Below are 42192 nucleotides of genomic sequence, written 5' to 3'. Positions count from 1 at the left end.
CCGCGGTGCTGGTCCGGGAGATCTTGCTGCGCCGGACGCCGCTGCGGCCGGGGCGGTGGACGTTCTTCCTCGTGTCGGCCACGTGCCTGGCGATCCTTGCCCAGCCCGGCGCCCTTGATCGCGGCGGTGATGGCGAGCATCTCGCGCATCCCCGGCCCGCCCTTGGGGCCCTCGTAGCGGATGACGACCACGTCGCCGGCGGTGATCGTGCCGTCCTCCAGCGCGTCCATGGCCGCGCGCTCGCGGTCGAACACGCGGGCGGTGCCGGTGAACACGTCGGAGTCGAACCCGGCGGACTTGACCACCGCGCCGTCGGGCGCGAGCGAGCCGCGCAGGATCGTGATGCCGCCGGTGCGGTGGATCGGCTCGTTCATCGCGCGCAGCACCGTGCCGTCGGGGTCCGGCGGCGCGATGTCGGCCAGGTTCTCGGCGATCGTGCGGCCGGTGACGGTGAGGCAGTCGCCGTGCAGCAGGCCCGCGTCCAGCAGCGCCTTCATCACCACGGGCACGCCGCCGATGCGGTCGACGTCGGTCATCACGTGCCTGCCGAAGGGCTTGACGTCCGCCAGGTGCGGCACCTTCGCGCCGATCCTCGTGAAGTCGTCCAGGCTCAGCTCCACCTCGGCCTCGTGCGCGATGGCCAGCAGGTGCAGCACGGCGTTGGTCGACCCGCCGAACGCCATCACCACGGCGATCGCGTTCTCGAACGCCTCCCGGGTCATGATCTGCCGCGCGGTGATGCCCTTGCGCAGCATCCCGACCACGGCCTCGCCGGACTTGCGGGCGAACCCGTCGCGCCGCCGGTCCGTGGCGGGCGGCGCGGCGCTGCCCGGCAGGGACATGCCCAGCGCCTCGGCCGCGCTCGCCATCGTGTTCGCGGTGTACATGCCGCCGCACGCGCCCTCGCCGGGGCAGATGGCGCGTTCGATGAGGTCGACGTCCTCGCGGCTCATCAGGCCGCGGGCGCACGCGCCGACGGCCTCGAACGCGTCGATGATCGTGACCTCGCGCTCGCTGCCGTCCGTCAGGGTGACCCGGCCGGGCAGGATCGAGCCCGCGTAGAGGAAGACGGAGGCCAGGTCGAGCCGCGCGGCGGCCATGAGCATGCCCGGCAGCGACTTGTCGCAGCCCGCCAGCAGCACCGAACCGTCCAGCCGCTCGGCCTGCATGACCGTCTCCACGCTGTCCGCGATGACCTCGCGGGACACCAGGGAGAAGTGCATGCCCTCGTGGCCCATCGAGATGCCGTCGGACACCGAGATCGTGCCGAACTCGAGCGGGTAGCCGCCCGCCGCGTGCACGCCGTCCTTGCTCGCCTTCGCGAGCCGGTCCAGCGACAGGTTGCACGGCGTGATCTCGTTCCACGACGAGGCGACGCCGATCTGGGGCTTGACCCAGTCGTCGTCGCCCATCCCGACCGCCCGCAGCATCCCGCGCGCGGCGGTCCTCTCCAGGCCGTCGGTGACGTCGCGACTGCGCGGCTTGATGTCCGGGGTCTCGTTCATGGACGAAACCTAACGTCCCGGCGGGGTCGTCGCACCGGCGACCGGCCGAGCCCGGCCTCGACCGGTCGAAGCGGTCGAGGCCGGGAGCCCGTCACAGCCCGGTGTAGCTCTTGAGGCCGACCAGGGTGGTGAGCTTCATCGAGTTCGCGCCGGAGGGGGAGGGCAGGCCGAACCGCTTGTCCACCAAGCGGTCCAGGCCGCCGCAACCCCGCGCGGGAGGCACCGCGAACGCGTTGTCCTCGATGGTGAACCGGAGCACGGGCGGGTCGGCGGAGATCCGGTCGGGTCCGCTGGTCCGGATGGGTTGGAACACGAGCGGGTCGTCCTCGTCGCCGATCGAGCAGGTCCGCGGCAGCAGCCCGTTGACCACCCGCAGCTTCAGGTGCTGCACGCCCATCCGGTCGCCGTCGGAGAGGAAGTCGGCGAACCCGGCGTACTCGACGCGCAGGTCCGCGCGCAGCACCGGGTGGTGCCCGGGCACGCCGAGCAGGCCGCCCGGCACGTTCGTCGGCTCGGCCCGCAGAGCGCCGAAGACCTGCGCGAACTCGCCGTCCAACCGCCTCTCGGCGAACGTCAGCCGCATCGCGCCGGTGCTCTGCTCGGCCAGGTCGCCGAACTTGATGGTGCCGCTGGACACCAGCACCTCGCAGCGCCACTGCGCGGGGTCCGCGCCGGCGGGGATCGCGGGGCAGTCGGCGAAGTCGAACGCGGGCGTCGGCGCGGGCTGCCCGGCGGCGTGCTGCGGGACCGCGGCGGCCTGCTGGGGCACTGCGCCGGCCTGCTGGGGCGCCACCGCGGCCAGGCCGAACAGCGCCGTGCCGGCCAGTGCCGCGACGGCGGCGCGGCGGGAGGTTCTCGTCATGCGGCGAGCCTCCCGCCTCGCGCCGCGTCCATGATCCGGCAGATCCCCGGTATCACCCCCGGTGTGCGACCCCGAGGCGGGGCCGGGGGTCACCCGAGCAGGAACAGCACCGCGGACAGGCCGAAGCCGACCAGGCTGATCGTGGTCTCCATGACCGTCCACGTCACCAACGTGGTCCGCACGTCCATCCCCATCAGGTTGCCGACCAGCCAGAAGCCCGAGTCGTTGACGTGGCTCGCGATCACGGAGCCCGCCGCCAGGGCGAGCACGATCGCGGCCAGCTCGACCGCGCTGAACCCGCCCGCCTGCACGACGGGCTGCACCAGACCCGCGGCCGTGGTCAACGCGACCGTCGCCGAGCCCTGCGCGATCCGCAACGCGGCGGCGATGACGAACCCGGCCGCGAACACGGGCAGCCCGATGTCGGTGAGCCCGTCCGACAGCGCGTCCCCGATGCCGCCGGCCCGCAGCACGGCGCCGAACATGCCGCCCGCGCCGGTGATGAGGATGACCGCGCACACCGGCCCGAGGGCCGAGTCGGTCAGCTTCTCGACCGCGTCCTTGCGCAGGCCGAGGGCGTAGGAGGCGACGAGCACGGTCACCAGCAGCGCCACCGGCGTCGAGCCGAGCGCGCGGGCGACCTCGAACCAGGACGCCTCGCCGTCGACCCACCCGGCGGCGCGCGCCGCGTCCAGCCCGGTGTTGGTGAAGATCATGACCAGCGGGAGCAGCAGCAGCGCGACGACGGTGCCCGGCCGCGGCGGGTTCTCGTGGTCCTCGGCCTGCGGACCGCCGCTGAGGATCGTCGGCACGGGCAGGACCAGCCTCTTGCCCATCGCCAGCCCGAACAGGTAGCTGGTCGTGTACCAGGTCGGGATCGCGATCAGCAGGCCGAACGCGATCACCAGGCCGACGTCCGCGCCGAGCAGCTCGGTCGCCGCCACCGGACCCGGGTGGGGCGGGACGAACACGTGCATCACGGAGAACGCGCCCGCGGCGGGCAGGCCGTAGCGCAGCACGCCGCCGCCCAGCCGCCGGGCCACCGCGAACACGATCGGCAGCATCACGACGAGGCCGGCGTCGAAGAAGATGGGGAAGCCGAACACCAGCGAGCTGACGCCGAGCGCGAGCGGCGCGCGCTGCTCGCCGAACCGGCGGATCAGCGCGTCGGTCAACGACTGCGCGCCGCCCGTGACCTCCACGAGCCTGCCCAGGATCGCGCCGAGGCCGACGAGCAGCGCGACGCTGCCGAGGGTGGTGCCGAACCCGCCGATGAGGGTGGGGACCACCGACTCGGCCGGGATGCGCGCGGCGAACGCGGTGAGCAGGCTGACCAGCACCAACGCCAGGAACGCGTGCACCCGCAGGTACATGATGAGGAACAGCAGGAGGGCGATCGCGCCCGCGGCGATGCCGAGCAGGGCGCCCGTGCCGAAGGTCTGGACCCAGTCGTCGTCGACAGTCATTGGCAGCTCCGTCGCTCGAGGAGGTTCCGGCGGGTCACGCCGGGTGCCCGGCGGCGAGGTCGAGCCGGGTCACGGCTTCCTCGACGATCAGCTCCGGCGTCCGCGTCACGTCGACCGCGACGCCGTCCTCGTCGGACGTCAGCGGTTCGAGGGCGTCGAACTGCGACCGGAGCAGGGAGGGCGGCATGAAGTGGCCCGACCGGTGCCGCATCCGCTCGCCGATCACGTCGGCCGTGCCGTGCAGGTGGAGGAATCGGACCCGGGCGTCCGCGTCCCGCAGCACGTCGCGGTAGGCGCGCTTGAGCGCCGAGCACGTGACGACCGTGCTCTCGCCCGCGGCGGCGCGTTCGGTGATCCAGTCGCGGATCGCGGCCAGCCAGGGCGCGCGGTCGGCGTCGGTGAGCGGGGTGCCCGCGGACATCTTCCCGATGTTGGCGGCCGGGTGGAACTCGTCGGCCTCGGCCATCGGTCGGCCGAGCCGGTCGGCCAGCATCCGGGCGACCGTGCTCTTGCCCGATCCGGACACGCCCATCACGACCACGCAGGTCGGTTCGGCGCTCGTGGTCATGGGGTGCACCTCTCGGCTGCGACGACGAGACGATCAAAAGTAGTACCTTTGGCGGCGAAAGGTATCACCTTTGAACGGGCTGAGGAAGGCGCGCCGGGGCTACGCTGCTGCCGTGCCGGTACAACGTCGGGGGGTGGCGCCGGGCGGCGACGCCCTGCACACCTCCGTGCTCGACACCCTCGGGCTGCGGATCACCAGCGGCGACCTGGCCGAGGGGCGGGTCCTGACGCTCGACGGCATCCAGGAGCAGTTCGGGGTGTCCCGGACCGTCGCCCGCGAAACCATGCGGGTGCTGGAGTCGATGGGCCTGGTGACGTCACGGCGACGGGTCGGCATCACGGTGCAGCCCCAGTCGTCCTGGCAGGTCTACGACCCGCGGTTGATCTGGTGGCGGCTGGCCGGGCCGCACCGCGACGCCCAGCTGCGCGCGCTCACCGAACTGCGGATCGCGGTCGAGCCGGTGGCCGCGGCGCGGGCGGCGTGGAACGCGTCGGCGAAGGAGCGCGACCGCCTGCTCGACCTCGCCACGCGGATGCGTCGGCTGGGCGAGGCCGGCGAGCTGGAGGAGTTCCTCGAACTGGACGTCGCCTTCCACGCGCTGCTGCTGGAGTCGGGCGGCAACGAGATGTTCGCCGCGCTCCAGGACGTGGTCGCGGTGGTGCTGCGCGGGCGGACGAGCCTGGGGCTGATGCCGGAGAAGCCCGTGCCCGGCGCGTTGGACCTGCACGAAGAGGTGGCGCGGGCGGTCGCGTCCCGACACCCCGAGGCCGCCGAACTGGCCATGCGCGCGTTGGTGACCGAGGTGCGCGACGCCGTGGTGCCCGTGAACGGCCCGCGCGCGGTTCTCTGATCGGGGCCCTTCCGGGTGTCCGCGAACCGACGGTTGTCGGTCGTGGCCGGTCCGCAGTGGACACCGTCCGGCGTGGCGCCCGCGGTGGACGAGCCGGCCGGAGGCCACGGTGCCGGGAACGCGCGGCCCCCGTTCGCCGTCGAAGGCGCGAACCACGAACGGGGAGGCGCCGTGAACTACCCACAGCAACCGCCGAGCGGGCAGGACCCCTACGGGCAGCCCGGCCAGTACGGCGGCTACCAGTACGGCGGGTTCGCGCCGCAGCCCCCTCCCACGCCGAAGAAGCGGACCGGGGCGATCGTCGCCGCAGTCGGGCTGGTCGTGCTGGTGCTGGGCGGTGTGGCGTTCACCGGGTTCGTGCAGCCCGGGTTCTTCCTGGGTGCGGCGGACCCCACCACGACCACGACCGCGCCGCCGACCACCGCGTCGTCCACGACGGCGAAGGGCGGCGACGCGGAGAAGCTGCTGGAGGCGCTGGTCGCCGGGCTGGACTCCCAGGACGCCGCCGCCCTCAAGAAGCTCAAGTGCCCGAAGGCCAAGTCCGGCGTGGACAATGCCATCGAGGACGTGTCCGCGCTCAAGAAGGCCGAGCTCGTCAGCAGCGACGAGGTCACCGACGACAAGGTGGAGGGGACCGTCGAGGTCACCACGTCCGCGCGGACGTCGCAGGTCGAGGTGACGGTCGTCCGCGAGGACGGCGACTGGTGCTGGCAGGACATCGCGCGGGCCAAGGACGGGCCGTCGGCCAGCGGACGCCCGACGGCGACCACCGCGCCGACCACCGACCGCGAGCCCACGGCCGGCGGCAAGCCGGTGCCGCCCGAGGCGCTCGCCGCCATGCGGTCCTTCCTGGACAGCGTGAACGCCGGTGACGCGGCGACCGCGGCCGGCCTGCTGTGCTCGGACGCCATCAACGACGCGGCGGACGTGGAGAAGTTGGTCGGGTACGACCCGGACCTGGCCATCGACCCGGCGATGGACGGCCGGACGGCGGGGGAGGACTCCTTCCAGGCCTACCTCAAGGGCACGGCCAAGGGGCAGAAGGTGGGGGGCTACTCCACGAACCTCTGGGTGACCAGCTACGACGGCCCGTGGTGCGTGCACGCGTTCCGCGTCGTCGTCACCTGATCACCGCCCGGCTCAGCAGGACTTGGTCCAACTGCACTCCAGCCGCTCGTCGGCGACCGGCTCGGGCGCGACCCTGACCGCGGGCGGGGTCGCGCCGTCCCGGTGGCCCGCCAACCGGATCGCGACGGCGTCCTCGAACGGTTTCGCCGACGTGAGGGTGTTGTTGCTGATCATGGCGAACACCAGCGGGGTGCCGTCGGCGGTCGTCACGTAGCCGGACAGGGCGCTGACGCCGGTCAGCGTGCCGGTCTTGGCCCGCACGTTGCCCTCGGCCGGCGTGCCGCGCATCCGGTTGCGCAGGGTGCCGCCGACCATCCGGTCGCTCTTCCCGGCCACGGGCAGCGAGTCGTACCAGGGCTGGAACCACGGTTCGCGCTGGGCGGCGATCAGCAGCGCGGCCACCTGGTCGGGCGAGACCTGGTCCATCCTGGACAGTCCGGAGCCGTCCCGCAGCGACAGCTCGGCCGGGTCCACGCCCAGCTCGCCGAGCTTCGCCGTCATCGCGCGCAGCCCCGCGTCCCAGCTGCCCTCGCCGTGCACGGCCCGGCCGGCGGTCTTGACCAGGATCTCGGCGTGCATGTTGTTGCTGAGCTTCATGAACGGGACCATCAGCTGCGACAGCGGCATCGACCGGTGCTCGCCGAGCACCCGTGCGTCGGCCGGGGTCGCACCCGTGCCCGTGCCGCCGAGGACGTGGACGCCGTGCCGGGCCAGGGCGTCGTGGAACAGGGACGTGACCAGCCCGGTCGGTTCCCAGACTGTGCTCCACTCGCTCTCGACGGCGCCGCCGGCGGGGATGCTGCCGCGCACGGCGATCACGTTGGCGCCGTGCTGCCGTTCGACCGACACGCTCGACGCCGAGCCGGGCGCGCCGGTGACGGCGGTGTTGGCGATGGTGACGTAATCCGTCGGTGGGTCGGTGGTGACCGTGGCGGGTTGGCCCGCCGCGCCGGGTGAGACCCGGACGATGACGGTCCCGGCGTCGTAGTCGGTGTCCGGTGAGACGGTCAGCGCCGAGATCTGGGCGTTGTAGTAGTACGGCTCGTCGTCCCAGGCCCAGCCGGTGCCCAGGCGCACGGAGTCGAACCAGGTGTCGTCGGCGACCAGCTTGCCGCGGACCAGCCTGACGCCGCTCCGGGCGACCTCGGCGGCCAGGGCGTCGTAGTCGGCGGCGAGCACGGTCGGGTCGCCCGTGCCACGCAGGTGCAGGTCGCCGGTCAGCACCCCGGCGCGCTCGCGGCCGGTCGCGGCCACGGTGGTGCGGAACCGGTGGTCGGGGCCGAGGATGTCGAGCGCCGCGGCGGAGCTGAGCAGCTTGCCGTTGGACGCGGGCTGGCCGCGCTTGTCGCCCTCCCTGGCGAACACCACGGCGCCGGTGTGGGCGTGGCGGACCACGAGCCCGACGTCCGCGCCGTCCAGGGCCGTGCCGGTGATGATCGCGTCGAGGTCCCGGCTGAGCGCGTCGTCGGCCCGCGCGGACGCGGACGTCACCAGGTCGGCGGCCGGCGCCGCGGCGAACGCGACGGCGGCCAGGACGAGCGCGAACGACCGTGATCTGGGCATGGGAGCTCCTCCTGGGGACGCCGGTGCGACTGCTGGTCAAAGATTGTCCACGTATCCGAATGGCTTGTGAAGTTCTGACACTCCATGGCCGGGTCGCGTGGGCGCCAGGTTGCGAACCGCGATAGGGGCTCTCGTGGCGGGTCGCCCGTTGTAGCGTGCAGCGGAGCAATCACGGTCTGTGGTGAACCGAGGAGTGGCAGCGTGCAAAGACCATCGTGGGTCGGCCCCGACATCGACCTCTCGCGACCGAGCCCGGCGCGGGTCTACGACGTGCACCTCGGCGGCGCGCACAACTTCCAGGTGGACCGGGAGGCGGCGCAGCGCATCGTCGAGGTCATGCCCGGGTTGCCGCGGATCCTGCGGGCCAACCGCGCGTTCCTGCGCCGTGCCGTGCGCTACCTGGTCGGCCAGGGCGTCACCCAGTTCCTGGACCTCGGGTCGGGCATCCCCACGGCCGGCAACGTGCACGAGGTCGCGTGGAGCGTCGACCCGAACTGCCGGATCGTCTACGTGGACGTGGACCCGGTCGCGGTCGCGCACAGCCGGGCGATCCTCGGCGACCACGACAACGCGACGGCGGTGCACGCCGACCTGCGTCGGCCGCGGGACGTGCTGGCCCACCCGGAGACGGTGCGGACGCTGGACTTCACCCGGCCGGTCGGCGTGCTGATGTTCGCGGTGCTGCACTTCGTGCCGGACTCCGACAAGCCCGCCGAGATCGTCCAGGAGTACCTCGACGCCACCGTGCCGGGCAGCTACCTCGCCCTCTCGCACGCCAGCCTGGAGGGCGAGGCCGACCGGGCGGAGGAGGCGACGGAGCAGTTCCGGAACCGGGTCACGGACTTCTCGATGCGCACCCGGGCCGAGATCGCCGACCTGCTCGCGGGCGTGGAACTGGTCGATCCCGGCGTGGTCTACCTGACCGAGTGGCGTCCGGAACCCGGCGACGAGGACCCGGACCCGAAGCAGATGTCGACGTTCGCCGCCGTCGGTCGCAAGGTTGGCTGAGCGCACTCCGAAGGGCGAGGCGTCCGGACGTCGTCGTGCGCACGAGTCGCGCGTTGGTGGCCGGGATAGGATCGTGGTGATGTCGCCACGGGTGTGGCGCGTGCTGCTGGTAAGGGGTTGCGGTGGTGGTGAAGGGCAAGGTCGTCCGGTTCGACGAGGTGCGCGGGTACGGGTTCGTGTCGCCCGAGGAGGGTGGCGAGGACGTGTTCATCCACGTCAACGACATCGACTTCGACAAGAGGTTGATGGCGCCCGGCGCGCTGGTCGAGTTCCTGGTGGAGATGGGCGACCGGGGGCCGAAGGCCTCCCGGGTGAGCCTGGTGCGGGAAGCGTCCGTGCGGGCCGGGACGCCGTCGTACCACTCGGGTGACGACGTCAACGGCAACGACATGTTCTGCGAGGTCGTGTCGACCAAGCGCTACTTGCAGGAGGTCACCGAGACGCTGCTGGCCTCGGCGCCCGGCATGACGGCCGAGCAGATCCTGAACGTGCGCAAGAGCCTGGTCGGGATGGCGCGCAAGTACAACTGGCTCGAGGACTGAGCGCCGGTCGCCCGATCCCGGGACCTCGTGGCGGCCCGGACCTCGCACCGGTCACCCGGCCGGCGTCGTTCCGCGCGCCCTGGTGAGGTCCCGGGCCAGGGCGGTGAAGTTGGCGGCCACGGCGGAGCGGGTCGGCACGGGCAGCGCGATCGCCAGGTCGACCAGCCGCACGGTGGGGCTCAGCGACAGGAACGCGACCTCCGGCCGTGGCTGCGCGGCGGACGAGCCGGGCACGATGCTCACCCCGCAGCCCGCCGCGACCAGGCCGACGATGGTCGGCATCTGCACGGCCTCCTGCGCGACCTCGGGGGTGAACCCGCCGCGTCGGCACAGCGCGGTGATCTCGTCGTGCAGCCCGGGCCCGAGGTGGCGCGGGAACAGCACGAACGGCTCCCCGGCCAGGGAGCGGACGTGCACGCGCCGCCGGCGGGCCAGGCGGTGGTCGTTCGGCACCACGGCGACCAGCGGCTCGCGCGACACCGGCACCAGCTCCAGGTCGTCGGCCGGGCCGGGCAGCGGCGGGCGGAGCAGGCCGACGTCCAGCGCGGCCGCGCGCAGCCGCTCGACCTGCGGCACCGTCGGCAGCACGGAGAACGACAGGGTGACGGCGGGGTAGCGCGCCCGGAACTCGCGGATGATCATCGGCAGCGGGTGCAGCACGGATGAGCCGACCATCCCGATCGACAACGAGCCCTCCTCGCCCCGCCCCGCCGCACGCGCCCGCCGCGCCGCCGTGTCCACCATGGACAGCGCGGCGCGCGCGTCCGCGACGAAAGCCTCACCGGCCCGCGTGACGTGGACGTTCCTGGTGTCGCGGTGGAACAGCGACACCCCGAGCTCGGTCTCCAGCGCCTTCACGCTCTGGCTCAACGGCGGCTGCGCCATGCCGAGCGCGGCGGCGGCCCGGCCGAAGTGCAGGTGGTCGGCGACCGCGACGACGGCCCGCAGGTGCCTGAGATCCATATCCGCCCCGCATCAATCGCACCGATCCTGTGCACGATCAGATTGGGTGACCGATCCGGCGGCATCCTGGCCGCATGCTGAAGACGATCCTCACGCTCGCGATGGCCGCGACGATCACGCAGGCGCCGCCGTCCGACCAGGTGGTGCGCAAGGACTGGAAGGTGCGTGGCGAAGCCGGGCACCTGGGTGTCCGCGAGGTGCGGCCGGCCCGGTCGGCGCGCGGCCGGCCGGTGCTGCTGCTGCACGGCGCGCGCGTGCCGGGCGTCGCGTCGTTCGACCTGCCCGTGCCCGGCGGGTCGCTGGCGGCCGACCTCGCGCGCGAGGGCCACCGGGTGTTCATCGTGGACGCGCGCGGCTACGGCGCCTCCGACCGCCCCGAAGCGCTCGACGCGCCACCGTCGGCCAACCCGCCCGCGGTGACCGGCGAGCAGGTGGTGCGCGACATCGCCTCGGTCGTCGACCGGCTGCGCGCGACGACCCGCCACGACCGCGTCGACCTCGTCGGCTGGGCGACCGGCGGGCACTGGGCCGCCTGGTACGCGAGCGAGCACCCGGACCGGGTCGAGCACCTCGTGATCTACAACAGCCTGTACGGCGCGCTCGACGGGCACCCCGTGCTCGGCCGCGGCTCGGACTACGAGGACCCGGCCCGGCCCGGCCACTTCGACGACGCGCGCCACGGCGCGTACCGGCTCTCGACCGGGCCGGGCCTGCTCGGGAGTTGGGACTCCGGCATCCCGGTGGACGACAAGTCCGCGTGGCGCGATCCCCGCGTCGCGGCGGCCTACGTCGAGCACGCGTTGGCGAGCGACCCGACGTCGGCCGACCGCGAGCCGCCCAGCTTCCGCGCGCCGACCGGCGCGATGAAGGACAGCTTCCACCTCGCGACCGGCCGACGCCTCTGGCACGCGGGCACGATCACCGCACGGACGCTGGTCCTGCGGAGCGAGCACGACTTCTGGTCCCGCGAGGGCGACGTGACCACGCTGGCCGCCGACCTCGACCGGGCGGCGGACGTGCGGGCGACGCGCCTGGACGGCGCGACGCACTTCGCCCACCTGGACCGGGCCGGGCACGGCCGGGACCGGTTGCTCGACGAGGTGGTGCGGTGGCTCCGCTAGCGCCGGTCGTCACGACCGCCGGGCGATCAGGCGGACGCGGAGCCGTTGCAGCGGCGGCATGAGCCCGTAGATGACGATCGGCACCGCGATCGTCGCCAGGACCAGGGTCCGCAGCACGGTCGGCGCGCCGTCGAGCAGGTCGCCGAGGAGCAGTTGCAGAACGGTGAGCGTCGGGAAGACGGCCAGCCAGATCATCAGGGCCAAGTGGTGCCTCGGCGGTGGCCCTACCCGGGTCACCGCCGGCTTGTCGTTCTCGGTCATGGAGCCAGGTTCGGCCTGCCCGGCCGGGAACGACAACTCCTGTTGCCGTTTCCGGGACACCGCTCAACACCGTCGGGGCGAGATCGCGAGGAGGTCGAGAGACGTCGAGGCGCCCCCGAAACGCCGTCGCCACGCGCCCCACACGGCCGCGACCACCACCGCCCTCGCAGGTCGGACCGACCGACCTGCGAGGCGATGTGCCTGATCGTCCGAAGAGGACCCGCTCGACGAGCGGTGTCAGAACGTCGACCGCGGGCCCGACCAGGTCATCGGGCGGCGGCGGTCCGTGTCGTGGTCACCGCCTCGATCACGTGCGGGGACTCGGCGGCGGCGGAGCGGTAGACGTCCTCGTACCGGGCGGCCATCAGCTCGACGTCGAACCGGCGGGCCGCCTCGGCCCGGCACCGCTCGGCCGACAACCGGTCGACCCGGCGCAGCGCCGCGACCAACGACGCGTGGTCGTCGCACACGAAACCGGTCTCACCGTGTGCGACGACCTCCGGGACGGAGCCGCGGCGGGTGGCGACCACGGGCGTGCCGCACGCCATCGCCTCCACCATCACCAACCCGAACGGCTCGTCCCAGCTGATCGGGAACAGCAGGCAACGCGCGGCGGTCAGCAGGTCGAGCTTCTCCTCGCGGCCCACCTCGCCGAGCCACTCGACCCCCGGGCCGAGCAACGGCCGGATCTCCCGCCGGAAGTACTCCTGCTCCGCCGGCTCACGGCACTTGGCCGCGACGCGCAGCCGGACGCCGGCCTCCGCCGCGGCGGCGATCGCCTCGGGGATCCCCTTGAACGGCGCGGTCCGGCCCAGGAACAGCGCGTAGTCCTCCTTGTCCCGCCGGAACGGGAAGAGGCCGACGTCGATCCCGTTGTGCACGGTGCCCGCCCAGTCGAGGTCCGGCGCGAGCCGGCGTTGCGCGTTCGACACGGCCACGAGGTGCACGCTGCCGTTCAGACCCCGGTAGTAGCGGCCCATCTCCCCGGTCACGGGCGAGTGCGTGGTGACCACGGTGGGCACCGAACGGCCGCGCGCCAGCAGCGGTCCGGCCAGGCTGTGGTCGTGCACGACGTCCACGTCCAGGTCGGACAGGATGGCGGGCAGCGCGGCGGCGTGCACCACCTCCGGTATGCCCTGCCCCATCCGGTCGGACTGCGGGCGGTCCCAGGTGGCCCGGAAGTCGGCGGCCGTGCCGTTGCGCCCGACCCCGACGAGGACGACGTGGTTGCCGCGGGCGACCAACCGGTCCGCCAGGTCGGCGCACATCGCCTCGGTGCCGCCGTAGCCCGAGGGCGGCAGTTCGAACCAGGGCGGGGCGATCATCGCGACGCGCAGCGGGTTCACCGGGCTCACCCCCTGTCCAATCCCGGGTGCACCCCTACCGGCGCCCGGACCAGTTCGACGTCGTCGGGCAGGCCGCGCACCCGGACCTCGTCGCCGTCGACCTCCAGGTCGACGCGGGCGCCCAGCATCGGCACGCCGTCGAGGGCCAGGGGCTGGAACGACTCGGGCACCACGGGCGCGAGCCACACCTTGCGGCGCGGCGCGTACGGCTCCACCCGCAGGAGCACGCGCAGCAGGTGCACGGGCGTGGCCGACGCCCACGCCTGCGGCGAGCACGACGTCGGGTACGGGATCGGGTCCGGGTACTCGGCGCGGTCGAAGCCGCACAGCAACTCGGGCAGCCTGCCGCCGAACGCCTCGGCGGCCTCCAGGACCGCGATCGTCACCCGCTGCGCGGCCTCCACGAAGCCGTACCGCATGAGCCCGTGCACGATGAGGGCGTTGTCGTGCGGCCACACCGATCCGTTGTGGTAGCTCATCGGGTTGTACGCGCCCATGCCGGACGCGAGGGTCCGCACGCCCCACCCGGTGAACATCTCCGGCGACAGCAGGTGCTCGACGACCCGCTCGGCCTTGTCCTCGTCCACGATGCCGCTCCACAGGCAGTGCCCGATGTTCGACGTGAGCGCGTCCACGGGCCGCTTGTCCCCGTCCAGGGCGACCGCGTAGTAACCGCGGTCGGGCAGCCAGAAGCGGTCGTTGAACTGCTCCTTGAGCCGCGCCGCGCGCTCACGCCAGCGCCGCGCGCCGTCCGGGTCCTCGAAGTCCTCGCTGATGCAGGCACGTGCCAGGAAGGCGTGGTAGACGTACCCCTGGACCTCGCACAACGCGATCGGGGGCTGCGCGATCGTCCCGTCGGCGAAGTTCACCCCGTCCCACGAGTCCTTCCACCCCTGGTTGACCAGTCCGCCCGGGGTCGCGCGCTGGTACTCCACGAAGCCGTCGCCGTCGCGGTCCCCGAAGTGCTCGATCCACTCCAGCGCGCGGTCGACGTGCGGGATCATCGCCTCGACCTGGCCCCGGTCGATGCCCCACCGGGACAGCTCGCCCAGCAGCATCACGAACAGCGGTGTGGCGTCCGCCGTGCCGTAGTAGACGTTGCTGCCGCCCAGCGCCAGCGAGGCGTCCGCGCCGAACCTCATCTCGTGCAGGATGCGGCCCGGTTCCTCCTCGCTGTTCGGCTCGACGCGCGTGCCCTGGTGGTGGGCGAGGGTCCGGGCCGTGCCGAGGGCGAGGTTGGGGTCGATGGGCAGCGACATCAGCGAGGCGAGGATCGAGTCGCGGCCGAACAGCGTCATGAACCAGGGCGCGCCGGCGGCGACCGCGATGTCCGAGGGCCGGTCCGGGTCGAAGATCCTCAGCGCGCCCAGGTCCTGCCTGCTGCGCAGCAGCGTCGCGCCCAGTGCCGGACTGCCCGTGTACCGCAGGACGGGCACGTCCTCGCGCCACCGGAGGGCGCGCAGCACCGGGACGGACTCGTCGATCGGGCGTTCCGGCGGGAACATCGTCTCGGTCGTCCGACCGTCCACGACGGGCTGCACGGTCACGCACGTCGACCACTCGCCCTTGGGCGGGATGACGGCGCGGAAGGTCAGGGTGGACGGTGAGTAGTCGGCGCCGCCCGCCCGCACCCGCACGCCGCGGCTCTGGCCGTCCAGGCGCCGGGTCAGGCGCAGCTCGTCCGGCTCGACGTCGCACTGGTGCCGCCCGCGTGCGCGGACCCGGCTCTCCTTGACCTCGAACAGGTCGGCGAAGTCGGCCTCCACGTGCACCGAGACGACGTGCGCGACGGCCTCCCGGCCGAAGTTGCGCAGCGTGATGTCCTCGCGCATGCCCGCGCCGACGTACCGCTCGCGACGCACCAGCAGGGTGCTCTCGGCCTCGTGCCCGCGGGACCGGCCGCGGCCGACGAACGTCATCCGGAACGGGTCGCGGGTGAGCGTGGTGATGTGCTCGACGGTCGCGCCGTCCACCCGCAACGCCCAGCCGGACACGATCCGCGTGTCCTGGAAGAACACGCCCTGGGCGGCGGCGCCGTCCACGTTGCCGTCGCTGCCGCAGACGCAGAAGGACGTGCCGTGGACGAGCGTCACGGTGTCGGGTGACAGCGCGACGGGCTCACCGTCGTAGGCCCAACCACCCTCGGTCATCGTCCGCCTCCTCCGTCGGGTGTTCCCTCGCACCGACCGGGTCCACCACGGGTGCCACCCCTCGGGGTGGGCAAACAACACCCATCCCACCGGGGGACGCCGGTGGCCGGGCCCGCATGCGGGTCGCGCGCGGGGGTAGCCCACGACCATGCGCGCGCTCACGCTCGACCCGAAGACGGCGGATTCGCTGCAGGTCACCGACGTGCCGGAGCCCGAGCCGCGGCCCGGTGACCTGCTGGTCGAGGGACTGGCCGTCGGCGTCTGCGGCACGGACAAGGAGATCGCCCGCGCCGAGTACGGCTGGGCGCCACCGGGACGCGACCGGTTGGTGCTCGGCCACGAGTCGCTCGGCAGGGTGACGACGGCCCCTCCGGAGAGTGGTTTCACGGCCGGTGACCTCGTGGTGGGCGTCGTCCGGCGACCCGACCCGGCGCCGTGCGGGGCGTGCGCCCATGGCGAGTTCGACAACTGCCGCAACGGCGGCTACACCGAGCGCGGCATCAAGGAGCTGGACGGGTACGCGTCCGAGCGGTGGTCCGTCGAGCCCGACTACGCGGTGGCGCTGGACCCGGGGCTGGCGCACGCCGGCGTGCTGATGGAGCCGACGTCCGTGGTCGCGAAGGCCTGGGAGCAGGTCGGTCGGGTGGGGGAGCGGGCGTGGTACGAGCCGGAACGCGCGCTGGTGACGGGCGCCGGGCCGATCGGGCTGCTGGCCGCGATGATCGGCGTGCAGCAGGGGTTGGACGTGCACGTGCTCGACCGCGTCGCGGACGGCCCGAAGCCCCGGCTGGTGCGGCGGCTCGGCGCGACCTACCACCACGGCGACGTGGACGAGGTCGCCTCCCGGCTGCGGCCCGACGTGGTGATCGAGGCCACCGGCGTGGGCAGCGTGGTGATCTCCGTCGTGCGCAACACCGCGCCGTACGGCGTGGTGTGCCTGACCGGCATCTCGTCGGGCGGCCACGCGGTGGACGTGGACGTCGCGGGCGCGAACCGGGTGATGGTGCTGGAGAACGACGTGGTGGTCGGCTCGGTCAACGCCAACCTGCGCCACTACCGCCAGGCGGCCGACGCGCTGGCGAAGGCCGACCGGGACTGGCTGGACGGACTGATCAGCCGCCGCGTGCCGCTGGCGAAGTTCGCCGACGCGTTCACCGCCCGCCCGGACGACGTCAAAGTGGTCATCGCCCTCTGAGGTCGTCGCCCTCTGGATCGGCACGGCAGGTGGTCTCACCGATGCGGACGTGATCACGTGCGCCCATGCTGTCGGCATGGCTGTCGACCCGCGTGGCGCCGACCTGGAGCGACTGCTCGCCGAGGACCCCGGTGGACCGGTCGTCATGCTCAACCTGCTGCGGTTCGCCGAGGGCGGTGCGGCGTCGTACGAGGAGTACGCGCGGCACCTGCGCGAGACGTTCCTGCCCCGCTACGGCGCGGAGGTCCTCTACGCGGGCGCGGGCTCCACCGCGCTGGTGGCCGAGGACGGGCAGGGCTGGGACGCGGTGGTGATCGTCCGCTACCCCGACCGGGCCGCGTTCGGCCGCATGGTCGCCGACCCGGAGTACCAGCGGGTCACGCACCTGCGCACGCGAGCGCTGACCGAGGCGGTGCTCCAGGCGACGATCCCGTGGGCCTGAGCGTTCAGGAGCCGCTCGCGCTGGGCAGCATGGGCGGGCAGCCGGCGGTCGCGTACGCGGGGTCGTGCTCGAAGTGCCACTCCTCGTTGAGGTAGCGGCGGCACCAGCCGAGCGCGGACCCGTTGCCCTCGACCCAGGCGGCCGACTCCAGCGGCTGCACGTCCACCGCGATCCCCTTGACGTGCATCGACTTATCCGGCGGCAGGACGTACCGCGCGGCGAGCTCCGCGGTGCCGAACCGCCGCACCGCGTCCTCGAACTCCCGCCGCTGCTGCCCGGTGCTCCGCTTGCCGTCGTTCAGGCACAGCCCGACCCCTTGCGCGTCGGCGGCGGCCTTCAGCCGGTGCCACGCCCGCAGCACGTCCGGGCGCAGGCCGTCGGGCCGTTCGTCGACATAACGCCCGTCCAGCGGGCAGACCTGCCCGGTCTCCGGGCCCGGGACCTCCTCCACGATCGCCACCGGACGTCCGGCGACCGGGTGGTGGACCAGCACGACCCGGCCGGTCGCGCCGAGCGCGCCCAACGAGGCCACGGCCGACAGCAGTGCCAGCAGCAGACCGATCACGACGCGTCGCATCAGGTCAGCGACTCCACGGCGTACGCGGCGGCTTCCGCCAGCAGCGCCTGGTCGTGCTTGGCGTCGGCGGTCGCCTTGCTGGACATGATCGAGATCACGAGCGGCGGGGCGTCCGGCGGCCACACCACGGCGATGTCGTTGACCGTGCCGTAGTCGCCGGTGCCGGTCTTGTCGGCCACGGTCCACCCCTGCGGCACGCCGGCGCGGACGCGGTGCGCGCCGGCCTTGGTGGCGTTGCGTTCGAGCAGGTCGCAGAGGAACGCGCGCTTGTCGTGCTCGAGGGCGTCGCCGAGCACGATCCGCTGGTAGTCGGCGCCGATGGCACGGGGCGAGGTCGTGTCGCGGAGGTCCCCCGGCGTCGCGGTGGTGAGGTCCGGTTCGAACCGGTCCGACCGGGTGACGGTGTCGCCGAGGGCGCGCGTGTAGTCGGTCAGCCCGGCCGGGCCGCCGAGCTCGCGCAGCAGCAGGTTGCCCGCAGTGCCGTCGCTGTGGCGGACCGCCGCGTCGCAGACCTGGCGGATGGTCATGCCGGTGGCCACGTGCTGCCGGGTGATGGCGGAACTCGCCATCAGGTCGTCCTCGGAGTACATGACGACAGTGTCCAGGTGGGACAGCGGGTTGCGGTGCAGGACCGCGGCCGCCGCCAACCCCTTGAACGTCGAGCAGAACGCGAACCGCTCGTCCGCCCGGTGCGCGAGGGTCGTGCCCGTGCCCGTGGCCAGGGCGTACACGCCCAGTCTCGCGTCGAACCGCCGTTCCAGTTCGACCAGGTGATCGGTCGGCGCGGAGGAGGGCGCGGACGTCGTGCCGGGCGGCGTGGAGGACGGTGCGGACGGCGGTGTCGGTTCCCGGGCGCAGCCGGCCAGCGGGAGCAGCGCGGCGGCGCCCAGGAACGCGCGGCGGCTGATGGTGCGGTGCGGCGGTGTCACGCCGAGGAGCTTCACAGGCGATCGTGGATGCTGTCCAAGACACCGAGGCGGGCATCGATGCCGATCTGGCATAGTCGCGGCCTGTGGACGTGGTCGAGGCGTGCAAGGCGTTCGTGGCCGTGAGCGGGCACGGCAGCTTCACCGTCGGCGCCGCCGCGGCGCGGATACCGCAGTCCGTGGCCAGTCGGCGCGTCGCGGCGCTCGAGAAGCACTTCGGCGCGAGGCTGTTCACCCGGACCTCGCGGAGCGTGGCGCTGACGCCGTTCGGCCGGGAGATGCTGCCGTCGGCGCGGCGGCTCGTCGACCTCGCCGAGGCGATGGAGCACGACGCCGAGCGCGCCAAGCTGCGTCCTTTCCGGCTGGCCGTCCCGGAGGTGTGCGCGCCGCGCCCGCTGGCCCGCCTGGTCTCCGACGCCCGCCGCCACGACCTCGAGCTGGACCCGCGCCCGGCCGGTCCGGCCGAACGCGTGGAACTGGTCCGCACGCTGGACGTCCGGGCCGCGCTGGTCGCCGTGCCGCCCGACGAGGGCGCCTGGCGGGTGCCGCTCGGCCTCGCCGGTCACGCCGACCCCGGCGCGATCTCGGCGGTCTACGTGGAGACCCTGCGCGCCGGCCGTGCCGAGCGGAACACCCGCCGGCGGCGGATCCGGCTCCAGCCGGAGGACGACGTGCCGCACGTCCGCGACCGCCTGACGCGCCTGCGCGACGCCGTCGGCCTGCAACCGGCCCAGGTGGTCGTGGCGGCCTCGCTGGTCGCGGCCACCGCCGACGTGCTCGGCTCGAGCGACCTCCTGCTCTGCTCACCGAGCCAGGCCGACGTGCTCGGTCTGCACTGGCGGCCGGTGGGCGAGCTGGACCTGGCGCGCGGCTACGCCGTCACGGCCGGGCTGCGCGAGGACGGCCGGCGGATCCGCGACCTGCCGCCCGCCGTGATCGGGCACTGCCTCGGCATCCCGGGCGGAGAGGCGTGAGGGATGGGGACGACCAGAATCCTGCGTGACGCGCGGGAAGCGCTGCACGACGCCGGCCTGCGCGGCTCGTTCCTCGTGCGCGACCTCGACACCGGCGACGAGCTCGGCCTCGACGCCGACGTGGAGTACCCGATCGCGTCGCTGGTCAAGGTGCCGCTCGCGATCGCCACGCTGGAACGCGTCGACCGGGGCGAGCTCGACGCCGCCACCCCGGTCGTGGTGCCACCGGGCCGGGTCACCGCTCGCGGGCCGATCGGGCTGCCCAAGTTCCGCCACCCCGCCACGATCGCGCTGGACGACCTGCTCTACCTGAGCGTCGCGATCAGCGACAGCGCCGCCGCCGACGCCCTGTTCGCGCTGACCCCGCCCCACGCGGTCGCCACCGAGCTGCGCCGGCTCGGCCACGACGGCATCGCCGTCCGCCACCTCATGCGCGACCTGATCGACACACCCGCCGAGCGGTTCACCCCGGCGGAGGGCCACCTCGCCCACTCGCTGGCCATCGCGTCGGCGACCGAGGGCCGCGGCCACCCGGTGACGCAGCTGGACATCAGCCGCGCGAACGCCGGTTCCGCCCGCGCGTTCGTTGACCTCCTGCACGGCGTGTGGCGGCCGACGACGATCCGGCCCGCTGTCGCCGAACGGGTCCGGGAACTGATGGGGGACAACGCGTTGCGCCACCGGCTCGCACCCGACTTCAGCTCCGACGCGTCACGGTGGTCGTCCAAGACCGGCACGCTGCTCAACCTGCGGCACGAGGTCGGTGTGGTCGAGCACGCCGACGGCCAGGCGTTCGCCGTCGCCGCGCTCACCGAGTCGCGCGTGCCCGCCGTGGTGCAACCCGGCGCGGAGGCGTTGATGGCGCACGTCGCCCGCACGCTGCGCGACGAGCTGCGGGCGTCGTGAGTCAGCGAGAGGAACCCGGCGGTCCGGGCGGCCGTCGCGATCCCCGGTTCCACGGCCGTCATCGACCGTTCCAGCACGACGACCCCGAGCGCGGACGGCGGCCTCCGCGTAGGACGGTCCCAGCACCTGGGTGAGCACCAAGGCCTCGCGGCGATCGGGGGCCGGCGCGTCCAGCAGCAGGTTCAGCCCGACGGTGACCGCGCCATCCGGACCTGGTCGATCACCACCCGGCGGGCGATCGACAGCAGCCAGGTGCGGGCCGACGAACGCCCGGCGAACCGGCGAAGGCTCACCGCCCGGTGGTGGCGGCCATCGTGTGCTGGAAGTCCAGCCGGCGCGCAGATGCCGCTGGAGCTGCCGACCAGGACCTGTCCTCTGTGGACCGGTTCCCGGCAACCGCCGGTCGGGACGTTCAGGCCCGCCAGACGGTGCCGCGCCGTTCGTACTCCAGCACCGTCTCCACCCGCTGGGCGAGCTTCGCACCGAGGAACCGCTCCACCAGCCACAGCGCCACGTCCAGCCCGGAGGTGATGCCGCCCCCCGTGATCAGGTCGCCGTCGTCCACCACGCGGGCGTTGACGACGGTGGCGCCCTGCGCGGCCAGGTCGGCTTTCGCGCCGGTGTGCGTGGTCGCGTTGCGGCCCCTGGTCAACCCCGCGGCGGACAGCACCATCGTGCCGGTGCAGATGCCGACCCGCAGCGCGTCGGCGGCGGCCAGGCGGCGCAGGAAGCCCTGGTCGGCGGCGAGCCGGTTGACCCCCGGACCGGCCTTGTCGTTGTACCCGCCACCCGGCACCACCAGCACGTCCGCCTTCTCCGGCGACCAGCCCCCTGGCACCCGGACCTCGGTGCCGTACGTGCAGGTGACCGTGCCGGGACGACCGGTGGCCACCAAGGTCGTCGTCAACGCGCCCCCGCTCATCCGCCCGGCGAGCCCCAGCACGTCCACCGGTGCGATGAAGTCCTGCTCCTCCACCCCGTCGAACAGCAGCACCTGCACCCGCAGCGGCGCCGCCGCCGACGCGGTGGCCGCACCACCCGACGTCGCTCCCACTGCTCCCATCGTGCCGACGGACAGCGCCGACGCGCGCAAGAACGCACGACGTTCCACGGTGACCTCCCCGGTTCGCGGTTCACCACAGTGGTCGGTCGAAACCCCCGTCCGGTTCCCGGCGGTCGGCGAGTCGTCACCGGGCGGCGGCGCGGACGAGTGCCGCGGCGGCCGTCGAGCGGGACTGCTGGGGCGAGGCGATCGAGAGGGTCGCGGGCGGCGCGTCCGGCACGTCGAGGTAGGCGATCCCGGCTCGTGGGTAGCGGTCGACGACGGACTCCGGCAGCAGGGCGACGAACTCGCCGAGTTCGACCAGCTTGAGCAGTTGGGGCAGGTCGTGGACGTCGTGCCGGGCGACGATCCCGTCGAGGTGGCGGTGGAGTTGGTCCAGCCGCGTCGCGTCGTCGATCGGCAGCCCGAGCTCGGCGAGGGTGGCGTGCCCGCGTGCCGCGAGCGGGTGGTCGGTGGGGACGGCGGCGACGCGCCGTTCGACGGTCACGGTCTCGGCGTCGAGGCCGGTGCGGTCGAACGGCTCGTAGATCAGGGCGGCGTCGGCTTCGCCCTGGCGGAGGAGCGCCGGTTGCTCGCCCCACCGGCACAGGCGGACCGCGACCGGCGGGGACGACGCCGGATCGGCCGCGTACCCGGCCAGGATGGTCTCCAGCAGTCCCGCGTCGCCGTCGGCCTTGACCGCCAGGACGAGCTTCGGCTCCGCGGCGCGTTGCGCTCGCCGTCCGGCCGCCCGCAACGCGTCCAGGGCGATCCGGGCCTGGTCGAGGAGCACGGGGCCGGCGGGGGTCAGCGCGACGCTGTGGGTGGACCGCTCGAACAGCGTGACGCCCAACCCCGCTTCCAGCTTGCGGATCGTGCGGGACAGCGGAGGGGGCGAGATGCCCAGCCGCTCGGCCGCGCGGGCGAAGTTGAGCTCTTCGGCGACCGCGACGAAGTAGCGCAGGGGGCGTGACTCCAAGCGGCACCCACCTCCGATCGGTATGTCCCTGAGGGTGACAACCCGGTGCTCGGTGATCCTTCCGGCACGGCGGTGTCGCGGCAGGGTTTGTCGCATGATCGTTGTCAGTGGTGTCAACGGGAAACTCGGTCGAGCGGTGGTGGAACGGCTGCTTCGTCGGGTCGGGCCCGACCGGGTCGGTGTGCGTCCGTGATCCGGAGCGGGCTCGGGGGTTGGCGGAGCGGGGCGTTCGGGTCAGGCAGGGCGACTTCGCCGACGAGGGGAGCCTGGCGCACGCGTTCGAGGGCGCGTCACGGGTGTTGGTCGTGTCGGTGGACGCTAGCGGTCAGGCGGCGGTGCGCCTGCACGAGACCGCGATCAACGCCGCCGGGAAGGCCGGGGCCGAGCGCGTCGTCTACACCAGCCACATGGCCTCGAACCCGTCGTCGCCCTTCGCGCCGATGGTCGACCACGCCGCCACGGAGGTGGTGCTGCGGGAGTCGGGCCTCGCCTTCACGTCGCTGCGCAACGGTTTCTACGCGTCGACGGTGGTCATGCTGCTCGCCGGCGCGGTGGAGACGGGTGAGCTGGCCGCGCCGGCGGACGGTCCGGTGTCCTGGACGTCCCACGACGACTTGGCCGAGGCGGCGGCACTCGCGTTGACCGAGGACGTCTTCGCCGGGGTGACGCCGGCCCTCACCGGTCCGGCGGCCGTGGACCTGGTCGACGTCGCGGCGATCGCGTCGGAGGTGACGGGCCGGCCGATCCGCCGGGTCGTCGTGTCGGACGACGACTACCGGGCCGGGCTCGTCGCCCGTGGTCTGTCCGAGCACGTCGCGGACTTGCTGCTGGGGATGTTCGCGGCCAGTCGTCAAGGTGCGTTCGCAAGGGTCGACCCGGCTCTCGCCGGTCTGATCGGACGGCCTACCGCGCCGCTGCGCGACGTCCTGGAAGTCCACTATCGGGCCACCAGGCTTCCCTAATCGCTCTATAGCTTCAGTGTTCACTGATTCCTATCACCGGACGGGTGGCCGGCGCAGCTTGGACAACCAGCCCTGACGTGGTGCCGGCTACACGGCCGGCCGGGCGGCCGGCGTGGGCGAAGTGGTTGGAGTCCGAGGTGAACGAGCCGGGCACGACGACGGACGTCTCGACGCCCCAGCGGTGAGTTCGCCCGCGTGGCTCACGGTCGGCGAGTCCATGCCCGCCTTCGCCGCGAAGTACGGCGCGAGGTAGGGCGGGCGCCGCCCTTGACGCTGGAGCTGGACACCCAGATCGCCAGGCCGTGGCCGCGGGTGCGCACCCCGGGCGGCGCGGCGCGGTTGACCCGCTGGGTGCGCAGCACGTTCACGTCGTACAGCTCGGCCGGCTGTTCGGGGGTGAACGCCTCGGCGGGCTGCCGCGCGTGGTCGGCGGCGGCTCGGACCTGAGGCGCGTTGCGGCCGGTGGTCTCGCGCGTCCCGGCGCAGACGGTGTTGCCGGTGTCGGCGGGGGAACGGGGGTGAGGGCGCCGAAGCCGCTGGACGCGCCGGTGATGACGATGACGTTGCTCATGGTGGGTCCTTCCGGTGTGGACGGAGGTGTCGGGATCAGGCGAGGCCGCCGTTGGCGAAGAGGACCTGGCCGTTGACCCAGCGGGCGGTGCCGGCGAGGAACGAGACGGCGTCGGCGATGTCCTCGGGCCTGCCGAGCCGTTCGAGCGGGGTGGCCCCGGCGAAGTGGGCGATCAGGGCGTCGTCCTTGCCCTGCAGGAACAACGGGGTCGCGGTGGGGCCGGGTGCGACCGCGTTGACGGTGATGTCCTTGCCGCGCAGTTCGCGGGCGAGGATCAGGGTGATGCTCTCGACGGCGGCCTTGCCGGCGACGTAGGCGCCGTAGGTGGGCAGCTGGGTGCGGGTGACCGAGGTGGAGAAGTTGACGATCGCGCCACCCCGGCGGACGCGGCGGGCGGCCTGCTGCGCGACGACGAACGTGCCGCGGACGTTGGTGCGGTGCATGCGGTCCAGGTCGTCCAGGTCCAGCTCGGCGATCGGCGCCAGGACCATGATCCCGGCGGTGTGCACGACCACGTCGATGCCGCCGAACGCGGCCTCGACGGCGTCGAACGCGGCGCTCATGTCGCGCTCGTCGGCGACGTCCCCACCCACCGCGATGGCCTGCCCGCCTCGGGCGGTGATGTCGGCGACGATCGCGTCGGCCTTGCCCTTGTTGCCGGCGTAGTGCACGCCCACGGCGAAACCGTCGGCGACGAGCCGCTCGGCGACCGCCCGCCCGATCCCCCCACTGCCGCCGGTGACGAGGGCGACCCGGGTGGTGGGAGTGGAGGTGATGTCGGTGGTGGCGGGTTCGGTGGCGGTGTGCTCGGACATGACATTTCCTTTCGGGTGCGGGGGATGCGCAGTGTGTGCCGGATACGGCGACGGTGAGGCCGGGCGATGGGGTCGCGCTGCGGGGCCGGCGGCCACGGGCCGCGCGCGGTGCGAGGGCAGTGGGGTAGTGGCAAGCCGCTCGACTGGGGCTGGGTGTGCGGCTGGGCTGGGTGTGCCGGCGGGCGTTGGCCGCGTGGATGGCCAGGGCATGGCGGCTGTGCGGGCGGGCCGTGCGGTGGCGGCGCTGGTGGGGTCGGGTCGTGGGGTAGTTGGCGTGCGGGTGCAGGTGGGTTGGGGTGGCGTCAGGGCTTGGTGGGGGTTGCGAGGTGGGTCAGCCATTCGGTGAGGAGTGCGAACTCCGCCGGGCTGAACGACTCCGGCCGGTTCGAGCGCAGCAGCGCGCCGAGGGTGGTCGCCGCCTGTGCCACCGCCTGTGCCACCGACGGCGGGGTGTCCGCGGAGTCCGCCTCCGGCTCCGGGGTCAGGATGCCGGGCAGCACGATCTCCCTCACCCGCACCGAGAGCTCGGGGTCGCGGTCCGCCTCGGGTCGGTTGAGCAGGGACAGGGCGACGCCCGTGTTGGCGGCCATCACGACGTCGGCGGCGCGGTCGGGTTCGACGGCGAGGCGGCCGACCTGGGCGATCCGTTCGAGCACGCCGCGCAGCAGCTCGTTCGCCTCGCGGACCGCCTGCGGCGGGGACGACAGGCGGGGTGTGTACATCAGGCGGTACACGTTCGGGTGGTCGAGGGCGAAGCGCGTGTGCCCGTCCCACCCGCGCCGCAGGTCCGCCACGGGGTCCTCGGTCGGCACGGCGGCGCGCTTGGCCGCGAGGTACTGCGCGAACCCGTGATCGACGACCGCGGCGAGCAGGGTGTCCTTGTCGCCGAAGAGCCGGTAGATCACCGGCTGCTGCACCCCGGCCTTCTCCCCGACGCCGCGCGTGGAGATGTCGCCGTTCGGCGACGTCTCCAGCAGCTCGGTGGCTGCCGCCAGGATCGCTGATCTGTTGTCCATGTTAGCAACGATAACACCTCGACGGATCGATGCCAACACTTCGTTGTTAGCGATGATACGGCCTGGTCGGGGTCACCGGGACGGGCGGTGGTCGAGCCAGGTTCGCAGCGCCCACCAGTGGCGCAGGGTGCCCAGCACGGTCGACGGGTCGTCCGCGCCGCTGTCGTCCCGCGGCGCGCCGGTGATCTCGGCCAGCCGGTCGAGCCGGTACCGGACGGTGTTGGGGTGCACGTGCAGCGCGGCGGCGGCGTGACCGAGGCGTTGGCCGTGGTCGAGGTAGACCAGGGCGGTGCCGACCAGTTCGCGGTGGAAGTCGTCGTCGTGGTCGAGGCCGTCGAGCGAGCCGCGCAGGAGGTCGGCGAGGACCGGTTGCGCGGCCAGCGCCACCTCGCCCGCCAGGTCGGTGAGGTCGTGCACCCCGCGCAGCCCCGCCCGACCGGCGATCCGCAGCGCCGCCACGCACAACGGGTGGACGTCACGCATGACCGCGAGCCCCGTCGCGGGCGCCACCACCAGCAGCACGTCCGGCCCGAGGTCGGCCGGCGGTCGGGCGGCCAACCCGGCCAGTCGGCCCTCCACCGACCCGTAGACGCCGCCGCAGCCCAGCAGTCGCTGTTCCAGCGCACGCGCCTCGCCCGGCAGGGTCACGTCGGAGGCCAGGCAGTGGTACTGCCCGTCGGACGACAAACCCGCGCGCCGCAGCTCCGCGGGTTCCGGCGGCGTGCCGTCGCCGTGCACGAGCAGCCGCCGCAGCAGGTGCGTGTTCGCGTCCCGGTTCGTGCGCGACAGTTCGAGCTCGGCCGTGTGGTAGCCGTTGATGACGTGCCGCTCCAACGCCCCGGTGTAGCGGTCGAGGTCGACCAACCCCTCCAGCAGCACTTCGTCGGGCACGCCGGCCGCCCGGCTGCGGGCGATGGCGATGTTCATCGCCGTCGTGCGGCCCGCCTGGACCCCGCGCAGCAGGCCGTCGATGGAGATCCCCTGCGCCGCGCGGTCCGCGCCCAACGCCTCGGCCGCCTCGAAGTCCTGCGCCTCCGGCTCGTCGGACCGCTCGAAGAAGTCGAGCCCGGTCGCCAGCAGGACCTCGACGTGCCGGCGGTTCTCCGCTTCGGGCAACCGCGCGACCTCCGGCGACTGGCCGCGCGCGGCCCGGACGAGCTCCTCGACCACACCGCGATCGGTCGCCATGCCCCTGAGCACCTGCCCGAGCAGGCGACCGCGATCGTGCGCTGCCGACACCGGCCACATCCTCCCGCCGCGACGTTGTGGCAGTGGCATAACGAGCACCCGGCTCGTTGGGCGCCGGCCCCTACCGCGGACCCGCGGCGAGCCGGTATCTATTGCCTACTGAACGGTAACAGTCCGGCCGGACTCGGGGGCCACGGGTTCGGGAACTGGCGTGGACGAATCGAAAACCCTGCACGGATGTGACAACTCGCGCATCCGGTTTGGAGCTCTCGTGGACAAGAAATCCGGGTCGGGAGGACGGAAGCGCGTGCCCCGCACGCGCCTGCTCGGCCTCCTGGCCACCTGCGTGCTGGCCGCGACCACCGCACCCGCCGTGGCCGCCCCTCCCGCGGGCACGGCGCTGCGCGAGGTGATGTTCGTCGGGAACAACTGGGACGGCACCGCCGACGTGATCGCCTCCAGCGGCGATTTCGCGAAGATCGGCCGGGTGAACATCATCCCCGACCGCCAGGAGCGGTTGTGGGAGATCTACCTCAACCCGATCAAGCTCGCGTTCTTCCTCGGCATCAGGTCCGGCCCGGGTGAGGGCCACGACCAGTTCGTCGACGACATGTACACGACTCCGGACGGCCGAGCCGTCGTCGCCTCCCGGCCGAGCTTCGCCGACGTGGTGTCCATCGACCTGGCCACCGGCCGGGTGAACTGGCGCTTCCCGGTCTCGGGCTTCCGCTCCGACCACATGGCCGTCTCGCCCGACGGCCGCCGGGTCGCGGTGTCCGCCTCGACGTCCAACACCGTGCACGTGCTCGACATCGAGACCGGTCGCCAGGTCGGCTCGTTCGCGACCGGCGACAAGCCGCACGAGAACGTGTTCACCGACGGCGGCCGGTACCTGTGGAACATGTCCATCGGCGAGGTCAACACCGCCCTGGACGACCCGGCGTTCGACTTCACCAAGGGGGACCGGCGCGTCACCGTGGTGGACGCGGCGACGTTCCAGCAGGTCAAGGTGATCGACATGAGGCCGCGGCTGGACGCGTTCGGCCGCTCCGACCTGTCCGACTCGGTGCGGCCGGTGGCGTTCACGCCCGACGAGTCGAAGCTGTACTTCCAGGTGTCGTTCTTCAACGGCTTCCTGGAGTACGACGTCGCCACCGACCGCGTCACCCGCCTCAAGGAACTGCCCAAGAACCCGAACACCAGCGAGGACCGCACGACGTGGGTCAACGACTCGCGCCACCACGGCATGTCGGTGAGCCCACGGGGCGACAAGCTGTGCATCGCCGGGACCATGGACGACTACGCCGTGATCGTCGACCGGGCGACCCTGCGCGAAGGCGCGCTCGTGCCCGCCTCCAAGCCCTACTGGGCGACCGTCAGCGGTGACGGGCGCAGCTGCGTGATCTCGGAGAGCGGCTCCGACCAGGTGACCGCGATCGACTTCGCCACCGGGCGCAAGCTGGTCTCGGTGCCGGTCGGCGACCACCCGCAGCGGGTGCGCGTCGGCCACGTGCCGACCGGTTGGACCGGCCCTTCGACCAGCTGAAACGGGCCAGGGGAGCGGTGGTCGGCGCGGTTGCCGGCCACCGCTTTCGGCATGGTCGGGCGCGGTGGTGGGGCTGGTGGTCGGTCCGGGCCTGATCCTGCTGTTCGGCGGCGATCGGACGATCCCGCGCACGGACACCGTGTTCCTGGTGGCGTTCGTGACCACCGTGGTCCTGATCGGTGTCACGGTGGCGTTGCGCTCGCCCGCCGTCGGTCGTGCGGCCACAGTGGACGGTGAGCCGGAGGGCGTGCGCGACCTGGTGCGGCGACCGGGTCCGGTGCGGACGCTCGCGGTCAGCTGCGTGGTGATCGCGGCGGTCGACATCACGCTGGTGTACCTGCCCGCGCTGGGCGCCGAGCGCGGCATCCCGCCCCGGTGTGGTCGGTGTGCTGCTCGCGGTGCGCGCGGCGGGGTTGCTCGCGGCGGGCACGGGCGCCGCCGGCGTCCTCGTCCTGACGGCCGCGAGCCTCACCGCCGCCGGTGTCGTGGCCGGACGACGCCCGCCGACGTGACCGCCGCGGGTGTGTCAGTCGGCGAGACCGGCCTCGTAGCCCGCGATCACCAGTTGTGCCCGGTCGCGGGCGGCCAGCTTCGCCATGAGGTGCCCGATGTGCGTCTTGACCGTGTGGCGGCTCAGGTGCAGGGCCTGCTCGATCTCGGTGTTGGACAGCCCTCGCGTGATCAGGTGGAGCACTTCCCGTTCCCGAGGGGTCACGCGGTCGAGCGACCGTCGGGCGCGGGGCTGCGCGGGGGCGCGGAGGAAGTCCGCGATGAGCCTGCGGGTGACGGTCGGCGCGAGCAGCGCTTCACCCGCCGCGACCGTCCGGATCGCGTCGAGCAGCCGGTGCGGCGGGACGTCCTTGAGCAGGAACCCGCTGGCGCCTGCCCGCAACGTCTCGTGCACGACGCCGTCGAGGTCGAACGTGGTGAGGATGAGGACCTTGGGCGCGTCGGGCAGCGCGGTGAGGCGCCGGGTGGCGGCGATGCCGTCCAGGTCGGGCATCCGGACGTCGACGACCGCGACGTCCGGCCGGTGCCGGGCGGCCAGGTCGCACGCTTCCCGGCCGGTGCCCGCCTCCGCGACCACCTCCACCCCCGGGGCCGCGTCGACCAGCAACCGGATCGTCTCGAGGAACATCGGCTCGTCGTCGGCCAGCAGCACGCGGATCGGCTCAACCACGGTGGGCGCCGGTGTCGAACGGGAGCGTGGCGCGGACCGCGAACCCGCCGCCGGGAGCGGGGCCCGCGTCCAGCGTGCCGCCGTGGAGCGCGACCCGTTCCCGCATGCCCAGCAGCCCGTGCCCGTCGGCGCCGGGCGCGGCCGTGCCCTCGTCGACCACCGAGATGACGAGCCTGCCCGGCTCGACGGCCGTGACCAGGTGGCAACGCGGCGGGTGGCCGTGCCGCCGCACGTTGGTCAACGCCTCCTGCACGATGCGGTAGGCCGAGATCCGCACCGCCGCCGGTGTCCCGGAGAGGTCGACCTGCTCGGCGGTCACCGTGACGCCGGCCGATCGCGCGTCGTCCACCAGCCGGTCCAGCCCGGCGGCGCCCGCCGGGGCCGACGGCTCGCGCAGCCCGCCGAGCACGGTCCGGACGTCCGCGAGGGCCGACCGGCTGACCTGTTCGATGTTCCTCAGCGCCGCCTCCCGCTCGTCGGGGCGCGTGCCCGCCACGTGGTTGGCGACGGCGGCCTTCATGGCGATCAGGCTGAGGTTGTGCCCGACCACGTCGTGGATGTCCCGGGCGATGCGCAGCCGTTCCTCGGCCACCGCCCGCGCGGTGCGCGACTCGGCCAGCTCGGCGCCGTGCCGCCGGCGCGTGCGGACGGCGGCGGCCACCGCCCAGGACCCGATGACGACCACCGCGCTGAACAGCAAGGTGGACAAGGGGTTGGTGGCGAACGACTCCGCGCCCGCCGGCGCCGGGACGAGCGGCAGACCCGGCACGGTCGCCACCACGACACCCGCCGCCGCCACGCACGCCAGCGACGCGACCGCGCCCACCACACCCGACCGGGACGACGACAACACGACCGGGTAGAGCGCCAACGCGATGGCGGCCAGCGTCGACTCGTTCCCGGTGCCGACCACGATCGCCGCCGCGCCGACCGGCAGAACGGTGGACAGCACCGCGGTGGGCCGGAGCCTGCGGACGGCGAGCGGAACCCCGAGCGCGACGGCGGCGACCACGGCGAGCACGTCCACCGCCGGCGCGCGCAGAACCGCCCACGCCACGACCACGCCCGCGGCCACCACGTCCACCACCAGCAGCCCTTTCGGGCCGAGTCGCACCATGGTGGCACCGTAGCCGGGCGTCGACCCGTGGAACTCGGACCACGGTCCGATGGCACGCGACCGGAACGCTCGGAGACTGCTCGGCGTGTTCACCTCGATCCTGTCCGCCTTGATCATCTCCGCCACGTCCCTCACGGTTCCACCCACCGTCGACGGCGCCGCCATCGACGCGGTCGTGCGGCAGTACCGGGAGCAGACCGCGCTGCCGGGTGTCGCGGTGGCCGTCACCCGCGGCGCCACCGTCGTGCACACCGCCGGGTACGGCCGCACGCCCGGCGGCGACGCCGTGACCGAGCACACCACCATGGCCGCCGCGTCGGTGAGCAAGTCCTTCACGGCGGTGGCGGTGATGCGGCTCGTGGAGAGCGGCCGGATCAGGCTCGACGACCCGGTGCGCGCGCACCTGCCCGAGTTCACGATGGCCGACCCCCGCGCCGCCGACATCACGGTGCGCCACCTGCTCGACCAGACCTCCGGCATGTCCGACACGACCCACCGGTCGTTCAGCGGCCCACCGGTGCGCACCCTGGCGGTGGCGGTGGCGGCGATGCGCGACTCGACGCTGGCCGCCGCACCCGGCACGCGCTGGGAGTACCACAACCCGAACTTCCAGGTGGCCGCCCGGCTGGTCGAGGTCGTCGGCGGCCTGCCGTTCGCCGACCACCTGCGCCGCGAGGTGTTCGACCCGCTCGGCATGGCCGACAGCCGCACCGCCGACACCGAGCGCGACCTGCCGCCGAGCGCCGAGGGGCACGTCACGGTCCTCGGCCTGCCCGTGGCGCTGCCCGAACCGCCGGCGTTCGGCAACGGCTCCGGCGGTGTGCTGACCTCCGCCCACGACCTGGCGGCGTGGCTGATCGCGCAGAACAACGGCGGACGCGGACGCGACGGCACGTCGATCGCCACCCCGCGGAGCATCACCGAGACGCACACGCCGACCGCCGTGTCGAAGTCGTACGGCCTCGGCTGGTTCGTGGGCGTCACGGCTTCCGGCGCGCCGCTGGTCGACCACGGCGGCGACCTGTTCACCTCGACCGCCTACCAGGCGCTGCTGCCCGGGTCCGGCCACGGCATCGCGGTCCTGGCCAACACCGGGATGCGGCACGGCGACGCCCAGGCGATCGGCGCGCGCCTGGTCGCCCTGGTCGAAGGCAGGCAACTGCCGCCCGCGGACGACCCGCACACCGTCGTCGACGCGGTGCTGCTCGGCCTCGCCCTGGTGTTCGCGGCGCTGAACGGTCGCGGTGTGGTCCGGTCGCGACGGTGGGCCGCCCGCCGCCGGTCGACCGCGTGGACGGTGGCGCGCCTGGTCCCGCTGGTGCTGCCGCTCCTGCTCCTGCTCACGGTCCACCGGGTCGTCGGCTACCTGTACCGGGGACGTGACGTGGCGTGGCTCCAGGTGCCGTACCTGTACCCGACGTTCATGGTCGCGCTGGCGGTGACGGCCCTGGGCTGCGTCGCCGTGCTCGCGGCCAGGGCCATCGCGCTGGTCGGCCGTCGGAGGTCCGCCGGTTGACGCCGACCCGGGCGTTCCGCGGCGGGGAACGCCCGGGTCCACCCCGGACCGGGCTCGTGCCGACCAGCCACGACGGAAGGGCACGGTGACGGGACCCGACCCGACGGGCGGGACCACACGCGGTGGCAGCCGACGCCGGAGCAGGCGAAGATCGTCGCGTGACGGACAGCCTGTGGGAACTGAGCCTGGCCGACCTGCGCGCGCGGACGGCCAGTGCGAGCCCGACGCCCGGCGGCGGGTCGGTGGCCGCGGTGACGGCCGCGTTCGGCTGCGCGCTGGTGCTCATGGCCTTGGAGATCACCGCCCGGCGCGACCCCTCGGTCGCCGACGCGATCACGGCGGGCAAGTCGCTGCTCGACCGCCTCGGTCCCGCCGCCGACCGTGACGTGGAGCTGTTCGAGGACTACCTCCGGGCACGGCGGCTGCCGCGCTCCACGGACGAGGAACGGGCCGCCCGGGAGGCCGCGGTCGCGTCGGCGTCGGCAGCGGCCACGGAAGGCCCGCTGACCGCCGCCGCGGACGCGGTGGAAGCCTTGGAGTGGGCGCACTCGGTGCTGCCCGTCGTCAGCGGCACGGTCGTCAGCGACGTCCGCGCGGGCGCCGACCTGCTGCTCGGGTCCGTCCTGGCCACCCTGCGCGGAGCCGAGGTCAACGTGGCGGGGCTCGGCGCCGACGCGGCGGCGTTCACCGCACGACTGGACGCCGTGCGCCGCGCCGCCGTGGCCGCGCACACCCGCATCGAGAGCACCACCCCGGAGGAGTCCCGATGACCGCCCGCACCATCGACCCGGCCGACCTCGCCGAATCCATCCGCGACGGGATCCGCGCCGACCTGGCGACGATCCCGGAACGCCTCACCGTCGTCGGCTTCCTGGTCGACGGCGACCGGCCGGCCCGGACCTACGCCGAGTACACCCGGCGGGCGTGCGCCGAGGTCGGCATCGACTTCGACCTCCGCACGCCACGCGCCGAGGACGTCGAGGCGGCCGTCCGCGACGCCGGCGCGGACGACGGCGTGCACGGCGTGTTCGTCTACTACCCGGTCCGCGACCCCGAACGCGACCGCTGGCTGCGCGAGCTGGTCGACCCGCGCAAGGACGTCGAGGGCCTGCACTCGTTCTGGAGCCGTTGCCTCTACGAGAACCGGCGGTTCATCGACGACGCCGGCACCCGCCGGGCCGTCCTGCCCTGCACCCCGCTGGCCGTGATGAAGCTGCTGGGTGAGGCGGGCGCGTTCCGCGGTGACGGCGACACCCCGCTGGCGTCGGTGAAGGCGTGCGTCTTCAACCGCAGCGAGATCGTCGGACGCCCGCTGGCCGCCATGCTGGCCAACGACGGCGCGGACGTCACGTCGTTCGACATCTCGGGCTCGCTGGCGTTCCGGCACGCGGCGGGCATCCAGGGCCACCACGTGGACGCCGTGGCCACCGACCGGGCCACCGCCCTCGCCGAGGCGGACGTGGTGGTCACCGGTGTGCCGTCACGCGACTTCCCGCTGGTCCGGGCAGACGAGATCAAACCGGGCGCGGTGTGCCTCAACTTCTCCACCATGAAGAACTTCGCCGACGACGTGGTGGAACGCGCCTCGGTCTTCGTGCCCCGGGTCGGCTCGATGACCGTGACCATGGCGATGCGCAACGCCGTCCGCCTCTACCGCAACGCCCACTCGTCGTGAGCGGTGGGCAGCGGCGTCCAGACCACGGGCCGGTTGGTGCTGTCCGTGCCGGTGGTGTGGCCGACGACGACGCCGTGGTTGTTGATCGCGACGGGCAGGCTGTGGTGGCCGGTCGGCGGGTCGAGGTAGGTGACCCGGCCGTCGCGCCAGAGGAACCCGCGGGCCGAGGACCACTCGTTGGCCGCGGTCCACCCGATGACGTCGCCGCGTTCGTTGATCGCCACGGCCTCGGCCGGCGCGGGCACGCCGAGGTCGACCTGCTTGCCGCCCGCGGGCCACAGCACCGCGTGGGGCACGCCGTCGTCCTCGGCCGCCCACCCGACCGCGTCGCCGCGGTCGTTGAGCGACTGGTCGCCGTGCGCGACCCGGCCGTTCTCGGACAGCACGGTCGCTTCGTCGCCCTCCCAGCGCAACGCGACCGTGCCGCGGTTGCCGACGACGACCCCGGTCTCGTTGACCGCCTCCGGGACGTAGGGGCCGTAACCCGACGAGCCGCCCAGCCGCGTGCACGCGCCGTCGACGCAGCGGACGGCGGCGAAGTCCTGGTCGGCGGCGGACGCGTAGCTGCCGACCACGACACCGGCGTCGTTGATCCCGTGCACCCACAGGTCGGGCCCGGACAGCGACAGCTCGGTGTGCCGACCGCCCTTCCAGACGGCGGCGCGGTTGTGCTGCCGGCGCATCAGGGACGTCGAGTAGTTCACCGGCACGACGCCGTTGCCGTTGATCGCCGGCGCGGTCGCCCACGCCGCGTAGGTGTGCATGACGGTCGTCCGCACGCCGCCGGAGAAGATCCACGGCTTGTGCTGGTACGGCGCGGTGGCGGCGCGGGCCTCCAACCCGAGCACCTGGCCGCGCTGGTTGATCCCCACCAGCAGGCCGGGACCGAGGTCGCTCGCCCCGCCGCGCGGCGACCACAGCACGGCGTGCGTCGGCGTCCCGTGACCCTGGGCGCTGCCGACCACCTGGCCGAGGTCGTTGATCCCGGTGACGTGGTGGTCGGGGTGACCGGGCAGGCGGCCCAGCTCGGTGACGACCATCGTGGGCTCGGCGACCGCCGACGGCGCGGCGACGAACGGCAGGGCGGTCGCGAGCGCCAAGGCGGCCAGCGACGCGCGCAAGTCGGGCATGATCGCTCCGTTGCGAGGATGTCCTGGATCGATCGAACGGTAACCCCTGGCGGCCCGCCGCGGTGTCGGCCGGACAGCGCAACCACCCGCGAAACCCTTGCGCGCCGAGCGGGGCGGACGCCGCCGGGCAGGTTCGCGCCGTCCTGGACCAGCGTGGGTCAGCGGAAGGTGGCGGCCACCCACGCGGCCAGTTCCGCCCGTGCGGCGGTCACCGATCCGGCGGACGCGCCGTTCGCCACGAGCGCGAAGTGCAGGCCGGTGTCCTCTGTGGACAGCAGCAGCCGGTTCACGCCGGGCACGCCCGGCTCCGGCGCGACGGACACCGGTCCGGCACCGGTGTGGGCGGGCAGTCCGGTGAGCGCGCCGAGATCGCTCACCACCGTGGTCGACGCGGGCGGGAACGACGACGGCAGGTGCAGCTCCGTCGGCGCGGCGACACCGTTGCCACGCCACACGAGCACGCCGAACTGCCCGGTCCCGACGAGCGCGCGCACCGCGGGCATCGTGTCGGGGACCCGGTTCCACGACAGCACCGCGCCGCCGTCCCGTGCGCGGTCCTCGTAGGCGAACGCCGCCGTCCGGCCCGCGACGGCACGCGGGAACAGCCGGTCGACGACCCGGCCCTCCACCGTCAGCACGTGGTTGCCGCCGTCGTCGACGCGCACCGCCGAGAAGTGCTCGTCGTTCATCGCGTCACCCTCGGTGCGGACCTTGTCCGGGTTGTCGTTCATCAACTCGTGGTGCCGGCCGTAGTTGACGTCCCAGTGCCACTGGCTGCCCGACAACACCGGCCCGGACGCCGCCGCGCCCGCCCACCACCGCGCGCCGGGCAGCCGGGAGTCCAGCGCCTGGTACATCGCCTTCAGCACGGTCGGGTTCTTGTCGGAGGTGAAACCGGCGACCGGGTGCCCGAACTCCGACACGATCCCGGCCGTGCCGAGCGCCCCCGCCCGGTCCCGGATCCGGTTGAAGTCCGCGGTGTACTCGCCGTCGGCCGCCTTGCCCGGCTTGAGCAGACCGGACTGCGCCTTGCCGTCGTAGAAGTGCGAGTTGAACACGAAGCGGTCGCCGAGCGTCGGCACCGCCGGGAAACCGCCCGGCTCCGCGAAGAAGTCCACGTTCTGGTTCCAGAACACCAGCGGCTCGACGAACGCGGGCTTGTCGGCCCACCCGGCGTCGTCCATCCGCTGCCGGAACTGCCGGTAGAACGGCATGAGCAGGTCGCGTTCCCAGGCCACGCCGTCCTGGCCCTGGTCGTACCGCCCGGCGTAGGGCTCGTTGAGCGGGTTGACGCCGAGCACGAGCCGGAACGCCTCGGCCGGCAGCGTCGACTTCAGGCGCCGCATCGCCTCGCCCGCCTGGTGCAGGAACTCGTCGCGGATCCGGATCGGCCCGGCGGACGTGGCGATCTCCCGGTTGTGCCAGAAGTCGCGCGTCGCGGCGGTGACCGCGTTGTTGCTCTTCATGTTCTGGCCCCAGTGCACGCAGATCCCGCACGACTCCTTCGGGTAGCCGCCCGCGCGCACGACCCACTCCGGCGCGCCGTCGCCGGTGTACCAGCTGTCGCGGTTGAAGAGGTGGCGCGAGTACAGGTCCTGGTGGAAGTCGAGGTAGACCCGGATGCCCTGGTCGGTGAACGCGCCGATCTGCTCGCCCACGCGGTCGAGGTAGGCGAGGTCGATCCGGCGCGGCTCCGGCTCGACCCACGCCCAGGTGACGAGGAAGCGCACCGCGTTCGCGCCGGTCATCCGCCGCATCGCCGCTGCGGACGACCGCGCGTCCGCCGTGCTCGCGAACGGCAGGCCCCGGTGCTCGGCGAGCTTGGCCGTGCCGGACGCGTTGAACCCCCGCAACACCACCTCGCGGCCGTGCTCGTCGCGGAACGCGCCGTCGGCGACGGTCACGGCGGAGCCGTCGAACCACAGCTCGTCCGGCGCGGCGACGCCGGGGGCCGTGGACGTGGTAAGCACCAGCGCCAGCAGGAACGCGATCCGCTTCACCGCGACCGCCCTTCACTCGACCCGAAGATGAAGGTGTTTCATGTTGAGGGTAGCGGATCGGCCGGGTCGCACAAGGGCGCGGAGCCGGGGTTACGCTCGCCCGGTGATCCCGCACGACGACCCGCAGGTCCGTGAGCAGGAGGCATCGGTCCGGCCGCAGTCGCTGATGCTCAGCTTCCTCGGCATCCACGTGCTGAACCGGGGCGTCGCGGTCTTCTCCGGCAGCGTCATCGACGTGTTCGCCCGGGTCGGGGTGTCGGAGGACGCCGTGCGCTCGACGTTGACCCGCATGGTCAAGCGGGACCTGCTGGCGCGGCACCGCGTCGGCAGGCGCACGTACTTCGGGCTGACCGCGCGCTCGACGGCCGTGCTGGAGGACGGCGAGCACCGGGTCTGGCGCAGCGGCGCGATCAACAGCGACTGGGACGGCGCCTGGACGGTGGTGGGGTTCTCCGTGCCCGAGTCGTGGCGCAGCCAGCGGCACGACCTGCGCTCACGGCTGATCTGGGGCGGGTTCGGCCCGCTGCAGAACGGCCTGTGGGTCGCGCCGGGCGTCGTGGACGTGCCCGCCCTGGTCGAGGAGCTCGACCTGGACGACCACCTCAAGGTGTTCACCGCGCACACGGCCAAGCCGACCGAGGCCGTGCAGATCGCGCGCACCGCGTTCGACGTGCCCGCGATCGCCGAGCGCTACCAGGTGTTCCTGCGCCGCTGGGACCACGACCGCCCGCTGGCCGACGCGCCGGACGACCTGGCCAGGCAGCTGCTGCTGCACACCGAGTGGCTGCAACTCGTCCGCCAGGACCCCCGGCTGCCCGCCGAGCACCTGCCGGAGGACTGGCCCGCGATCCGCGCCGAGCAGCTCTTCCACACCCTCGCCGGCGCGTACGCGGAACCGGCCGCGTCGATCGCCGCGTCGGTCCTCGACACGATCCCGGTCGACGGCCCCTGAAAACCCGTTCCGGATCGGTTCCCGGATCGGTTTCCAACCCGTCGCGTGGCGTGGCGTTGACGTCCCGGAAACGAAGCCCTACCTTCGCCGCAAGGATTCGAAGCACTTTCGAGAGCGTGCCGCCAACCGCCGCCTCCGTTTGTCGGCAGCCGTCGCCCGAACGCGTCCACACCTACGTTCACCAGCGTGAACGCATTCACCACCGTGAACGCCGAAGGGTCGGCGGAATCGGGCGCAGAACGCCCGGTCCAGCACAGGAGGCTTTTTTGAGCAAGCACGGCAGATTAGCGTCGCTCGCCGCCGTGGCGAGCGCGTTCGTGGTCGCGGTGGCGGTTTTGCTGGTGCCTTCGGCATCGGCCGCGACGTTGTTCGACGACGACTTCGAGGACGGCAACGCGACCGGCTGGAGCTCCAGCGGCGGCAGCTGGGCGGTGGTCGCAGACGGGTCGCGCGCCTGGCGCCAGTCCGGCACCAGCGCCGACGCCAGGGCGGTGGCGGGCACGGTGTGGTCCGGCCAGTCGGTGCGGGCACGGGTCAAGCCGACCGCGTTCAACGGCTCGAACCGGCACGTCGCCGTGACGGCCCGGGTTCAGAACACCGGCAACTACTACTACCTGGCCCTGTCCAACGCCGGCGCCGCGGTGCTCGGCAAGCGGGTCGGCGGCGGGCACACCGCCCTGGCCACCGCGCCGGTGGCCGTGGTGGTCGGGAGCTGGCGCACGGTGAGGCTGGAGGTGTTCGGCAGCACGCTGCGCGGTTTCGTGGACGGCGCTCAGGTCGTCACGGCGACCGACGCCACGTTCGGCAGCGGCCGGATCGGCGTGGCGACCTACTACGCGGCGGCGACGTTCGACGACGTGCTGGTGACCGACGTGGCCGGACCGGGCGGGCCGACGAGCACCACCACCACCACGACCACCACCTCGCACCAACCCGGCACGTGCGCCACGTCCGGGCGTCCCCAGGGGTTCGCCTCCGTCACCGCGTGGGGTCAGAGCGGCACGTCCGGCGGTGCCGGTGGTCCCACGGTCGAGGTCGACACGGCGGCGGAGTTCCTGGCCGCGATCGCCCAGGCCGGACCGCTGAACATCTGCGTGCGCGGCATGATCGCGCTGCCCGGGCCGATGCACGACGTCACGTCGGACAAGACGATCGTCGGCATCGGGTCGGCCTCCGGTCTCACCGGCGGCGGGCTGAACATCGGGCTGCCGGTCTCGGCCGTCACCTCGCCGCCCGCCGACGCGGTGCGCAACGTCATCGTCCGCAACCTCGTGTTCCGCGACTGGGCCGACGACGCGATCAACGTGCAGATGTTCTCCCACCACGTGTGGATCGACCACAACGACCTGTCGAACGGCTACGACGGCGCGATCGACATCAAGCGCGGCTCCAGCTACGTCACCGTCTCGTGGAACCACACCCACAACCACAGCAAGAACATGCTGCTGGGCCACGACGACGGCAACGGCGCGCAGGACGTCGGCCGGCTCAAGGTGACCTACCACCACAACTGGTTCGACAAGACGCCGCAGCGCAACCCCCGGGTCCGGTTCGGCGAGCCGGTGCACGTGTTCAACAACTACTACCTCTACAACACCGACGTCGGCGTGGCGTGCCAGGCGGACTCGGGCTGCGTCGTCGAGGGCAACCACTTCGAGGACGTCGAGGAGCCGGTGAGCAACAACTACGCCGGTCCGGGCGGGCGGTGCGTGGCGCGGAACAACGTGTTCGTCGGCGAGTCGGGCACGCCCGACTGCAGCGGCAGCGTGCAGGAGCCGCGCGACTACTACTCCTACACGCTGGACGACCCGAACACGGTGAAGGCCGCCGTCATGGCCGGGGCGGGCGTCGGCAAGGTCGGCTGATCCCGATGGCGTGGCCGGCTTCCGGGTCGGCCACGCCGTTTCTTGGCGGAACCCTTGCTCGGCGTTGTCGTTCTCCTGTGCTGTCGCTTCCGCTCGTCACACGAAAGTGGAACGCGACATCCGCACCACCCGCAGGAGATGACGATGAGCAACGTTGGCCGCACCCGTTCCGGAGCGATCACCGCGGTGGCCCTGGCCGTCACGCTGACCGCGTGCGGCACGGCCTCAGGCAACGAGCAACCGGCCACCGCCACCACCGCCGTCGCCGAGCCGTCCGCGCAGGAGGTCGCGGCGTTGTTCGGCGCCTGGAACCGCGCGCTGGCCACCGGCGACGCGCGGCAGGTCGCCGACCTCTACGCGCCGGACGCCGTGCTGCTGCCGACGTTGTCGGACAACGTCCGGTCCGATCGCGCCGAGATCGTGGACTACTTCGAGCACTTCCTGGCCAACAAGCCCAGCGGCGAGATCCTGGAGTCGCACGTGGCGGTGCTCGGCCCGGACACCGCGATCGACGCCGGCGTCTACCGCTTCACCCTGGCCGCGAACGGCACGCAGGTCGACGCCCGCTACACGTTCGCCTACGAGCGCCTCGACGGCAAGTGGCTGATCGTCAACCACCACTCGTCGGCCATGCCCGAAGCGCACTGACCGGGCGCACTGACCGGGCGCACTGACCGGGCACTCCGGCTCAGGGCACTGCGGCTCAGGCGGCTCGCAGCGCGATCCGCACGCACAGCCCGCCGTGCTCGCTCTCGTGCAGGCTCGCCGAGCCGCCGTCGTCGGCCACCAGTTGCTTGACGATCGCGAGCCCGAGGCCCGAGCCGGAGCGGCCGGTCAGCCCGGGACCGCGCCAGAACCGGTCGAACGCGCGCTCGCGGTCGGCGGCCGGCAGGCCCGGACCCCGGTCGACCACCTCGATCACCGCCTTGCGGCCTTCCCGCCTGCTCGCCACGGTGATCGCGGCGTGGTCCGGTGAGACGGCGAGCGCGTTGGACAGCACGTTGTCGAGCACCTGCTCCAGGTGACCGTGCCCGGCGAGGGCGCGCAGGTCGGGGTCGGCGGCGTCGTGCCGGAGCCGGATCCCGCGCTCCTCGGCGGCGGCCCGCCAGGTGTCGAACCGGCCGGCCACCACGTCGACGATCCGGACGGGTTCCGGCGCGGCCACCGTGGACTCGGCCCTGGCGAGCGTGAGCAGGCCGTTGACCAGCCTGCTCATCCGCACCACCTCGGCGGTGGCGTGGTCGACGTCCTCGCGCACGTACGGGTCGTCCACGCCGTCGGCGATGTTGTCCAGCGACAGGCGCAGCGCGGTGAGGGGAGTGCGGAGCTGGTGGGAGGCGTCGCCGATGAACGCGCGCTGCGAGCCGACGAGGGTGCCGATGGTCTCCGTCGCGGTGTTGAGGGTGCCGGCGAGGGTCCGGGTCTCCGGCGGGCCGGTCTCCTCGACCCGTGCGGTGAGGTCGCCGTCGCGCAACCTGCCCGCCATCCGGTTGAGCTCGCGCAGCGGGCGGGTCAGCCGGCGGGCGAGCAGGAAGCCGACCACGGCCGCCGCGATCAGCACCGTGACGGCCAGGGCCGCGCGGAAACCCCAGATCTGCCACAGCCGCGTGCTCAGCGGACCGGACGGGTAACTGATCCGGACCGCGCCGACGACCGCGCCGTCCGGCGACTTTGCAGGCACGGCCAGCACGAGACCTTCGGCGCCCAGCGCCTCGGCGTCGCCCCACCGCAGGGACTCGCGGCCGTTCAACGCCTCGGTGAACGCGGGGTCGTCGGTGGCGGTGGGCAGCGGCAGCGGGTCGACGGCGGTGCGTGCGGCGGTCAGCACGTCCAACCGGCCCGGCGTCTGCCGCTCGTAGGCGTCGACCAGGCGGGCCAGCGCCTGGCGGGACGGCGCGTCGTCGGGCGCGAGGAGCAGCGCGGCCGTCTCCGCCTCCCGGCGTGCGGAGTTCTCCTCGTCGCGGTAGAGCTGGTCGGTGAGCGTGAACGCCACCGGGACGGTGAACGCGGCGATCGCCACCAGCACCAGCAGCACGTAGCTCGCGACCAGCTGGCGGATCACGTCAGCACCAACCGGAACCCGACCCCGCGCACGGTCTCCACGGCGACCGCGTCACCGAGCTTGCGGCGCAGCGCGCCCACGTGCACGTCGAGGGTCTTGGTCGGGCCGAACCAGTTGGCGTCCCACACCGCCTCCATGATCTGCTCGCGGGTGAACACCGCGCCGGGCGCTTCGGCGAGGAACGCCAGCAGGTCGTACTCCTTGGGCGTCAGGGTGATCTCGA

41 protein-coding genes and 1 pseudogene (1 of these 42 only partly in view) are annotated in these 42192 nt (G+C 73.2%); 19 read left to right on the top strand and 23 right to left on the bottom strand.

What is annotated here, in order from left to right; all coding sequences use genetic code 11:
* From ilvD to AB0H12_RS22650, 4 genes are all read right to left on the bottom strand, one after another.
* The coding region (gene ilvD / locus AB0H12_RS22665; RefSeq protein ID WP_499624957.1) for a dihydroxy-acid dehydratase at nt 1-1505 on the bottom strand (1505 nt) is incomplete at its 3' end.
* Nucleotides 1506-1596: 91 nt separating this feature from the next.
* Nucleotides 1597-2367 (bottom strand): hypothetical protein, encoded by a 771-nt coding sequence (locus AB0H12_RS22660; RefSeq protein ID WP_499624955.1) that lies wholly within the window; start codon nt 2365-2367, stop codon nt 1597-1599.
* Between the two features lie 89 nt (nt 2368-2456).
* Nucleotides 2457-3833: a GntP family permease gene (locus AB0H12_RS22655; protein ID WP_499624953.1), complete on the bottom strand. Its 1377-nt coding sequence runs from the start codon at nt 3831-3833 to the stop codon at nt 2457-2459.
* Nucleotides 3834-3867: 34 nt separating this feature from the next.
* Nucleotides 3868-4401, bottom strand: coding sequence for a gluconokinase (locus AB0H12_RS22650; RefSeq protein WP_499624951.1), 534 nt, complete (start codon nt 4399-4401; stop codon nt 3868-3870).
* A gap of 112 nt (nt 4402-4513) precedes the next feature.
* On the opposite strand from AB0H12_RS22650, the gene AB0H12_RS22645 reads away from it, so the two are divergent.
* Together AB0H12_RS22645 and AB0H12_RS22640 are read left to right on the top strand one after the other, a co-directional pair.
* Complete coding sequence (locus AB0H12_RS22645; protein WP_499624949.1) at nt 4514-5251, top strand: FadR/GntR family transcriptional regulator; 738 nt, start codon at nt 4514-4516, stop codon at nt 5249-5251.
* A gap of 171 nt (nt 5252-5422) precedes the next feature.
* The gene (locus AB0H12_RS22640; RefSeq protein ID WP_499624947.1) at nt 5423-6379 is read left to right on the top strand and encodes a hypothetical protein; all 957 of its coding nucleotides are present in this window, start codon (nt 5423-5425) and stop codon (nt 6377-6379) included.
* Nucleotides 6380-6391: 12 nt separating this feature from the next.
* On the opposite strand, the gene dacB is transcribed toward AB0H12_RS22640, so the two are convergent.
* On the bottom strand, nt 6392-7942 hold the full coding sequence (gene dacB / locus AB0H12_RS22635; RefSeq protein WP_499624945.1) for a D-alanyl-D-alanine carboxypeptidase/D-alanyl-D-alanine endopeptidase: 1551 nt from the start codon (nt 7940-7942) through the stop codon (nt 6392-6394).
* 201 nt (nt 7943-8143) lie between these two features.
* Between dacB and AB0H12_RS22630 the strand changes: the two genes are divergently transcribed.
* Both AB0H12_RS22630 and AB0H12_RS22625 read left to right on the top strand, forming a co-directional pair.
* Nucleotides 8144-8950, top strand: coding sequence for an SAM-dependent methyltransferase (locus AB0H12_RS22630; protein ID WP_499624943.1), 807 nt, complete (start codon nt 8144-8146; stop codon nt 8948-8950).
* Between the two features lie 122 nt (nt 8951-9072).
* Nucleotides 9073-9492 carry a cold-shock protein gene (locus AB0H12_RS22625; protein ID WP_063797617.1) on the top strand — a complete coding sequence of 140 codons (420 nt, stop codon included), beginning with the start codon at nt 9073-9075 and terminating at the stop codon, nt 9490-9492.
* 51 nt (nt 9493-9543) lie between these two features.
* Here the strand turns inward: AB0H12_RS22625 and AB0H12_RS22620 are convergent, their stop codons facing one another.
* Nucleotides 9544-10455, bottom strand: coding sequence for a LysR family transcriptional regulator (locus AB0H12_RS22620; protein ID WP_499624941.1), 912 nt, complete (start codon nt 10453-10455; stop codon nt 9544-9546).
* 74 nt (nt 10456-10529) lie between these two features.
* Here AB0H12_RS22620 and AB0H12_RS22615 point away from each other — a divergent pair, with 74 nt between their 5' ends.
* Nucleotides 10530-11576 (top strand): alpha/beta hydrolase, encoded by a 1047-nt coding sequence (locus AB0H12_RS22615; protein WP_499624939.1) that lies wholly within the window; start codon nt 10530-10532, stop codon nt 11574-11576.
* A 9-nt stretch (nt 11577-11585) separates the two neighbouring features.
* Here AB0H12_RS22615 and AB0H12_RS22610 read toward each other — a convergent pair whose 3' ends face one another.
* The 3 genes from AB0H12_RS22610 to AB0H12_RS22600 all read right to left on the bottom strand — a co-directional run bounded on the left by AB0H12_RS22610 (nt 11586) and on the right by AB0H12_RS22600 (nt 15333).
* Complete coding sequence (locus AB0H12_RS22610; protein WP_499624938.1) at nt 11586-11837, bottom strand: putative antibiotic biosynthesis monooxygenase; 252 nt, start codon at nt 11835-11837, stop codon at nt 11586-11588.
* Nucleotides 11838-12103: 266 nt separating this feature from the next.
* Nucleotides 12104-13183 carry a glycosyltransferase family 4 protein gene (locus AB0H12_RS22605; RefSeq protein ID WP_499624936.1) on the bottom strand — a complete coding sequence of 360 codons (1080 nt, stop codon included), beginning with the start codon at nt 13181-13183 and terminating at the stop codon, nt 12104-12106.
* 5 nt (nt 13184-13188) lie between these two features.
* Complete coding sequence (locus tag AB0H12_RS22600) at nt 13189-15333, bottom strand: amylo-alpha-1,6-glucosidase (protein ID WP_499624934.1); 2145 nt, start codon at nt 15331-15333, stop codon at nt 13189-13191.
* 148 nt (nt 15334-15481) lie between these two features.
* On the opposite strand from AB0H12_RS22600, the gene AB0H12_RS22595 reads away from it, so the two are divergent.
* Entirely contained in the window at nt 15482-16528 is a 1047-nt protein-coding gene (locus AB0H12_RS22595) for a glucose 1-dehydrogenase (RefSeq protein WP_499624932.1), read from the top strand.
* A 76-nt stretch (nt 16529-16604) separates the two neighbouring features.
* Entirely contained in the window at nt 16605-16970 is a 366-nt protein-coding gene (locus AB0H12_RS22590; protein ID WP_499624931.1) for a DUF1330 domain-containing protein, read from the top strand.
* Nucleotides 16971-16974: 4 nt separating this feature from the next.
* Here the strand turns inward: AB0H12_RS22590 and AB0H12_RS22585 are convergent, their stop codons facing one another.
* Together AB0H12_RS22585 and bla are read right to left on the bottom strand one after the other, a co-directional pair.
* A complete protein-coding gene (locus tag AB0H12_RS22585) occupies nt 16975-17547 on the bottom strand; it encodes a D-alanyl-D-alanine carboxypeptidase family protein (RefSeq protein ID WP_499624930.1) in 573 nt (190 codons plus the stop codon).
* Nucleotides 17547-18476, bottom strand: a complete 930-nt coding sequence (gene bla / locus AB0H12_RS22580) for a class A beta-lactamase (RefSeq protein WP_499624929.1) — start codon at nt 18474-18476, stop codon at nt 17547-17549. Before bla ends, AB0H12_RS22585 begins: the two co-directional genes overlap by 1 nt.
* Before the next feature lie 83 nt (nt 18477-18559).
* Between bla and AB0H12_RS22575 the strand changes: the two genes are divergently transcribed.
* Together AB0H12_RS22575 and AB0H12_RS22570 are read left to right on the top strand one after the other, a co-directional pair.
* Nucleotides 18560-19447 (top strand): LysR family transcriptional regulator, encoded by an 888-nt coding sequence (locus tag AB0H12_RS22575; protein WP_499624927.1) that lies wholly within the window; start codon nt 18560-18562, stop codon nt 19445-19447.
* Between the two features lie 3 nt (nt 19448-19450).
* Nucleotides 19451-20353 (top strand): serine hydrolase, encoded by a 903-nt coding sequence (locus AB0H12_RS22570; RefSeq protein WP_499624925.1) that lies wholly within the window; start codon nt 19451-19453, stop codon nt 20351-20353.
* A gap of 96 nt (nt 20354-20449) precedes the next feature.
* On the opposite strand, the pseudogene AB0H12_RS22565 reads toward AB0H12_RS22570, so the two are convergent.
* From AB0H12_RS22565 to AB0H12_RS22555, 3 genes and pseudogenes are all read right to left on the bottom strand, one after another.
* Nucleotides 20450-20643 (bottom strand): annotated as a pseudogene (locus AB0H12_RS22565) (RNA polymerase subunit sigma); the annotation flags it as partial.
* A 122-nt stretch (nt 20644-20765) separates the two neighbouring features.
* Nucleotides 20766-21464 carry a DJ-1/PfpI family protein gene (locus AB0H12_RS22560; RefSeq protein ID WP_499624924.1) on the bottom strand — a complete coding sequence of 233 codons (699 nt, stop codon included), beginning with the start codon at nt 21462-21464 and terminating at the stop codon, nt 20766-20768.
* A gap of 76 nt (nt 21465-21540) precedes the next feature.
* Nucleotides 21541-22374: a LysR family transcriptional regulator gene (locus tag AB0H12_RS22555; protein ID WP_499624922.1), complete on the bottom strand. Its 834-nt coding sequence runs from the start codon at nt 22372-22374 to the stop codon at nt 21541-21543.
* A 110-nt stretch (nt 22375-22484) separates the two neighbouring features.
* On the opposite strand from AB0H12_RS22555, the gene AB0H12_RS22550 reads away from it, so the two are divergent.
* Nucleotides 22485-23336, top strand: coding sequence for an NmrA family NAD(P)-binding protein (locus AB0H12_RS22550; RefSeq protein WP_499624920.1), 852 nt, complete (start codon nt 22485-22487; stop codon nt 23334-23336).
* Nucleotides 23337-23603: 267 nt separating this feature from the next.
* Entirely contained in the window at nt 23604-23783 is a 180-nt protein-coding gene (locus AB0H12_RS22545) for a hypothetical protein (RefSeq protein ID WP_499624919.1), read from the top strand.
* A gap of 159 nt (nt 23784-23942) precedes the next feature.
* Here the strand turns inward: AB0H12_RS22545 and AB0H12_RS22540 are convergent, their stop codons facing one another.
* From AB0H12_RS22540 to AB0H12_RS22530, 3 genes are all read right to left on the bottom strand, one after another.
* Nucleotides 23943-24722 (bottom strand): SDR family oxidoreductase, encoded by a 780-nt coding sequence (locus AB0H12_RS22540; protein ID WP_499624918.1) that lies wholly within the window; start codon nt 24720-24722, stop codon nt 23943-23945.
* Between the two features lie 302 nt (nt 24723-25024).
* Nucleotides 25025-25738 (bottom strand): TetR/AcrR family transcriptional regulator, encoded by a 714-nt coding sequence (locus AB0H12_RS22535; RefSeq protein ID WP_499624917.1) that lies wholly within the window; start codon nt 25736-25738, stop codon nt 25025-25027.
* Nucleotides 25739-25810: 72 nt separating this feature from the next.
* Nucleotides 25811-26977 (bottom strand): PucR family transcriptional regulator, encoded by a 1167-nt coding sequence (locus AB0H12_RS22530; protein WP_499624916.1) that lies wholly within the window; start codon nt 26975-26977, stop codon nt 25811-25813.
* Between the two features lie 256 nt (nt 26978-27233).
* On the opposite strand from AB0H12_RS22530, the gene AB0H12_RS22525 reads away from it, so the two are divergent.
* Both AB0H12_RS22525 and AB0H12_RS22520 read left to right on the top strand, forming a co-directional pair.
* Nucleotides 27234-28472 carry a YncE family protein gene (locus AB0H12_RS22525; protein WP_499624915.1) on the top strand — a complete coding sequence of 413 codons (1239 nt, stop codon included), beginning with the start codon at nt 27234-27236 and terminating at the stop codon, nt 28470-28472.
* A 377-nt stretch (nt 28473-28849) separates the two neighbouring features.
* Entirely contained in the window at nt 28850-28984 is a 135-nt protein-coding gene (locus AB0H12_RS22520) for a hypothetical protein (RefSeq protein WP_499624914.1), read from the top strand.
* 14 nt (nt 28985-28998) lie between these two features.
* On the opposite strand, the gene AB0H12_RS22515 is transcribed toward AB0H12_RS22520, so the two are convergent.
* Nucleotides 28999-29652 (bottom strand): response regulator, encoded by a 654-nt coding sequence (locus tag AB0H12_RS22515; protein WP_499624913.1) that lies wholly within the window; start codon nt 29650-29652, stop codon nt 28999-29001.
* Nucleotides 29645-30769, bottom strand: coding sequence for a sensor histidine kinase (locus AB0H12_RS22510; RefSeq protein WP_499624911.1), 1125 nt, complete (start codon nt 30767-30769; stop codon nt 29645-29647). Before AB0H12_RS22510 ends, AB0H12_RS22515 begins: the two co-directional genes overlap by 8 nt.
* 85 nt (nt 30770-30854) lie before the next feature.
* On the opposite strand from AB0H12_RS22510, the gene AB0H12_RS22505 reads away from it, so the two are divergent.
* The 3 genes from AB0H12_RS22505 (at nt 30855) to AB0H12_RS22495 (ending at nt 33960) form a co-directional block, all read left to right on the top strand.
* Entirely contained in the window at nt 30855-32285 is a 1431-nt protein-coding gene (locus tag AB0H12_RS22505) for a serine hydrolase domain-containing protein (RefSeq protein ID WP_499624909.1), read from the top strand.
* Between the two features lie 158 nt (nt 32286-32443).
* A complete protein-coding gene (locus AB0H12_RS22500) occupies nt 32444-33055 on the top strand; it encodes a cyclodeaminase/cyclohydrolase family protein (RefSeq protein WP_499624907.1) in 612 nt (203 codons plus the stop codon).
* The gene (locus tag AB0H12_RS22495) at nt 33052-33960 is read left to right on the top strand and encodes a bifunctional methylenetetrahydrofolate dehydrogenase/methenyltetrahydrofolate cyclohydrolase (protein WP_499624905.1); all 909 of its coding nucleotides are present in this window, start codon (nt 33052-33054) and stop codon (nt 33958-33960) included. The genes AB0H12_RS22500 and AB0H12_RS22495 overlap by 4 nt, the downstream gene beginning before the upstream one ends.
* Here the strand turns inward: AB0H12_RS22495 and AB0H12_RS22490 are convergent.
* Together AB0H12_RS22490 and AB0H12_RS22485 are read right to left on the bottom strand one after the other, a co-directional pair.
* On the bottom strand, nt 33936-35090 hold the full coding sequence (locus AB0H12_RS22490) for a hypothetical protein (RefSeq protein ID WP_499624903.1): 1155 nt from the start codon (nt 35088-35090) through the stop codon (nt 33936-33938). The two genes, AB0H12_RS22495 and AB0H12_RS22490, sit on opposite strands and share 25 nt — an antisense overlap.
* 158 nt (nt 35091-35248) lie before the next feature.
* The gene (locus AB0H12_RS22485; protein ID WP_499624901.1) at nt 35249-37090 is read right to left on the bottom strand and encodes a cellulase family glycosylhydrolase; all 1842 of its coding nucleotides are present in this window, start codon (nt 37088-37090) and stop codon (nt 35249-35251) included.
* Nucleotides 37091-37193: 103 nt separating this feature from the next.
* Between AB0H12_RS22485 and AB0H12_RS22480 the strand changes: the two genes are divergently transcribed.
* From AB0H12_RS22480 to AB0H12_RS22470, 3 genes are all read left to right on the top strand, one after another.
* The gene (locus tag AB0H12_RS22480) at nt 37194-38042 is read left to right on the top strand and encodes a PaaX family transcriptional regulator (RefSeq protein ID WP_499624899.1); all 849 of its coding nucleotides are present in this window, start codon (nt 37194-37196) and stop codon (nt 38040-38042) included.
* A gap of 266 nt (nt 38043-38308) precedes the next feature.
* Entirely contained in the window at nt 38309-39907 is a 1599-nt protein-coding gene (locus AB0H12_RS22475) for a pectate lyase family protein (RefSeq protein ID WP_499624898.1), read from the top strand.
* A 144-nt stretch (nt 39908-40051) separates the two neighbouring features.
* Entirely contained in the window at nt 40052-40555 is a 504-nt protein-coding gene (locus tag AB0H12_RS22470) for an SgcJ/EcaC family oxidoreductase (protein WP_499624896.1), read from the top strand.
* 55 nt (nt 40556-40610) lie between these two features.
* Here AB0H12_RS22470 and AB0H12_RS22465 read toward each other — a convergent pair whose 3' ends face one another.
* Both AB0H12_RS22465 and AB0H12_RS22460 read right to left on the bottom strand, forming a co-directional pair.
* A complete protein-coding gene (locus AB0H12_RS22465) occupies nt 40611-41969 on the bottom strand; it encodes an ATP-binding protein (RefSeq protein ID WP_499624894.1) in 1359 nt (452 codons plus the stop codon).
* On the bottom strand, nt 41966-42192 hold the final stretch of the coding sequence (locus tag AB0H12_RS22460; protein ID WP_499624892.1) for a response regulator transcription factor. 445 nt of this gene lie beyond the right edge of the window; the window shows 227 of its 672 coding nt (coding positions 446-672); its start codon lies off the right edge, out of view; its stop codon occupies nt 41966-41968. Before AB0H12_RS22460 ends, AB0H12_RS22465 begins: the two co-directional genes overlap by 4 nt.

The sequence above is a fragment of the Actinosynnema sp. NPDC023794 genome, assembly GCF_040639675.1.
Lineage (GTDB): Bacteria > Actinomycetota > Actinomycetes > Mycobacteriales > Pseudonocardiaceae > Actinosynnema > Actinosynnema luteola.
Note: the sequence above shows the minus strand (reverse complement) of the source record. Positions and strands in the feature narration are given on the sequence as shown.

What these genes read in the sequence shown, in the direction of transcription:
- AB0H12_RS22600 (WP_499624934.1), bottom strand. Translation starts at nt 15,333, where the DNA reads ATGACCGAGGGTGGTTGGGCCTACGACGGTGAGCCCGTCGCGCTGTCA.
- AB0H12_RS22570 (WP_499624925.1), top strand. Translation starts at nt 19,451, where the DNA reads ATGGGGACGACCAGAATCCTGCGTGACGCGCGGGAAGCGCTGCACGAC.
- AB0H12_RS22595 (WP_499624932.1), top strand. Translation starts at nt 15,482, where the DNA reads ATGCGCGCGCTCACGCTCGACCCGAAGACGGCGGATTCGCTGCAGGTC.
- AB0H12_RS22590 (WP_499624931.1), top strand. Translation starts at nt 16,605, where the DNA reads ATGGCTGTCGACCCGCGTGGCGCCGACCTGGAGCGACTGCTCGCCGAG.
- AB0H12_RS22470 (WP_499624896.1), top strand. Translation starts at nt 40,052, where the DNA reads ATGAGCAACGTTGGCCGCACCCGTTCCGGAGCGATCACCGCGGTGGCC.
- AB0H12_RS22535 (WP_499624917.1), bottom strand. Translation starts at nt 25,738, where the DNA reads ATGGACAACAGATCAGCGATCCTGGCGGCAGCCACCGAGCTGCTGGAG.
- AB0H12_RS22585 (WP_499624930.1), bottom strand. Translation starts at nt 17,547, where the DNA reads ATGCGACGCGTCGTGATCGGTCTGCTGCTGGCACTGCTGTCGGCCGTG.
- AB0H12_RS22655 (WP_499624953.1), bottom strand. Translation starts at nt 3,833, where the DNA reads ATGACTGTCGACGACGACTGGGTCCAGACCTTCGGCACGGGCGCCCTG.
- AB0H12_RS22495 (WP_499624905.1), top strand. Translation starts at nt 33,052, where the DNA reads ATGACCGCCCGCACCATCGACCCGGCCGACCTCGCCGAATCCATCCGC.
- AB0H12_RS22510 (WP_499624911.1), bottom strand. Translation starts at nt 30,769, where the DNA reads ATGGTGCGACTCGGCCCGAAAGGGCTGCTGGTGGTGGACGTGGTGGCC.
- AB0H12_RS22610 (WP_499624938.1), bottom strand. Translation starts at nt 11,837, where the DNA reads ATGACCGAGAACGACAAGCCGGCGGTGACCCGGGTAGGGCCACCGCCG.
- AB0H12_RS22490 (WP_499624903.1), bottom strand. Translation starts at nt 35,090, where the DNA reads ATGCCCGACTTGCGCGCGTCGCTGGCCGCCTTGGCGCTCGCGACCGCC.
- AB0H12_RS22660 (WP_499624955.1), bottom strand. Translation starts at nt 2,367, where the DNA reads ATGACGAGAACCTCCCGCCGCGCCGCCGTCGCGGCACTGGCCGGCACG.
- AB0H12_RS22650 (WP_499624951.1), bottom strand. Translation starts at nt 4,401, where the DNA reads ATGACCACGAGCGCCGAACCGACCTGCGTGGTCGTGATGGGCGTGTCC.
- AB0H12_RS22540 (WP_499624918.1), bottom strand. Translation starts at nt 24,722, where the DNA reads ATGTCCGAGCACACCGCCACCGAACCCGCCACCACCGACATCACCTCC.
- dacB (WP_499624945.1), bottom strand. Translation starts at nt 7,942, where the DNA reads ATGCCCAGATCACGGTCGTTCGCGCTCGTCCTGGCCGCCGTCGCGTTC.
- AB0H12_RS22615 (WP_499624939.1), top strand. Translation starts at nt 10,530, where the DNA reads ATGCTGAAGACGATCCTCACGCTCGCGATGGCCGCGACGATCACGCAG.
- AB0H12_RS22620 (WP_499624941.1), bottom strand. Translation starts at nt 10,455, where the DNA reads ATGGATCTCAGGCACCTGCGGGCCGTCGTCGCGGTCGCCGACCACCTG.